Annotated in this window: 51 protein-coding genes and 1 pseudogene (1 of these 52 cut by a window edge); 33 read left to right on the top strand and 19 right to left on the bottom strand. The window is 71.6% G+C overall.

All coding sequences use genetic code 11. The features are described 5' to 3' along the window. The 6 genes from ACIRCZ_RS19285 to ACIRCZ_RS19260 form a co-directional block, all read left to right on the top strand. Nucleotides 1–801 carry the 3' portion of a phosphoadenosine phosphosulfate reductase family protein gene (locus ACIRCZ_RS19285; RefSeq protein ID WP_402856215.1) on the top strand. It extends 78 nt beyond the left edge of the window, so the window shows 801 of its 879 coding nt (coding positions 79–879); its start codon lies off the left edge, out of view; it ends in the stop codon at nt 799–801. Nucleotides 802–955: 154 nt separating this feature from the next. Further along, nucleotides 956–1,591 carry a hypothetical protein gene (locus ACIRCZ_RS19280; protein ID WP_402856213.1) on the top strand — a complete coding sequence of 212 codons (636 nt, stop codon included), beginning with the start codon at nt 956–958 and terminating at the stop codon, nt 1,589–1,591. A gap of 612 nt (nt 1,592–2,203) precedes the next feature. Beyond that, nucleotides 2,204–3,856: a DNA cytosine methyltransferase gene (locus ACIRCZ_RS19275; RefSeq protein ID WP_402856211.1), complete on the top strand. Its 1,653-nt coding sequence runs from the start codon at nt 2,204–2,206 to the stop codon at nt 3,854–3,856. A gap of 153 nt (nt 3,857–4,009) precedes the next feature. Next, nucleotides 4,010–5,236 (top strand): multiprotein-bridging factor 1 family protein, encoded by a 1,227-nt coding sequence (locus tag ACIRCZ_RS19270; protein ID WP_402856209.1) that lies wholly within the window; start codon nt 4,010–4,012, stop codon nt 5,234–5,236. Nucleotides 5,237–5,344: 108 nt separating this feature from the next. Next, nucleotides 5,345–5,791, top strand: coding sequence for an ATP-binding protein (locus tag ACIRCZ_RS19265; RefSeq protein WP_402856207.1), 447 nt, complete (start codon nt 5,345–5,347; stop codon nt 5,789–5,791). Further along, nucleotides 5,788–5,988, top strand: a complete 201-nt coding sequence (locus tag ACIRCZ_RS19260; RefSeq protein WP_402856204.1) for a hypothetical protein — start codon at nt 5,788–5,790, stop codon at nt 5,986–5,988. Before ACIRCZ_RS19265 ends, ACIRCZ_RS19260 begins: the two co-directional genes overlap by 4 nt. 441 nt (nt 5,989–6,429) lie before the next feature. Here ACIRCZ_RS19260 and ACIRCZ_RS19255 read toward each other — a convergent pair whose 3' ends face one another. After that, nucleotides 6,430–6,810, bottom strand: coding sequence for a hypothetical protein (locus ACIRCZ_RS19255; protein WP_402856201.1), 381 nt, complete (start codon nt 6,808–6,810; stop codon nt 6,430–6,432). A gap of 242 nt (nt 6,811–7,052) precedes the next feature. On the opposite strand from ACIRCZ_RS19255, the gene mobC reads away from it, so the two are divergent. After that, entirely contained in the window at nt 7,053–7,487 is a 435-nt protein-coding gene (mobC, locus tag ACIRCZ_RS19250) for a plasmid mobilization relaxosome protein MobC (RefSeq protein WP_402856198.1), read from the top strand. After that, entirely contained in the window at nt 7,484–9,253 is a 1,770-nt protein-coding gene (locus ACIRCZ_RS19245) for a relaxase/mobilization nuclease domain-containing protein (protein ID WP_402856195.1), read from the top strand. Before mobC ends, ACIRCZ_RS19245 begins: the two co-directional genes overlap by 4 nt. 1,065 nt (nt 9,254–10,318) lie before the next feature. On the opposite strand, the pseudogene ACIRCZ_RS19240 reads toward ACIRCZ_RS19245, so the two are convergent. Together ACIRCZ_RS19240 and ACIRCZ_RS19235 are read right to left on the bottom strand one after the other, a co-directional pair. Further along, a pseudogene (locus ACIRCZ_RS19240) lies at nt 10,319–10,402 on the bottom strand (hypothetical protein); the annotation flags it as partial. A 72-nt stretch (nt 10,403–10,474) separates the two neighbouring features. Next, nucleotides 10,475–11,536 carry an NlpC/P60 family protein gene (locus ACIRCZ_RS19235; protein WP_402856192.1) on the bottom strand — a complete coding sequence of 354 codons (1,062 nt, stop codon included), beginning with the start codon at nt 11,534–11,536 and terminating at the stop codon, nt 10,475–10,477. Between the two features lie 524 nt (nt 11,537–12,060). On the opposite strand from ACIRCZ_RS19235, the gene ACIRCZ_RS19230 reads away from it, so the two are divergent. The 9 genes from ACIRCZ_RS19230 (at nt 12,061) to ACIRCZ_RS19190 (ending at nt 21,038) form a co-directional block, all read left to right on the top strand. After that, nucleotides 12,061–12,525 (top strand): hypothetical protein, encoded by a 465-nt coding sequence (locus ACIRCZ_RS19230; RefSeq protein ID WP_402856189.1) that lies wholly within the window; start codon nt 12,061–12,063, stop codon nt 12,523–12,525. 2 nt (nt 12,526–12,527) lie between these two features. Further along, nucleotides 12,528–12,824 carry a hypothetical protein gene (locus ACIRCZ_RS19225; protein WP_402856186.1) on the top strand — a complete coding sequence of 99 codons (297 nt, stop codon included), beginning with the start codon at nt 12,528–12,530 and terminating at the stop codon, nt 12,822–12,824. 10 nt (nt 12,825–12,834) lie between these two features. Then, nucleotides 12,835–13,629: a hypothetical protein gene (locus ACIRCZ_RS19220; RefSeq protein WP_402856183.1), complete on the top strand. Its 795-nt coding sequence runs from the start codon at nt 12,835–12,837 to the stop codon at nt 13,627–13,629. Continuing rightward, complete coding sequence (locus ACIRCZ_RS19215; RefSeq protein WP_402856180.1) at nt 13,626–15,167, top strand: hypothetical protein; 1,542 nt, start codon at nt 13,626–13,628, stop codon at nt 15,165–15,167. The genes ACIRCZ_RS19220 and ACIRCZ_RS19215 overlap by 4 nt, the downstream gene beginning before the upstream one ends. Then, entirely contained in the window at nt 15,164–16,612 is a 1,449-nt protein-coding gene (locus ACIRCZ_RS19210) for a PrgI family protein (protein WP_402856177.1), read from the top strand. Before ACIRCZ_RS19215 ends, ACIRCZ_RS19210 begins: the two co-directional genes overlap by 4 nt. Before the next feature lie 44 nt (nt 16,613–16,656). Continuing rightward, entirely contained in the window at nt 16,657–18,228 is a 1,572-nt protein-coding gene (locus tag ACIRCZ_RS19205) for a hypothetical protein (RefSeq protein WP_402856174.1), read from the top strand. After that, complete coding sequence (locus tag ACIRCZ_RS19200; protein WP_402856171.1) at nt 18,225–19,964, top strand: type IV secretory system conjugative DNA transfer family protein; 1,740 nt, start codon at nt 18,225–18,227, stop codon at nt 19,962–19,964. The genes ACIRCZ_RS19205 and ACIRCZ_RS19200 overlap by 4 nt, the downstream gene beginning before the upstream one ends. Next, nucleotides 19,954–20,556: a DUF4913 domain-containing protein gene (locus ACIRCZ_RS19195; protein WP_402856168.1), complete on the top strand. Its 603-nt coding sequence runs from the start codon at nt 19,954–19,956 to the stop codon at nt 20,554–20,556. The genes ACIRCZ_RS19200 and ACIRCZ_RS19195 overlap by 11 nt, the downstream gene beginning before the upstream one ends. Before the next feature lie 86 nt (nt 20,557–20,642). Next, nucleotides 20,643–21,038 carry a hypothetical protein gene (locus tag ACIRCZ_RS19190; RefSeq protein WP_402856165.1) on the top strand — a complete coding sequence of 132 codons (396 nt, stop codon included), beginning with the start codon at nt 20,643–20,645 and terminating at the stop codon, nt 21,036–21,038. A 9-nt stretch (nt 21,039–21,047) separates the two neighbouring features. Here ACIRCZ_RS19190 and ACIRCZ_RS19185 read toward each other — a convergent pair whose 3' ends face one another. After that, on the bottom strand, nt 21,048–21,311 hold the full coding sequence (locus tag ACIRCZ_RS19185; protein WP_402856162.1) for a DUF6372 family protein: 264 nt from the start codon (nt 21,309–21,311) through the stop codon (nt 21,048–21,050). Between the two features lie 30 nt (nt 21,312–21,341). After that, on the bottom strand, nt 21,342–21,656 hold the full coding sequence (locus ACIRCZ_RS19180) for a hypothetical protein (protein WP_402856159.1): 315 nt from the start codon (nt 21,654–21,656) through the stop codon (nt 21,342–21,344). A gap of 148 nt (nt 21,657–21,804) precedes the next feature. Here ACIRCZ_RS19180 and ACIRCZ_RS19175 point away from each other — a divergent pair, with 148 nt between their 5' ends. Further along, nucleotides 21,805–22,638: a hypothetical protein gene (locus ACIRCZ_RS19175; protein ID WP_402856156.1), complete on the top strand. Its 834-nt coding sequence runs from the start codon at nt 21,805–21,807 to the stop codon at nt 22,636–22,638. A 113-nt stretch (nt 22,639–22,751) separates the two neighbouring features. Here the strand turns inward: ACIRCZ_RS19175 and ACIRCZ_RS19170 are convergent, their stop codons facing one another. The 6 genes from ACIRCZ_RS19170 to ACIRCZ_RS19145 form a co-directional block, all read right to left on the bottom strand. Beyond that, nucleotides 22,752–23,246, bottom strand: coding sequence for a hypothetical protein (locus tag ACIRCZ_RS19170; protein WP_402856153.1), 495 nt, complete (start codon nt 23,244–23,246; stop codon nt 22,752–22,754). A 71-nt stretch (nt 23,247–23,317) separates the two neighbouring features. Next, entirely contained in the window at nt 23,318–24,106 is a 789-nt protein-coding gene (locus ACIRCZ_RS19165) for a hypothetical protein (RefSeq protein WP_402856150.1), read from the bottom strand. Continuing rightward, a complete protein-coding gene (locus ACIRCZ_RS19160) occupies nt 24,103–24,708 on the bottom strand; it encodes a DUF4326 domain-containing protein (RefSeq protein WP_402856147.1) in 606 nt (201 codons plus the stop codon). Before ACIRCZ_RS19160 ends, ACIRCZ_RS19165 begins: the two co-directional genes overlap by 4 nt. A 23-nt stretch (nt 24,709–24,731) precedes the next feature. Then, entirely contained in the window at nt 24,732–25,688 is a 957-nt protein-coding gene (locus ACIRCZ_RS19155; RefSeq protein WP_402856144.1) for an AAA family ATPase, read from the bottom strand. Further along, nucleotides 25,685–26,131: a hypothetical protein gene (locus ACIRCZ_RS19150; RefSeq protein WP_402856142.1), complete on the bottom strand. Its 447-nt coding sequence runs from the start codon at nt 26,129–26,131 to the stop codon at nt 25,685–25,687. Before ACIRCZ_RS19150 ends, ACIRCZ_RS19155 begins: the two co-directional genes overlap by 4 nt. Before the next feature lie 210 nt (nt 26,132–26,341). Further along, nucleotides 26,342–26,950, bottom strand: a complete 609-nt coding sequence (locus ACIRCZ_RS19145; RefSeq protein ID WP_402856139.1) for a hypothetical protein — start codon at nt 26,948–26,950, stop codon at nt 26,342–26,344. Nucleotides 26,951–27,185: 235 nt separating this feature from the next. Here ACIRCZ_RS19145 and ACIRCZ_RS19140 point away from each other — a divergent pair, with 235 nt between their 5' ends. From ACIRCZ_RS19140 to ACIRCZ_RS19105, 8 genes are all read left to right on the top strand, one after another. Beyond that, nucleotides 27,186–27,641 (top strand): hypothetical protein, encoded by a 456-nt coding sequence (locus tag ACIRCZ_RS19140; protein ID WP_402856136.1) that lies wholly within the window; start codon nt 27,186–27,188, stop codon nt 27,639–27,641. Nucleotides 27,642–27,821: 180 nt separating this feature from the next. Next, nucleotides 27,822–29,048, top strand: a complete 1,227-nt coding sequence (locus ACIRCZ_RS19135) for a hypothetical protein (RefSeq protein ID WP_402856133.1) — start codon at nt 27,822–27,824, stop codon at nt 29,046–29,048. Between the two features lie 6 nt (nt 29,049–29,054). Then, the gene (locus ACIRCZ_RS19130) at nt 29,055–29,690 is read left to right on the top strand and encodes a hypothetical protein (protein ID WP_402856130.1); all 636 of its coding nucleotides are present in this window, start codon (nt 29,055–29,057) and stop codon (nt 29,688–29,690) included. Further along, the gene (locus ACIRCZ_RS19125; protein WP_402856127.1) at nt 29,687–30,274 is read left to right on the top strand and encodes a hypothetical protein; all 588 of its coding nucleotides are present in this window, start codon (nt 29,687–29,689) and stop codon (nt 30,272–30,274) included. Before ACIRCZ_RS19130 ends, ACIRCZ_RS19125 begins: the two co-directional genes overlap by 4 nt. After that, nucleotides 30,271–30,654, top strand: coding sequence for a hypothetical protein (locus ACIRCZ_RS19120; RefSeq protein ID WP_402856124.1), 384 nt, complete (start codon nt 30,271–30,273; stop codon nt 30,652–30,654). The genes ACIRCZ_RS19125 and ACIRCZ_RS19120 overlap by 4 nt, the downstream gene beginning before the upstream one ends. Further along, the gene (locus tag ACIRCZ_RS19115; RefSeq protein WP_402856121.1) at nt 30,651–31,676 is read left to right on the top strand and encodes a hypothetical protein; all 1,026 of its coding nucleotides are present in this window, start codon (nt 30,651–30,653) and stop codon (nt 31,674–31,676) included. Before ACIRCZ_RS19120 ends, ACIRCZ_RS19115 begins: the two co-directional genes overlap by 4 nt. Continuing rightward, entirely contained in the window at nt 31,673–32,806 is a 1,134-nt protein-coding gene (locus tag ACIRCZ_RS19110; RefSeq protein ID WP_402856118.1) for a hypothetical protein, read from the top strand. The genes ACIRCZ_RS19115 and ACIRCZ_RS19110 overlap by 4 nt, the downstream gene beginning before the upstream one ends. A gap of 232 nt (nt 32,807–33,038) precedes the next feature. Beyond that, the gene (locus ACIRCZ_RS19105; RefSeq protein WP_402856115.1) at nt 33,039–34,388 is read left to right on the top strand and encodes an exonuclease domain-containing protein; all 1,350 of its coding nucleotides are present in this window, start codon (nt 33,039–33,041) and stop codon (nt 34,386–34,388) included. A gap of 85 nt (nt 34,389–34,473) precedes the next feature. On the opposite strand, the gene ACIRCZ_RS19100 is transcribed toward ACIRCZ_RS19105, so the two are convergent. After that, nucleotides 34,474–34,917: a hypothetical protein gene (locus ACIRCZ_RS19100; RefSeq protein WP_402856112.1), complete on the bottom strand. Its 444-nt coding sequence runs from the start codon at nt 34,915–34,917 to the stop codon at nt 34,474–34,476. 120 nt (nt 34,918–35,037) lie between these two features. Here ACIRCZ_RS19100 and ACIRCZ_RS19095 point away from each other — a divergent pair, with 120 nt between their 5' ends. Continuing rightward, the gene (locus ACIRCZ_RS19095; RefSeq protein WP_402856109.1) at nt 35,038–35,415 is read left to right on the top strand and encodes a hypothetical protein; all 378 of its coding nucleotides are present in this window, start codon (nt 35,038–35,040) and stop codon (nt 35,413–35,415) included. A gap of 19 nt (nt 35,416–35,434) precedes the next feature. Here ACIRCZ_RS19095 and ACIRCZ_RS19090 read toward each other — a convergent pair whose 3' ends face one another. The 4 genes from ACIRCZ_RS19090 to ACIRCZ_RS19075 are packed head-to-tail and all read right to left on the bottom strand — an operon-like array spanning nt 35,435 to nt 38,507. Further along, a complete protein-coding gene (locus ACIRCZ_RS19090; protein ID WP_402856106.1) occupies nt 35,435–36,199 on the bottom strand; it encodes a hypothetical protein in 765 nt (254 codons plus the stop codon). Between the two features lie 58 nt (nt 36,200–36,257). Further along, nucleotides 36,258–37,166, bottom strand: coding sequence for an aldo/keto reductase (locus ACIRCZ_RS19085; protein ID WP_402856103.1), 909 nt, complete (start codon nt 37,164–37,166; stop codon nt 36,258–36,260). Beyond that, nucleotides 37,163–38,335: a JmjC domain-containing protein gene (locus ACIRCZ_RS19080; RefSeq protein WP_402856100.1), complete on the bottom strand. Its 1,173-nt coding sequence runs from the start codon at nt 38,333–38,335 to the stop codon at nt 37,163–37,165. The genes ACIRCZ_RS19085 and ACIRCZ_RS19080 overlap by 4 nt, the downstream gene beginning before the upstream one ends. 19 nt (nt 38,336–38,354) lie before the next feature. Next, a complete protein-coding gene (locus ACIRCZ_RS19075; RefSeq protein WP_402856097.1) occupies nt 38,355–38,507 on the bottom strand; it encodes a hypothetical protein in 153 nt (50 codons plus the stop codon). 499 nt (nt 38,508–39,006) lie between these two features. Between ACIRCZ_RS19075 and ACIRCZ_RS19070 the strand changes: the two genes are divergently transcribed. Beyond that, nucleotides 39,007–40,005, top strand: a complete 999-nt coding sequence (locus tag ACIRCZ_RS19070; RefSeq protein ID WP_402856096.1) for a hypothetical protein — start codon at nt 39,007–39,009, stop codon at nt 40,003–40,005. A gap of 230 nt (nt 40,006–40,235) precedes the next feature. Here the strand turns inward: ACIRCZ_RS19070 and ACIRCZ_RS19065 are convergent, their stop codons facing one another. After that, a complete protein-coding gene (locus tag ACIRCZ_RS19065; RefSeq protein WP_402856094.1) occupies nt 40,236–41,102 on the bottom strand; it encodes an IclR family transcriptional regulator in 867 nt (288 codons plus the stop codon). 430 nt (nt 41,103–41,532) lie between these two features. Between ACIRCZ_RS19065 and ACIRCZ_RS19060 the strand changes: the two genes are divergently transcribed. The 3 genes from ACIRCZ_RS19060 (at nt 41,533) to ACIRCZ_RS19050 (ending at nt 42,819) form a co-directional block, all read left to right on the top strand. Continuing rightward, nucleotides 41,533–41,901, top strand: coding sequence for an SH3 domain-containing protein (locus tag ACIRCZ_RS19060; RefSeq protein WP_402856092.1), 369 nt, complete (start codon nt 41,533–41,535; stop codon nt 41,899–41,901). After that, nucleotides 41,889–42,287 (top strand): hypothetical protein, encoded by a 399-nt coding sequence (locus tag ACIRCZ_RS19055; protein ID WP_402856089.1) that lies wholly within the window; start codon nt 41,889–41,891, stop codon nt 42,285–42,287. The genes ACIRCZ_RS19060 and ACIRCZ_RS19055 overlap by 13 nt, the downstream gene beginning before the upstream one ends. An 82-nt stretch (nt 42,288–42,369) precedes the next feature. Beyond that, a complete protein-coding gene (locus ACIRCZ_RS19050) occupies nt 42,370–42,819 on the top strand; it encodes a hypothetical protein (RefSeq protein ID WP_402856086.1) in 450 nt (149 codons plus the stop codon). A gap of 208 nt (nt 42,820–43,027) precedes the next feature. Here ACIRCZ_RS19050 and ACIRCZ_RS19045 read toward each other — a convergent pair whose 3' ends face one another. After that, entirely contained in the window at nt 43,028–54,859 is an 11,832-nt protein-coding gene (locus tag ACIRCZ_RS19045; RefSeq protein WP_402856083.1) for a hypothetical protein, read from the bottom strand. 77 nt (nt 54,860–54,936) lie between these two features. Next, entirely contained in the window at nt 54,937–55,356 is a 420-nt protein-coding gene (locus tag ACIRCZ_RS19040) for a DUF6292 family protein (RefSeq protein WP_402856080.1), read from the bottom strand. 211 nt (nt 55,357–55,567) lie between these two features. Here ACIRCZ_RS19040 and ACIRCZ_RS19035 point away from each other — a divergent pair, with 211 nt between their 5' ends. Together ACIRCZ_RS19035 and ACIRCZ_RS19030 are read left to right on the top strand one after the other, a co-directional pair. After that, a complete protein-coding gene (locus ACIRCZ_RS19035; RefSeq protein WP_402856077.1) occupies nt 55,568–56,275 on the top strand; it encodes a hypothetical protein in 708 nt (235 codons plus the stop codon). Between the two features lie 157 nt (nt 56,276–56,432). Continuing rightward, the gene (locus tag ACIRCZ_RS19030) at nt 56,433–57,221 is read left to right on the top strand and encodes a ParA family protein (RefSeq protein ID WP_402856074.1); all 789 of its coding nucleotides are present in this window, start codon (nt 56,433–56,435) and stop codon (nt 57,219–57,221) included. The last annotated feature ends 119 nt before the right edge of the window (nt 57,222–57,340 follow it).

Genomic DNA, 57,340 nt, shown 5'->3' with positions numbered 1-57,340 from the left:
GTCGCGCCGGCCGTGCCCGCGGCGTCCGCCGAGTTCGACTTCGACGCCCACGACGTCGTGATCGTCGGCGACAGCGGCGGCAAGGACAGCGGGGCCACGGTGCACGAGGTCTGCACCCGGGCCGACAAGGCGGGCCAGCTCCACAAGGTCCGCATCCTGCACTGCGACCTCGGGACCACCGAGCGCGGCCACCTGGTCGAGTGGCCCGGTGCGCTCGAAGTCGCCCGCGCGCACGCCGAGCAGTACGGCGTCCCCTTCGCCGTCCGCCGCAGCAAGCTGTGGGGCTCGCTGTGGCAGCGGATTCTCTCCCACGGCAACTGGCCGGGTCACTTCGCGCGCTACTGCACGAGTGACACCAAGACCGCGGTCGGCCGCGACTACGTGGACGAGGTCGGCGCCGAGCTGCGGCTCGGGCGCCCGGTCCGTGCCGGGTACGCGATGGGCATGCGCGCCGAGGAGTCCAGGGCCCGCGCCAAGAAGCCGGTCCTGGAGCGCAACCGCATGAGCGGCAAGGGCACGCTGCGCGTCGTGACGACGTGGCTTCCGATCCACCAGCTCACCACCGAGCAGGTCTGGGAGATCCACCAGGAGAACGGCATCGTGTCCCACGAGGCGTACCGCATGGGGATGCGGCGCCTGAGCTGCCGGGCCTGCCCGCTCGCGCACACTGACGACCTCGTGCGCAGCGCGCAGCTCAACCCGGAGCTGTTCGAGGAGTACGCCGAGGCCGAGGTCGACATGGGCCACCAGTTCAAGAAGTCGATCAGCCTGCGCGAGATCATCGAGCGCGCCCGGAGCTGACCGGCCCGGAGCCGGACATCGAGCGGCCCGGCGGGGCGCAAAAGCGTGGGAATCCCGCCGGGCCGTGCGGTCCGGCCACCGAGGGCCCTCAACAGGCCCAAAACCGAACCAGGCACCATCGTATCTGCGACCGACACCACCCAGGAGCACACCCGTGAAGACGATCGAGGGCCGCCAGTGGGCGAGCCGAGAGGACCTGATCGCGCACAGCGGCTACAGCCGGGACACGCTGTGGAAGCTGTGGCGCGACCGCCAGGCCAACGGCCACCCCGAGCCCCGCGACATCGACGGCGTCATGCACTGGGACGTCGAAGCGTGGGACACCTGGTTCGAGGAGCACTGCCAGCGGCCCCGCGACCTGTCCGGCGTCGACCGCAGCGGCGACCCGGACGAGCCGCTCCCGCCGGCGGGGCAGGCGCGCGTCCTCGGCGTCGACCCGGCCCGGATCACCCAGTACACCAAGAAGCCGCCGCCGGAGTGGCCGGACCCGGTCCACACCGAGCAACTGGCCACCCGCACCCGCGAGTACCGCACCCGGGCCCAGCTCTGGGCATGGGTCGACAAGCCGGTCAGCGGGTTCGGCACCAAGGGCGGGCGCCCCTCCGGCCCCGGCGCCAAGACCGGCGAGGCGAAGTCCGCCGCCCGCGTCCGGCTGGCCACCGAGGCACTTGCCGCGATGCCCGGCCGGAAGGTCGCCGACGTGGCCGCCGCCCTCGCCGAACGCCACGGCCAGTCCGTCGACACCTGGAAGCGGGTCGTCACCCAGGCCCGCAAGCAGACCCAGCAGTAGGCACCGCGCCCGGCACCGGCCCGTGCACCCCGTGACCCGCGGGGTGCGCGGGCCGTCGCCGTACCCGCCGCCGATCCGCCCGGAGCGCAATCCCACCTCTTAAGAGGTGAGTTCGTGGCGCGGCCGGTCGGCGCGCACCGGTCCAGACAGCGGGGGCTCCGCCCCCACACCCCCGGCCCTCTCTCGGAGGGGGCAGGGGGAGCGCGGTGAACTGCGGGCCCGTGGTGGGTGATCGGTGGTGGGGTCGGGTGCCTCCCTCCCCGGACGGGCCCCCGGAGGGGACCACAGTCCGCGCCGGGCCGCCAGGCCAAGCCGCCTTCGGCGGTCGCGCGAGCGCGAGCCTGGCACCCCGACACGGCCCGCGGTCGGCTGCGCCTGCCCGACCGAGGAGGGAGCCCCCCGACCGGCCCGCCGTATGGCGTCCGCCGAGGGAGGGGTGAGGGTGCCTGAAACACCCTCAAAAAAGCCTCTGACCTGCTGTTTTGTAGGGTGTCGGGGGTTGACTCACACCCCAAAACTTGAGAGTATTAGTTACGTCGGAAGGGGCGGGAATCCCGACCGGCACCGGCCTCCGGGCCACACCGAGAACCCTCAACGATCAAGGACGCGATCATGGTGAGCACCCCTGTGCGTGACGCCGCCCCCGAACCGGCGACGGACGAGGACGGCCGCCCGTACGCGAATGGCTTCCGGCCGGCGGTGCTGGAGTGGGACGGCTGGACGTGCGCCGACTGCATCGTCTGCGCTACGGGCAGAGAGTGCGCCGCCTGCCAGGCCTGCACCAGCTTCGCCTTTCCCTACCCGCCGCACTGGGCCCGTCCGTGGGCCGAAGGCGACCCGGAGCGCGGCATCGAACTGTTCGGCGGCCCGGGCGGCATGTCCGCCGGTCGGAACCTGGTCGACAACGGCGGCGACTGGGTGCTGATCGAGTGGAACCGCGACGCCGCGGCGACCGCCCGGGCCGCCGGGCACTGGGTGGTCGAGGCCGACGTTCGCACGCTCGACCCCCGCCACCCGGTCCTGCGGGGCGTGAGCCGCGTCCACGGCTCCCCGCCGTGCCAGACACTCTCCGGCGCGGGCAAGCGCGCCGGGTGGGACTCCGACGAGGTAGCCCAGCTCCAGTCCATCATGTGGCAGGCGAGCGAGGCCTTCGGATTCCTGGAGGTGGACGACCTGTGCAGCCTCTACGGCGGCCCGCACGGCTACTTCGGTGACGTCCTGGACGGCATGGAGGACCACCCTGACGCCGACGGTTGGGGCGAGCTGTGCGGCGGCGGCCACCTGCCCCCCTGCATGACCCCTGCGGACTTCCGGAAGTGGGCGGCCAGCGTCGTGACCGACGACCGTACGGCGCTCATGGCCGAGATGCTGATCTGGCCGATGTGCCTGGTCCAGATCGGCGCCCCGCTGATCTCCATCACGATGGAGCAGAGCGCGAACCTGCTCAAGCAGAGCCCGGCTCTGGCCGAGGCGATCCAGTCGGAGATCACCAGCGTCGAGGGCTTCGGGTGGGCCTGGTGCTCGTGGCAGGTCGCCGACGCCGCCGACTTCGGCGCGGCCACCCACCGCGAGCGCGCGTGGATGGTCGCCACCCGCTACGGGTGGCCGCGCTACGCGGAGCAGGAGGACGGCGACAAGGCGGCCCGCGCCATGTGGGCGCACGTCCTCAAGCGCACCGGCGCCCTGCCCGACTGGACGCCGGAACTCGACCGCCGGATCGACCCCTACCAGGGCCGCCCCGCCCTGCCGAAGGTGACCGTCGCGGCCGCGCTCAACCTCCCGGACGACTGGTGGGCCGACACCCGAGGCAAGCGCGGCATCAACCCGGAGACGGGCAAGCCCAAGGGCGGCGGATCGTTCCCGCTCAACGACGTCGGACCGTGCGTCACCGCCCCCTGGTACGCCATCAAATTCCGCCCCGCGCACGTCCCCCAGGGCGAGGGCACCCACACCATCACCGCCCCCGAACTCGGCGCCCTGGTCGGCTTCCGCCGGGACTACCCGTGGACCTACATCCCGGCCCGCAAGAACGCCCGCGGCGTACGCAACATCGCCCAGATGATCGCCGACCCGGTGAGCCCCTTCATCGGCGCCGCCGTCTCCGCCGCCGTCCAGGGCGAGGACTGGTACGAGCCGACGGTCGCCTACCAGGCTGCGCTCTACGAGCTGAACGGCCAGGCCGCCGACACCGACACCCCGGCACTGCCCGCTCCGCGCACCGAAGCCCGGGTAATCGAGCAACTGGAGCTGTTCCCCGCAGCCTGACCCACCCTCACGACGAAGCCCCGGCGGGCCGCTGGAGATCAGCGGTCCGCCGGGGCTTTCTGGTCCCCTTCGGGTACTCGACTTGGAGACCAGGGTTCCCGGATGCTCGCGCACCGGTACCGTCCTGAGTGCGACGTCAGAACGGAGTCCATCATGACGCACGACGCTGAAAATGGCCCGCCCCTCACGTTCGGTCAGCGGGTCCGACGAGAACGCGAGCGGAAAGGGCAGACGCGACCGGTACTCGCCGGTCTGGTCGGCCGCAGCACGGAATGGGTCAAGGCGATCGAGAACGACCGACTCGGCATGCCACGCCTGCCGCTACTCCTGCGCCTCGCGGAGTCTCTCGGCGTGGACGATCTCGCCACCCTCACCGGCGACGAACGACTCGCGGCCGCCACCTACACCAAGGCCGCCCACCCTTCACTGCTGCGAGTGAAGGAGTCCCTGACGACCTACGACCTACTCACCCGGGACGAGGAGCCCACGCCGGCGGCAGCGCTCGCCACCCGCGTACAGAACGCGTGGCAGGCGTGGCACGGATTCGGCGACCACCGCAGCCGCATCGCCAACGTGTTGCCCGCCCTGCTCGCCGACCTCCAGCACGCGGCCCGCACCCACGAAGGAGCCGACCGGCGACGGTCCCAGGTGCTGCTCGCGCAGGGCTACCACTTGGCTCAGCTCTACCTGAGCTTCCAGCCCGCACCCGAGCTGGTGATGCTCACCGGCGACCGGTCCATGACGATGGCTCAGGACGCCGACAGCCCGCGCGCCATGGCGGCGAGCGCGTGGTACCTCAACCACGTCTTCCGCGACGCCGGAGAGCGGCACGAGGCGCGCGTCGACCTGGCCATGAAGTCGATCCGGCTACTCGATCCGGACCGCGGGCCCGAGGACATCGCGCTCGGCGGTCTGCTGCACCTGGCCGCCGCCCTGTCGTTCGCCAAGGTCGGCCAGAAGGGCAACGCCGAACGGCACTGGGACCGTGCCGACACCGCCGCCAAGCGACTCGGCGACGCGTACGTACACCCCTGGCTGATGTTCGGCCGGGGCATGGTCGACGCGTACGCGATCACCATGAACAACGACCTGGTGCGGTCCGGCGCGGCGGTCGACGCGGCCACGCACATCGACCTCGGCTCCATGCAGAGCGCCACCCGCCGGTCCTTCCACATCATCGAGACAGCCCGCGCGTACAGCCTCGCGGGGGAGTCGGTGGCGGTCGTGCACCTGCTGAAGAAGGCGTACGAGGCGAGCCCGGAGACTGCGTGCTTCAACCTGTTCGCGCGGGGCGCGGCGGCGGAACTGGCAGAGAGCGGCAGCGCGATCATCCGTGACGACGCCCGCGGCCTCGCGCGTCAACTCGGCGTGGCCGCCTAGGGGTACAACCTGTACCCCTCCGCAAGGGGGTAGCGACTGTACCTGTCGCTACCCCCTTCGGCTTTTACGGTCGTATCTCGACCAACCCGCTACCCCCGAGGTCCGGCGATGCCCGACATGACCACCACCCCCGGCGACGACGAGGACGAGGCGGAATGCCCCGGCTACGCCGAGACGATGACTCGCACTCCCGAGACAGCGCTGAAGGCACGACGCTTAGCCCGTACGGCCATGTCTGCCTGGGACATGGACGAAGCGTGTGACAGCGCGGCTCTGCTGCTGACGGAGCTGTTTGCCAACGCGGTCCGGCACGCTCGCGGTGAGCGCGTTCGCGTCATCATCAACCGTCCCAACGAGGACCGGGTCTACGTGGCCGTGGTCGACCGCGAACCCCGGCGTCTGCCGGAGCTGCGCGAGGCCGGAGCGGAGGACATCGGCGGCCGCGGGCTCGCCCTGGTCGAGGAGATGGCGGACCGGTGGGGGTACGACTTGATGGGCAACGGACTGCGTCCGTGGGGCAAGCGTGTGTGGGCAGAGATGAAGGTGACCCGATGACCGAGACCGAGACCATGCCGTCGGTCGGCGACGAGGTGATGGAGGGCCAGAAGCGGGCCGTCGTCACCGACATCCGCGGCGGAGTCGTCTGGCTTCGAGCGCCGCGCGGTGGCGGACCGGAGTGGCCGGCGGAGGAGCCGCGCAAGCTCACCGTGCGGCGGACGCGCGCCGAGATGATCGCGGCGGGCGACCTATGAGCGCCCGCCGTACCAGCGGGCCGTAGCCCGCACTCGAACCCCGCTGCCCGCGCCACCCCCGTCGCGGGCAGCGGCGAGAAACGGTGCCCCGGATACCCACCCGTGAGGGTTCCGGGGCACCGTTGCGTGTTCCAGAATTCTGGAACGCCCCACCCTCCCGGCCGCACTCGCGAGACAGCCCCAGCCGCCCACCGAACCCCGGGGCGCCGACCCTTTTTCCTCCCTCCCCGTCAAGGCCCTTCCGCAGGCCGGGGGACGGAGTGTCAAGGTGGAGCGCCCGCACCGCAGGTGCGTCGGGAGGAACGAGCGACGCGGCGAGGAGCGGACGTACGACCTTGATGCGGAGGAGTCCGGCCGGACACTGGAAAGGCCGGGGAGGGAATGTGTGCACAACGCGAAGGGGCCCCGCACAGCGGGGCCCCTTCTCATCGTTCGTCGTGGTCAGCCGGAGACACTTCCGGCGGCCATCGTGGCGGCCTCCCCGGCGCCTTCCTGCCCGGGGATCGTGGCCGCCACAGACTGCGGTGCGGAGGCGCCCGGCGCCTCCCTCGGCGCCTCCTTCTTCGCCGCGGCCTTCTTGGGGCGCGACCGTCCCTTCGGACGCTTCACCGGTTCCTCGGCGCCGATCGCCTTCAGCTCCTCGGCTGTCCAGCCTGCCGCCTCCGCGGCGACGAACGCCTCGCCGTACGGCGCGTCCAGTTCCGCCAACTGGCGCTGGAGTTCCGCGCGCTTCCCCAGGATCTCCGCCAGCGGCTCGAAGGCCTTCTCGCGTGCCGCTTGGGCTTCCCTCATCTTCTGCATGAAGTCGTGTGAACTCGCCATGCCGTGATCGTACTGGTACGGCCCGGACGGCGGCCGCGGGGCGTGCCCATCACCGCAGGCCATAGGGGCTTTTGACAGGTCGCCACGTGCACCGTGTGCGCTTCCGGATGGCCTCAGCCACCGGAAGCGAGTTAGTGCTTACTGATATCAGTAAGCGTGATCCCCGGCTTTCGGCCCACTACTGTGGGCGGCCGGTGATCTTTGGTCCGAGCACGGACCGGGGGGTTGGAGAGGGGGCTGCCGTGGCAGAGCCGTCAGCAGCGGACGGCCGGCGCCGTGCGCCGAAGCGTCGTCGTGAGCGCGAAGCCGAAGGCCGTCGCACCAACCGCTTCCTCGTGTCGTACAACGACACCGAGCTGGCCATCGTGACCGAGGCCGCCGCCCGCGCCAATCAGGCCCTCGCCTCATGGGTCGGTGCCGCCGCCCTGGACGTAGCCAAGGAGAAGGTCGTCCCCGTCTCCACTGACTCCCGCGACGTCCTTGCCGAGCTGATCCAGGCGCGCAACCAGGCCTCGCGTATCGGCAACAACGTGAACCAGATGGCGAAGGTCCTGAACGCCGACGGCGCGGTGCCCGGTCCCCAGCTCGCTGCCATCCTGGACGCGATCCTCAAGAGCGTGCAGCGCCTGGACGAGGCAACGCTCCAGGTGATGCGCGAGCGGCGGCCGCGGCCATGATGCCGAAGAAGGCCCGGGACGGTACGGACACCAAGGGGTTGCTGGACTACCTGTACGGCCCGGGCAAGCGTGACGAGCACACCAACCCGCACATGGTCGCCTCCTGGGACGACCCGTACGTCGAGGACCCGGCGCGTTCGCCCCACATGACGATCTCCGACCTGGCGCTCATCATGGACGCCCCGGTGCACGCCTTGCTCGGCAAGCGACCGGCCAAGCACGTGTACCACGTCGCGGTGCGCAACGCCCCCGAGGACAGGCTCCTGACGGACGAGGAATGGGCGCGGGTCGCCCGCGAGATGATGCACGCATCCGGCATCGCCAAGCACGGTGATGACCAGGCCTGCCGGTGGGTCGCGATCCGGCACGCCGACGACCACATTCACATCGTCGCGACGCAGGCTCGACAGGATGGTCGACAGCCGCGGCTGCGGCAGGACATCCCGAATATGCACGCGGCCGCGAGGAAGTTCGAGGTCGAGTTCGGACTGCGTCGGCTGACGCACGGCGACAAGACCGCGCGGAAGTGGCCGAAGACGGGAGAGCAGGAGAAGGCGGTCCGGCGCGGACTGTCGGAGCCGGTTCGCGAGACGCTCCAACGGACCGTTCGCGAGGCGGCGGCCGCCGCCACGAGTGATGAGGATTTCTTCGCCCGGCTGACCGCGGCCGGGGTCCGAGTGAACAAGCGCGTCGCACCGGACGGGAACATCACCGGCTACTCCGTGGCGATGCCCGGTGACCGCGACGGCGGGCAGCGCGCGGTCTGGTTCCCCGGCACCCGGCTCGCCTCCGATCTGTCCCTGCCGCGCGTGCGGGAACGGTGGACGAAGTCGGTGTCCGTGCCGACGGTCGCGCCGGCGGAGATGTGGCAGGAGGCGGAGCGGCGCGTGCGCGCGGCCGCGGACCAGCTCGGCGCGGGAGGGCTGCACCAGGGGGCCGGGGACGTCGCCGCGCTTGGCGACCTCATCGTCATCGCCGCGGTGATCTCACCGCGCATGGTGCGCGACCGGCTGCGGGACGCTGCGTACGAGTTCGAGCGTGCGGCACGCGTCCCGGGGGACCGTGCGCTGGAGGGTCAGGCGCGCGGACTCTACCGAGAGTCGGCACAGTTGCTGTCTCAGTCGGCTGCGGCCGCCGGACGCAGCGACACGGTCGCCGCGCTCGGGTTTCTGCTCGCGTTGGTGACCGCGATCGAGGCCTCTCGCCGCTGGCACCAGGCGCAGGAGCACCGTGCCCAGGCGGAGGCATCCGGGCGGGCCGGTCGACTGCTGCGCGAGGCGGTCGAGGTGACCGCCGGCGCGAGCGCGGCACGCGAGTTCCGCCCACGCCCGAAGCGCACGGCCGCCCGACCCTCCGGAGCCCGCCGGACACCGGCGGTCTCGGGAGAGCGACCGATGGCGGGCGTGCTCCAGGAGGCGGTCCCCGGGCACGCGCGTGCGGTGCTCGCGGACCCGGCGTGGCCCGCCCTGCGCACACGACTGGCGGCAGTCGAGAAGGCGGGGGACGACCCGGTCGAGGTCCTCGCCGCGGTCGCCGCCCAACGGGAATTGGGATCAGCGGACTCGGTCGCCGAAGTGCTTACATGGCGACTGGACGGGTGGAGTCGTCAGCGCGGTGCGACGGCGACGGCCACCAGCAAGAGCCCGTCGCCGACGTCCACGGGCGGCACCGGCCGCAGCAGTGGGCCGCGCAAGACGGGGGCGCCCGGACCGACACGTCGGCCGCCGGGTGACGAGCAGCGCAAGGGCCCGCGACGGGCCCGGTAACGAGGGGAGCGAACATGTCGATGCCGACGCCGGAGGAGCGTCCCGGGGAGGCGTTCACGGAGGCCGCCGCCGAGGCGGTGCAGACCTCCGTGATGGCGGTCCGTCTGGTCCTGGCCATCGCGGACGCGGTACGCCGTCAGCAGCAGAAGAAGGCCGGGAAGGAGGATGAACTCCCGGACGCCGAGAAGTCGGCGGCGGAGGCCTCGGAGGAGGTGAAGAAGCTCCTGCCGGACGACATCGCCGCAGCGATGCTGGGGGGTGCGGACTGGCCCCAGCTCGCCCAGCAGTTGATGGCGCTCAGGCGTGCCGGGGTCGACCTGGAGACGATGCTCCCGCGCGTCGGCGAGATCGCCGTGACGGTGCGGGACCAGGTCGCGGCGAACGCCGAGAGGGTGAAGCGAGAGGGCACCGAGGAGTGGGCGAAGGCGCTGCGCGAGACGATGCCGGCGGGACCGGTGCGCGAGGCGATCCTGTCGTCCGAGACGTGGCCGGAGATGGCCGCGACGATGGCGACGCTGAACGAGCGCGGCGTCGACGTGAGGGCGATCCTCGCGTCCGCGCACGAGGAGGGTGTCGGCGTCGATGTGGCCGTCGCCAAGGTCCTCGCGGCGGCGGAGGTGCCGACCACGAGCCGGGACGCGACGCTGTCGTACGGGCCACTGACGACCGGGCTCGACATCCCCAAGGATCTCGACCTGGGGGACCGGGAGCGGGCCCTTCGGCAACTGTCCATCGCACCGTCGGAGAACCAGCGGTACGCGCGCATGGTGCGCGAGGCGATGCCCGGCGCGGAGCGGGAGGCAGACCTCTTGGTGTCGGCGCGTCAGTGGCCGCTGGTCGCCGCGCGGATGGCGGACATGGAGAGCAAGGGTCAGCCGGTCGCCGAGCACCTGGCGCGGCTGTCGAAGGACACCTCGTGGCAGGAGGGTTCGCAGTCGACGGTGGGGCGGCGCCTGGTCCAGGCCGCCAACGACGCGTTGCGCAAGCCGGTCGGTACGCCGGCGGGACCGGGACCGAAGGTGAACACCGCGGCGGCCCGGTCGACGTCGCCCAGCGTGGGCCCTACTAAGGCCGCGAAGGGCGCCGCACCGACGACACCCGGCGTGGCCGCGCACCGGGAGGCCGGACCTGCCCCGAAGAGTGGCAAGACCCGGTAGAGCACCGGCCGGACGCACGTGTGCCGCAGACCGAAGACCGGTCTGCGGCACACGTCGTTTCGGGTCAGGGGCGGGTGGCCCCGTAGTAGTCCCGCTCGGGCATCGCGGAGGTCAGGGGAGCGAGTTCCACGTCCCTTCCAGTGCGCGGCGCCTGCACCACGTTGCCGTCACCCGCGTAGATCGCGACGTGATAGATCGAGCCGCTTCCGCCGTGCGACCAGAACAGCAGATCGCCCTCCTTGAGGTCGCTGCGGGAGACGGGCCGGTCGGACGTGGCGCCGTACTGCGCGGACGCCGTGCGCGGCAGCTTCAGCTTGGGCGCGAACGCGTACTGGACGAGGCCGGAGCAGTCGAAGCCGATCGTGCTGGAGGCCACGCAGTCACCGTTGAGGTAGCCGTTCGTGCCGTCGCAGAAGCCCTTTGACGGGCCGTTGGTTCCGCCGCCGCCCCACGCGTACGGGGTGCCTATCCGGCCGACCGCCTTGCGCAGTGCGTCGGCCGCCGAGCCGGAGCCGGAGACCTGGATCAGGCTCGGGCCCTGGAAGCGCGGCATGTAGCTCAGGATGAGCTGCACGTAGTCGTAGGTCTCGCCGTTCGCGAACGACTTCGGCGGCACTCCCTTGTACTCCTGGACGCGGCCCCATCCGGCGTTGTAGCCAGCCAGCGCGAGGCCCCGGACATCGCCCGGATAGCCGGAGGACTTCGCCTGCTTCAGCAGGGAGCACATCATCCGGCCCTGCGCCATGACGGCGTCGCCTATGTCCCACAGCGAGGTCTCGCCGTTGCCGTCGTCGTCGCGGCCCCACGTGGCGAACGTCGAAGGCAGGAACTGGGCCGGGCCCTGCGCGCCGGCGTCGCTGGTGGCCTTCTCCGGCGAGGTCTCGAACTTGGACTCCTGCCAGAGCTGAGCGGCCAGCAGGGCGGGGGTCATCTCCTGTTCGGCGCAGGCGTCGTCCGCCTTGAGAATCCATGTGCGGAACTCGGTGGGCACCCCGCGTAGCCCACCGCCGCTGGTCGTTTCGGCGGCCGAGGCGTTGTCGTCGGACACCACCACTCCCACCACCGTCACGAGCGCCAGGACGACGAGTCCTATGAGCGCGGCGACGGCCCCCATGAGCACCTTCACGTGCCTGTTCCCCCCGTGCTTGTTCTCGCTTCGCCGTTACGCCAGTTGTGTGACTTTCTGCCGCACTAGATCACGAGTTGTGTGACATGCGCGCCTCCATTCGAGTGGGTCCGGTCCGTGGGCCGGATCACGGTTCACGTAGGGTCGGGATCAGGTTTCGTGTCGGGTGATTTCGCTCAGCGAAATGCGGCCCGCTTCATTGCGCAGGGCGAAATGAAGGCGTTGGCGCGGAACCATTGGCGACTCGGGGGTGTGGCTGATGGGTGGGAGTGTTGACGCTGTGACTGCGGTCGGGGTGACCAGCCGCAATCCCGTCCCCGTCCGGAAACAACCCTCGCTTTGCAGACGAATCCCTTGCTGTCGCGCGCTGTTGTAGAGCGACATCTGTGACTCGACCTCCTGCTCCCGCGAAAACGCCACCCAGGTTTGTCGGGGGTTCACGCTAACCTCAGTGATCCCAAGAACCCAATATCGTGTCTTAAACGAAGCTATTCGGGGGGAGTTGCGGCATGACCGCCCAATCGGTGACATCAACTCCGGGCACCGGGACGCCGGTTGCTCTCCGGTACGCGCTGATGCCCGTCGACAACGGGTTCGGCATTGCAGTGGCGACGGTCGCCAAGATGCTCGACAACGACGCCGGCGGCGCCCGGGCCCGGGTCCTGGGGTACGGCGAGCACATCCCGTACGGCGCCGCCCCCGTCCTCATTGCCGACACGACGCTGTACGGCGTGAACATGCTGGAGCAGACCCTGCACCGCTGGGGCTCGCTGCCCCGTCCGTGGCTGGTGTGGGTGGCCGACGCTCCCACCCGCCCCGTGCAGGATGCCCGCTTCCTGGTCCGCGCCCTGGAGGGGCGACTGGCCGGGGTGGCGAGGCTGCCGTACCTGCCCGTTCTACGGGCCGTTAAGAGTCCTGACGAGGCTCTGGAGTACAAGACCGTCCGGTCCGCAGCCGAGAAGCTGCGGCGCACGATCGAAGGGAAATGATCATGTCTATGGAGCGGGCAGCCGCTGTCGTGTATCTCGCCGATGGGCTGATCCCCGGGGCCAAACCGACGAAGATCCCGGGCATGGACGGCCCGGTCAGCGAGATCTTCGGATACGCCCTGTGGCTCCTGATCCTTGCCGGGGTCGGCGGCGTCATCTTCGGCGTCTACAAGCTCGCCGTCTCGGACAAGTCCCGCAACGGCGGCGGCAGCGAGCCCTTCAAGTGGATGGGCGGAGGGCTGGTGGCCATCATCGTCTCCAGCTCCCTGATCGCGATCCTCAACGGCATCGCAGGCTGAGGCGGGGGACATGGGACGCACCAGGGGGACGTGGAACACCAAGGGCATGTGGTTGGCGGGCGGCGTGCTCGCGGCCGTGCTCGCCCTGACCGGCTACGCCGTTCTCAGCGGCGACGACGGCGGGGACACCCCGGCGGCGGGCAAGGGCGGGGCGAGCGCGTCCGCGTCACCGGGTCCGAGTGCGACGTACGCGCCGCCGGACGACTGGACCGAGCCGAACTCGTGGGCGGCGCTTCCGCGGGGGAAGCGCACCGACGACCACGGCAGCCAGGTCGGCTTCCCGAAGACCACCGAAGGCGCCGTGGCGATGATGCTCGCGGCCAACACGACCGACATCGAGGGCACCAAGACCAACACGGACGAGCAGCTCCGCATCTACCGCTCGTACATCGGCAAGGCCGACCAGTCCTCGGAGAACGCCGAGCAGATCGAGCTGAACGGCCAGCAGAGCGACAAGGCTCTGGCCAAGCAGATGGGCGTGGCGGCCGGGCAGCCCCTGCCGTCGGGCGCGTACGTCCGCAGCACCGTGGTGGGCTACAAGATCATCAAGAAATCTGACACCGAGGTCAGCGCATGGCTGCTGTCCAGGGTGGTCCAGAAGAACGGCGAGATGGCGAAGGAGAGCGGCAGCTACACCCGCACTCTGGCCGGCGCGCAATGGGAAGGCGGCGACTGGAAGTTGACCGGTGACGCCACCGCCCGCGCACAGCAGGACGTCCAGGGCCAGGCCCAGCCGCACATCGTGGCGCCGGGCGACGCGGACTTCAACAGCAGCGGCTGGACAGCCATAAGGCAGGCGTCATGAGCCGCCAGGGAGTCGTAGGGCGCCGGATCGCTGCGATCCTGCTCGCCCTGGTCGCGGTTCTCGGCGTGTCCGTCGTCTCGGCGCCGCAGCCCGCGCGGGCCGACGGCCCCATAGGCAATGTGATCGAGGGGGCGTGCCGGATCGGCACCGGGCCGGTGCTCGGGACGATCCTGCACACGGGCGGCAAGCTGACCGGCATCGGTGGCCTGACCGGCTCGGACATGTGCGACGCGGTCGGCGACGCGGGCGAGAAGGCCATCAAGGAGGCCTGGAAGAACGTCTGGGACAGCGTCCTCGGCGACATGATCAAGTCGGCCCAGGACGTCACCAAGTGGGTCATCAAGAAGGTGTTGACCTTCGCCCTGCTCGGGCCGTCGGTGGACCTCAAGGGCACCGGCCTGTGGACCGGGAAGGCGACCTTGGCGGGCATGCTCGTCTGGCTCGGGCTGGTGATCGCCGCCTTCGGGGTGATCTGGCAGTTGGCCAAGATGGCCGTCACCGGGAAGGCACAGCACGCCGGGGTGGCGATGCGGGGGTGGGTGGAGAACCTCTTCCTGTCCGCCCTCGGAGTGAGCCTGTTCGCGTTCCTGCTGACGCTCGGGGACGCGCTGAGCGCCGGGTTGGTCAACGCCACGTTCAAGGACGACGGGCAGGCCTACGAGCGGATCATCGCGGTCCTGCTGCCCACCGCAGTCTCGAACCCGATCACCCTGCTGTGCATCGTCGGCGTCCTGCTGCTGATCGGCTTCGTGCTGATGGTGATGATCTTCCTTCGGCAGAGCGCCATCCCCATCATCTGTCTGCTGATCCCCGTGGCCGGCGGCGGCCGGACCGGCGGCGAGGCCACCCGGAAGTGGGCACCCAGCCTCATCACCTCCGGCATGGTCATCGTGGCGTACAAGCCGATGGTCGCGATCATCATCTGCACCGGGTTCGCGGAGTTCGGGCACGCGAGGACCCTCGCGGAATGGCTGCGCGGCTGCGCCACGCTCGTCCTCGCGGTCATCGCCCCCGGTCCCCTCACGAAGGTGTTCGCCCCGTTCGGGGCGGCGGTCGGCGCGGGCATGAGCGCGGGCGGCGCTGGGGGCGCCCTGACCGCGGCTGCGGGCTACTTCTCCGGGAAGGCCGGAGGCGACGGCGACGGCGGCGGCGGTGACGGCGACAGCCCGTCGAGCGCGGTCGACCACGCCCGGTACGTCGAACAGAGCATGGGCAGCCAGAACGGCGGCGGCGGTGACGGAGGCTCAGGCGAGGACGGCGGCCAGGGCGGCGACGCCCAGGCGCAGGCCGCCCGGAACGAGGCCGGTGCCCGCGTACCCGGACAAGGCGGAGCCGAAGGCGCCGCCGGGGCCGACGCGGCAGCGGCCGGTGCAGGCACCGGTGTTGGAGCGGGCACGGCGGGAGCCACCGGCACCGCGGCGGGAACAGGTGCAGCCGCCGGCGCGCTCGGTCCGGTCGGCGTCGGCATCCAGGTCCTGGACGGCGTCAACGACGCGATCCAGGGCGCGAGCGGAGCAATGGGCGGAGAGAACCAGTGACCACCCACGAAGTGCCCAAGACCTTGATGGTCGAGGGCTTCCGGGCCCGCCGCAGCTTCGGCTTCGGCGGGCTGTCGCGGAACGCGACGATCTTCGCGGCGGCCATCCTGATGGCGGACGGACTGATCGCCACCCAGGTCCCGCTGTCCCTGCTGATCACCCTGCCGGTGACCGGCGCGATCTTCGGTCTGGCCGCCGCCAAGCGGCACGGCATGTCCGCGCTGAACTACTACTGGGCCAAGATCGCCTGGAAGAGGGCGGCGAAGTTCGACGCCACGTCCTACCGGCGTCTGCTGCTGCCGCACCCGTACGCCCTGGACCTGCCCGGCGTCGGCGCCAGCTCCACCCTGATCAGGGCGCACGACCCGACCAGCGGCCGACCCGTCGGTGTGGTCCACGACCGTGCGACCGGCTACATGACCATCACCACCCTGCTCGCCCCGGGCGGCAGCCTCATGGCGCCCACCGGGGCCGTGCAGAGCAGTCTGCGCACCTGGTCGTCCGTGCTGGACGCGATGAGCACCGACGAGCAGGTCAAGGGCGCGTCCGTCACCATCCAGATCACCCCGGGAGCAGGGGAGGCGCTCGGCGACGACGTCGCGGTCCGCAAGGACCCGGGCGCCCCGCAGCTCGCCAAGAAGATCATTGACGAACTGGTCCGCACGACCCCGCACGCCACCGCGAGCGTGGCGCCGTGGATGAGCGTCACCGTCGACCCGAACGCGACCGTCAACGCGCCGGCGGACCTCGCGGAGCAGGTCGCCGAGGCGCTGCGGGTCGTCGACTCGCTCGACCTGTCCGGCACCGGCACGGACATCGAGCGGCGGGCGACCGACGTCGACCTCCGCCGGATCGTGCGCAGCGCGTACGACCCGGACGTGTTCAACGCGAGGGACAGCGAGTTCGCGGATCTCTCGTGGTCGGAGTGCGGGCCGCAGGCCGCCGACGACGGTTGGGAGGAGTACGCGCACGACGGCGGCGTGTCCGTCAGTTGGGTGCTGCGCGAGATGCCGCGCCGTCCCCTGCCGTACTCCGTGCTGCTGCCGCTGCTCGCCCCCGGCCGCTACCAGCGACGCCTGACGCTCAGCTACCGCGTCCTGGACCCGTACGAGGGCGAGGCGGTGCTGGAGCGCGAGATCAGCCACGCCCAAAACCAGGCGCAGGCGACCGCCGAGGTCAAGGGCCGCGCGAAGTACAGCCAGAGGGCCGACCTCCAGCGCGCGGAGCGGGCCGCCGCACAGGTGGCCAGCGGCTCCCAGGTGGTCGACTGGACCCTCATGGTCACCGCCACCGCCCGCCGCACCGCCGACCTGCCCGCCGCGCGCCAGGAGCTGGCCCGCGCGGTCAAGGCGACCCGAGGCATCCGGATGCGGAGTGCGTTCGGCGCCCAGGCCGCCGTGTTCGCGGCCGGACTGCCGATCGGCTACTCGCCGCTCGTGAAGTGAGAGGGGGGCTGACGACGATGGCACGCAAGCCCAAGCAGGTTCCGGTGACCACACCCAAGCGGGTGGTCCGGGTGATCGAGCAGGCCCCGACCCGCGACGAGCGGCGGGCCGAGAAGAAGCTGAAGGGCCGCTTCGCCCCGCGACTCGGGTGGGGCGGGCGGTTCGGCGGCCGCTCGCCGGTCGAGGACACCGGCACCGTCTACACCGGCCCCACCTCGCAGGCGGGCGGCATCTACCCCTTCCTTCTGGGGTCGGGCCTGCCACCGCGCGGCGTGCCGGTCGGACGGGACGTGTTGACCGGTGAGTTGGTGTGTGTGGACCCCAGCGGATGGACCGGCAAGCTCACCACCAACCCCGGCATGTGGGTGATGTCGCAGCCGGGCGCGGGCAAGAGCGCGCTGGTCAAGCGCGTGTGCCTGGTCTACTCGGCGTACGGGCACATGGTCTGCGTCCCCGGCGATGTCAAGGGCGAGTACAGCGACCTGATCCGCGAACTCGGCGGCTCCGTCGTACGGATCGGCGACGGCATCGGCCGCCTGAACCCCTTGGACTCCGGCCCGTTGAAGGGGCGCGTGCACACGCTGCCCGTCGACCGGCGCGAGTCCCTGCTGGACGTCCTCAACGGCCGGCGGCTCGAAACCCTGGTTGCTCTGCTCAGCACGAAGCACGGGTTGGGCCGGTCCCCGAACGAGATCGAGAGGTCGGCGCTCGACACCGCGGTGCAGGTCGCGTCCGCCGCGCAGGAGTCCGGCAGCGACCCCGTGGTCGCCGACGTCGTCCAGGCCCTGCGTGCGGCCCCCGAGGAGCTGCGCAACAAGCTGGCCGCTGAGGGGGATACGTACCGCGACCTGACGCGATCCGTGATCGCCGGTTTGGACAACCTGATCGGCGGCCCGTTGAAGGGATTGTTCGACGGTCCGACGACGACACCCCTGGACATCTCGGCGCCCGCCGTGTCCGTGGACATCTCCGCCCTGCGGGCCCGCGGGAATGACGTGGTCAGCGCGGGCATGATCGCGACGTGGGCGTACACCTACTCCGCGATCGACAGCGCCCGCAGCATCGGCCTGATGGACCGCTCCCTCGTGCTGCCGATGGACGAGATGTGGCGCGCGCTGAGGAGCGGGCCCGGCCTGGTGGACGCAATGGACGCCATCAGCCGCCTGAACCGCACCACGAACGACGTGACGATCTACGTCACGCACTCGTTGCTGGACGTCGAGGCGCTGCCGACAGAGCAGGACCGGGCCAAGGCACGCGGGTTGATGGACCGGTGCGACACCTGGGTGATCGGCGCGTCCTCCGAGGAGGAGCTGACCCGGGTCACCGGCAAGCGCAGCCTCACGGAGCAGGAGCGCATGATGATCGGCTCGTGGAGTTCGGCGACGTCGACCGGGCTCGACATCGACCCGACTTTCGATGACGCCGACGGCAGCAACGCGGCCCTGGAGGACGAGGGTGCGCGGCATCCGGGCCGCGGAAAGTACCTGATCAAAATTGGCACCCGGCCCGGGATCGCGGCCTCGCTGGAGCTGACGCAGACCGAGTTGCGGCTCTACCGCACGGACACCAACCGGCGCCGGACGACGACGAGCGTAGGGGGCGACGGCCGATGATGACGGAGAACGACCGGGCGTGGGCGGGCGGAGCCATCTTGTTCGGCGGCGTGGTGGCGCTGGCCGCCACGACGTGGGCCGGGGCCGCGGCCGGCGCGCTGGTGACCGGCGAGGACGCGGCACCCGCCTCCCCGGTGACCGTCTTCCGGATGGTCAGCGACTGGTCGACGGTGTGGCCGCAGTCGCAGACCGCGTCCATCGTCGGCGCCACCGTCGCCGACCTGGCGGTCACCGTGTTCCTCGTGTGGGGTCTGCGCTGGGCATTCCGATGGTTCAGGAACCCGTCCAGCTTGGCCACCCTGCACCAGGTGCGCGAGCTGACCCCGAAGCACGCGGCCCGCACCGCCACCAGGCTGCGGGCCTCCCTGAAGGGGACGAAGCCGTCGAAGCTCCCGGCCCGCGACCGCGGCGTCCTCCTCGGTGACCACATGCCATCCGGGGTCGAGCTGCGCGGCTCGGACGAGGACACCTACGTCGCCATCATGGCGCCCCGCGCGGGCAAGTCGACCAGCCTCGCCATCCCCGTGGCGGAGGAGGCGCCGGGTGCCCTGCTGATGACGTCGAACAAGGCCGACGTCTACGCCGCCACGGTGGGCTCCCGCGGGAAGGTCGGGACCACCTTCCTGTTCGACACCCAGGGCGTCGCGCAGGCCGAGCGGGACGTGTGGGTCGACCTGGTGGCGCAGGCCGAGACGCTGGAGGGGGCCGAGCGGCTCGCCAGTCACTTCGTCAACCAGATCACCAGCGAACAGGCCGACCCGTTCTGGAGCCAGGCCGCCGGAGACCTGCTCACCGGCCTCTTCCGGGCCGCGTGGTGGGAGGGCGCCACCGTCCGTGAGGTCATGAAGTGGCTGTCCGACCCGAAGGAGAAGGCGCCGCTCCGCGTGCTCTACCAGCACGAACCGGTGCTCGCCGAACAGGTCGATTCCTCCATCAATATTGCCGAAGAGACACAATCCGGGATTTACCAGAACGCACGTACGGCCATGTCCGCGCTGCGCGACGAGAAGACGCTCGCGTGGGTCACCCCGGACAAGCACCGGGCCCGCTTCGACCCCGAGGCCTTCGCCACCAGCACGGACACGCTGTACCTACTGAGCAAGAAGGGCGGCCCGTCCTCGGCACTCGTGGCCGCGGTCGCCGATGCGGTCTTCACCGCCGGCACCGAGGCGGGCGAGCGCCACGGCGGCCGCCTGCCCGAGCCGATGCGCGCCGTGCTCGATGAGGCCGCGAACATCTGCAAAATCGCCGATCTCCCCGACCTCTACAGCCACTTGGGGTCTCGCGGCATCACGCCGTTCGTGATCCTCCAGAGCTATCGCCAGGGCGTGAAAGCGTGGGGCGAGGTCGGCATGGACTCCATGTGGAGCGCGGCCACGAAAAAGGTGATCGGCGTCGGGATGGACGACGCCAAGTTCGCTCAGGACATCAGCTCCCTGACCGGCGCGCACTACGTCGAGCGCGGCTCGTACTCCAAGAGCAAGGACGGCGGTAGCCGGTCCTGGAGCGAGCAGCGCGAGCAGGTACTCGACCCCGCCGAGATCCGCGCCATGAAGAAGGGCACGGCCCTGCTGATGTCCACCGGCATGCCGGTCGCGCAGATCAGTCTGCGGCCCTGGTACGCGGAGAAGGCGATGGCGCACATCGGCCCGCAGATGCGCGACGAGGAGGCCGCCATCACCAAGCGTGCCGTGGGTGCCCACGAGCTGCGGAAGGCGACGCGCAGTGGCCGATGAACACCCCGACGACGGCCCGGAACTGGACGTGCCGATCGGCATGTTCGAGGACATCGAAGACCTCAAGGCCAAGGTCGCCAGCCTGACGGCCCTGGTCACGAAGCTGACCGGGGGAGAGGGGGAGGAGCCGGGCGAGGCCTCCGCCGACGAGGAGGAGACGGCCGGCGGGGAGGCCACCGCCGAGGAGGACGAAGGGGAAGAGGAGTGGCAGTACCCGCCCTTCATCCTCTTGTTGGACCCGCCGGAGTACGACGACGAGCTTCGCGCGCTGATCGAGTGGGTGGAGGGAGTGCTGGTGCCCGGCTACCTCGCGGAGCCGTCGGCCGACGCCCGCTGGTGTCACCTGTGGTGGGAGCACCCCGTGGCCGTCGCCCGCCTGCACGCGGTGTGGCTCGCCTGGCAGGAGCTGACGGACCCGGCATCCTGCGGGTACACGGGGCCCTCGGTCTGGCACCGCGACCACATGGACCCCGCCCTTCGGGAGCTGCGCGGGTCCACCGGCCCGTTCTCGGGCTGCACCAAGGGCGAGCACCAGATCGAGCACCGCATGCCCAGCCTGGTGCCCAGCGCCTGGACGCACGCCGAGGACTGAAGCAGGGCCGACGAACGTGAGGGGCCGCCGGGACGACCTGGCGGCCGCACCCTTGCTACCCCAAGCCACCTGGGGAGGATGGGTGCATGACCTTCCAGTGGCAGACCCCACCGTGGCAGCGCCACATCGACTGCACGTACATGGCGGTGACGCTCACGGACGCGGGCGACCAGATCAGCATGGCGGCGTCGGCCGTGCGGGGAGACACCGCCACGGAGGCCCTGGCCGACCTACTCATGGGGCCCGGCAGCGCTGCCATCGCCGCCGCGGTGCTTCAGCCCGATCTCATAGGCGTCGTGGTTCGTGACGGAGTGGATGAGCTGTGGCTGACGCAGCCCCCCATTCAAGTGGCTGCCAGAGACACGGCCGGGGTGTGGGATGTCACCGTGGACGCGCCCCCGACCGAGGTGGTGACCTGGTTCTCCGCTACCGACACACGGCGTCTGCTCGCTCAGCTCCAGGACAGGTACGGGGCCGCATAGCCGGTACCCCTACTCGCTGAGCGGTGCGAGGGCGGTGTAGCAAGGGGCGCACACCGGAAGGGCGTCGGTGATGTCCGCCGGGTGTCCCTGACCCTCCACCCCTGGCGTGACCATGCGCAGCAGACGGCCCGGCTCCGCGGCCGCCAAGCATGTGCCCTCCCCGCCGTGGTAGAAGCGGCACACGCAGCGGCAGCCGCCGGGCCGGTGCTGTTCCCAGGTGAACAGCCAGATCTTCGTCAGGTAGAGCACGGGGTGCTCCGTCTCGCCTGCCATGCCGGAACGGTAGCGGCTCGCTCCCCGGGCCTACCGGCCGCCGATCGACCGGATCACCCCGGCCGCGTCCTGCTCGCCCCGCAGGGACACGTCCGTCGCGAGGATCGCCAGTTTCCCGGCCATCCCCATCAGCATGCTCGGCAGGATGCACTCCGGGTCGGAGCCCGCCGCGGCGATCCTGCCGAAGGACCGCTCCAGCTCGCTGGAGAACTCCGCCTCCAGGTCGGCGCCCTGCTGCTCGGGGGACCGCGCTTCGGGGACGGTGAGGTGTTCCATGCTGCGGTCGGCCATGAGGCAGGCCAGACGGGTGCACTCCTCATCGAGGGCGGCCATGTCGACGTACACGCGGGACTCCTTCGCCGGTAGCTCAGGTCTCCTGCATACCGGATGGCACCGCCAGTGCGCCGCGAACGGGCCCGAGTTGGGGCAACGCGCCGCCAACTCACCCCAGAAACTCACCTCTTAAGAGGTGAGTTTCAGCTAGGATGGAGCCATGCCTACCGAAGCCGTCGCCGTCATCCCCGAGCCCGCGCCCGCCCCGTCCCTGGAGATCGTGCCCGACCCGCCCGCCGAGGTGACGGTCGCGAAGATCGCAGCCGGAGTCACCTCCGCCCTGGTGGACGCGTGGGACGCGATCCGCGCCCGCCACAAGGACGTCCCCGAGGCCGTCATCAGCATGGCCACCGGCGGCCGCGCGAGCGCGGTCGAGCTGGCCCACTTCGCGCCCCGCCGGTGGAAGCTGCGCGAGGGCGACGAGCGCCACCACGAGGTGTTCGTCACCGCCGAGTCGCTCGCCGACGGTGCCCCCAAGGTCTTCGGGTACCTCCTGCACGAGGCCACCCACGCGGCCAACGAGGCGCGCGGCGTCAACGACTGCTCCGCCAGCCAGTACCACAACAAGGAGTTCCGGAAGACGGCCGAGGCCATGGGACTCGTCCAGCGCGCCGACGTCGGCGAGAAGTGGAAGAAGAAGTACGGCTTCGCCGGTACGGAGCTGGGGGAGGAGGCGGCGAAGACCTACGCCAAGGAGATCGCCGCACTCGACAAGGCGATGCACGCCACCCGCACCCCCGACCTCTTCGCCACCCGCACCCGAGGCGGCAGCGGGAGCAAGGGCGGGACCACCGACGACACGGACACCGCAGACGCCGGCGGGGACGACGAGGCGCCGACCGGGAAGAAGGAGAAGGAGGACCGCAACTACGTCAAGGCGGTCTGCCAGTGCGAGACGCCCGCGGTCATCCGGGTCTCCCCGAAGACGCTGGAACGCCGCAACATCATGTGCGGCGACTGCAAGGAGAACTTCGCGCCGGAGGAGTCCGCCTGAGAGAGGTGGTCTATCTGGCCAGATAACCCGCGGGCCCCGGCGGTCCCCTTCAAGGGGAGCCGGGGCCCGCGTCGTTGTGCGTCCGCGCCGCCGTGGTCGACCAGGTGCAGCGCCTACGGCAGGGGGGTGTCCTCCCCGCCGGCGGGCGGCTGCGCCACCACGGTGTCGCGGCGAGCGTCCCAGCCGGTGCAGTGCGTCGTCTCCCGGCCGTCCCGCTCGTACCGGACCTTGATGTCCCACACGGGCCAGGTGCCGAGCGGGCGCGGGCCGCGCTCGATCGCGAGGACCTCGTACGCGCTCGCGGCGTCGCCGTGGTGGTACCGGCCGCCGACGACGCGGGGGCCGACCTGGGTGGCGATCCACTCCTCGTAGGTCATCTCGAACCCCTCCTCGCGGTCACCCAGCAGCTCGGCGGGCATCGTGTTGCCGCACTCGGTGCAGTCGCCGCGGCCGGAGGGGTTGACGGTGCCGCAGGTGGCGCACGACCAGGACGGACGGCCGCAGTCGTGGCAGGCGTCGTACGTCGCCGGATTGTCGGCTCCGCACGTGCAGCCCCACGCCGTGCGCGAGCGCTTCGCGGCAGCAAGGTCGGTCTCGTAGGTACCCATGGGTCTCCTTCTCGTACGGGCCGGGAAGTCCCCGGCCCTGATCGTGGTCTATCTGGCCAGATAAAACGCGCCTACACGGCCCGCAGGCGGCGCGGGGAGCGGGCCGGGGGCGGGTTGCCCGGGTCGGGCCAGTCGTCTGCCGAGAGGCCCCACGAGGGCGGCTTCCAACTCGCCGCAGCGTAGTGCCGGTAGACGTCCTCCCACGGCGCCTTGAAGTACGCGGGCAGCAGGCCGCCGCGGTTCGGGATCGGTTCGGGCGCGGCCGCGTTCTGTTCGCGGACCTGCTCGGCGACGCGCTCGGCGTGGTCGACGTGCCGCTTGCAGAACCAGTGCGGGAGCACCCAGCCGGTGCGCGGGTCCAGCTCCAGCACCTTGTGGTGGGAGTCGGCGCCACAGATCCCGTGCTTGTTGCGGTAGTCGACCGGCGGGACGTAGCCCGGGCCGACGTGCACGACCGGTTCGGGCAGCGGCCGCAGCGGCACCGCGGCCTCCTCCTCGCCGCTTGTGGCGGGTCGGCGCGGCCGGTAGACGTACGGCCGCAGGCGCGGCGCCTCGCAGCCCGGAGCCTGCCCGGGGCCCCAGTCGGCCGCCGCGCGGGGCGGCTCGTAGCGGGGCGCGTCGTCGGCGACCAGGGCATCGAACCGGGGGCGTCCCGTGGCCGGGCTCCGGCCCAGCGCCCGGGCGGCGGTGCTCAGTACCCGCCCGGGCTCGCCGGGGGCGACGAAGAGGGCGTACGCCACGGCGAGCAGCAGCTCCCGCGCCGGCGGGGCGGCCCGCCGGTCGCCGAAGATGCGGTGCACGGTCTCCGCGTGCGCCTCCGCCCGGTCCAGGCGCGGGGCGTCGGCGTCCGCCGGGCTCACGCGAAGACCTCCACCAGCCGCACCCGCACCGCGTCCTCGTGCAGCCGCTGCCCCTTCAGGTAGTGGTTCCAGGTCCGGTTGTCGCAGCGCTGCGGGATGCCGTCGCCCGGGTCGAAGTCGACCAGGCAGTCGAGGCCCACGTCCTGCGTGAGGACGGCGGCCAGTTCGTCGGCGTCGTACATCGGCTCCAGGCCCTGGAAGGCGCGCTGCCGGTCGACCCGGACGCGCGTGGCGGCGATGCGGACCTCCAGGGCGAGCGGGGAGAGCGCGGCCCACTCCAGCAGCACGTCGCCGTGGCACGGCTCGCCGGGCTCGCACGGGCACGCCAGGTCCATGCCGCGCAGCTCCGGCAGCCGGGCGAGGATCTTCTCTCGGCGCCGGTCGCTCTCGTCAGCGGTCCAGTTGGCGCGGCTCCCGCGCAGCCACGGGCGGAACTCGGCGATGACGGTCTGCCGGGCCTCCGGCTCCTTGTAGCCGATGTCCATGGCGCCCGCGATGGTGAACGGGTTGCCGAAGTCGGAGGTGCGGTCCACGATCATGCACCGCTCGGGCTTGCGCCAACCGCGGTCTCGGCGGCGCTGGATACGGGTGCAGGTACGCATGGGATGCGGTCCTTTCTCGCTGGTCAGACGGCGGTCGGCCGCGCGTGGATCGGGATGTGGATCTCCCCGCCGCCGCAGTCGAAGTCGGACCACTGGTGTTCGGGGGCGAGCGCCCATCCGTTGTCCGTCGCGGCGCGCACCGTCTCCCGGATCGCTTCGGTCCTGCTGGCGTAGTCCCCGAGCGCCACGGACGCGAGCGGCAGTTCGAAGTCGGAGGTGTAGGTGTCCACCGAGGCCAGCCACCTCCCGGCCTCCAGGATCAGGAGGTGCGTGGCCACCAGACCGGCGCGGGCGGCGTGTTCGAGGTAGCGGGCGTGATCGGTCTGCATCACCAGCCCCTCGTACTCCGGGAAGAACTCGGCGAGGTCTCGGCGCGCTCCCTCGTCGCCCTCCTGCGCCTTGCGCAGTACGGCGACGGCATCCGAGATCCGCGCGGGGGCAAGGACGTCGCTGGACACGGTGGCTCCTGTCGAGGTGGGTTCGATGTGGTGCACGGCGGTGAAGCCCTCCCGGAGCAGGGCGTCCGGGGTGGCCTCTCGCGCGAGTTGGTGCTGCCAGCGCAGCGTGTCCGGCGGCACCTGCCGGTTGGGCGGCCGCTGCGCGTTGCGGGTCAGGCAGGTGTCGAGGTCGGGCAGGAAGCGCAGGGCGACGATGGGGCGGCTGTGCCGGCGGGCCCGCTCCACGAGCTGCGCCCGCACGTGGGGCTCCACGTTCGTGCTGTCGAGGAAGACCGTCGACCCGGCGCCCAGGTGGTGCTCCAGGAGGGCGTTCTGTCGTTCCACGGCGGCCGGGGTGACCGACTGGTCGCCCTCGTCCCCGCCGATCTCGCGGCGCAGAGAATCGAGGCAGACAACCGCATCGGCCGCCACGGTGTCGGCGTACGTCGACTTGCCCGAGGCCCCGGGGCCGACCGCGACCAGCAGCGTGCCGGGGGCCAGGTCGAGGGGCGGGACAACCAGGAAGCCCGCGGTTGTCGTCATCCCTGCCCCCCGGTCAGCCGCTCCACGGCGGCGGCGAGTTCGCCGCGCTCGGCGGCCTCGTCCGCCTCGGTCAGCCGCCGCAGGGCGTCCGCGACGGTCACCTTCGGGTCGACGCGGGAGGCCTCCGTGAGCGGCTGGTTCAGCGCCTCGTAGCCGGTGGCGTAGCCCTCGTGGTAGCGGCAGAGCTGGTTCGCCACCTCGCCGCAGGCCGGGCAGTTCTCCCAGTCGGCGGCGTCGTACGGCTCGATCTCCATGGGCACGTCGGCGGTGGCGGGCAGCTCCAGCGCGGCGTGCGGCCGGGCCACGCCGAGGACGCGCAGAGACCAGTCCTCGGGCAGCGCGCGCACCTTCATCGCGAGCGCGGCGGCCACGGCGGGCTGGTCCTCGGTGAGGCGCTGCCACAGCGTGTCCGCCGTGTTCAGCGCGTCGGGCGATAACGTCATGTCCGTTCCTTTCAAGGGGAGTTGGTCAGAAGGAGCGGCGCATCCAGGCGGGGAAGCCGCTCGCGCAGAGACGACAGCGGAGCCGTCCCAGCACCAGGGCCCACCCGGCAGCGGCCGCGCAGACGAAGTTCAGGTCCGTCATCCCGCAGCCGGTGCACTCCGGCTGTGCCGGACGGCTCACCGCAGCACCCCGCGCCGTCCGAGGCACGGTCAGCTCCTCGGGGTGTGGTCGTCGTCCTGGTCGTCGTCGGCCGGGAGCGAACCGCCGTCCACGTCAACGAACTTGACGTCCGGGGAGCCCTCCAGCATCGACGGGTCGGGCGTCCAGGACGCGGACGTCTTGCCCGCGCCGCCGGGGTGCAGCCCCGCCGCCCGGGCGGCCCCCTGAGTGAACGCGAGACGGGCGAGCGCCTCGCGGAAGACGGGCACGTTCCCCGCGTCCATCCGGTACGCGATGTTCTGGTGCCAGCTCGGGTTGTCCGGGTCGGACACCGGGTTGATCGGCGCCGGGGTGCCCTCCGGCCACCAGCCCTTCTTCACCCCGCGCGGGACGGCGCGGGAGAGGGCGACCGTCGGCCCGTTCAACCGGCCGACGACGGACCGGAGTTGGTCGGCGTCGAGGTAGCCGTCGCCGTCGAGGATGACCATTTCGGCGAACCGGCGGGCGCCGGCGGGGAGGGAGCGGAGGTAGCGTTCGGCGCGGTCGACGCTCCAGCCGGTCTGTACGGTGGCGACGGTCAGCTCCGCGCCCTGCTGCGCGGCGAGCGCGAGCACCTTTTCGGCGAACTCCTCGCTCGCACCCTCAATGGTGATCTTCACTGGAACCTTCCGACGGATTCTTACCCGGTTCTCCCGGGTCTCCATCGGCAGTGTGCCCCTCCGGACCCCCCTCCGTCTAGACCGGGGAGAATCTGGCAAGAATTCTGCACTCGTTCGGGCGATCCGGTAGCCGGGCGCTCATCGGCTCGGATAATGTGCCATATCCGAGGCGATAAACCGGACATGACGACAGGTCAGCGAACCGGCCCGCCGACCCGGAAGGAATCGAACGCCTGTGTCATCGACTCCGGAACCACCGCGGCGGTACGTCGTGGACCTCACCGCCGCCGACGGTGAGGCCGTCTTCGCGTTCCTCGTGCCGCGACTGCGCGCCCAGATGGACGAGCACTACGGCACCGCGACCTACAAGATGGGCTTCGCGCTGGACGCCATCATCCGCAGTGCGGAGCACACCGTCCGCCACCAGTCCCAGACGCTGGCCGCCGACAGCTTCCACGACGGCCGCGAGCGGCTGCGCTGCCTCCACGCCCTCCAGGACGCCTGGAACACGCTGTGGCGGGCCGTCTTCCCGTGGCGGGAAGAGGAGGGCTACGACCACGCCCGGTGGGTGTACGTCGAATACCACGACGCCGAGGACGCCGCGCGCTACGACGCGATGAAGGCGGAGGTCGACGCGGAGCTGCGGGCCGAAGAGGCGGCCGCCGCACAAGCCCCGGAGACCAGCCAGTGAGCGCCCCTGCGGCGGAGGCAACTCCCTTATGCCCCGGGCAGCTTGAGCTGTTCCGGGTGTGGTCCCGCCCGAGCGTCACCATCGACTACGCCCGCCCCGATGGCGGCCCGCTTACCGACGCCGACTTCGAGCACCTCGCCCGGATCGGCCGTACGGCTACCACCCGAAAGAGTGACTGACATGCCGTTGTCCGTACCGCTCCTCCTCGTGCCGGGAGAGCCGGACCGCTCCTACACCGTCCACCTGCACCGTGTGCGCTGGAGTGTCCCCAACGTCTCCGTGCCGCTCACCGCCGACCACCTCACGGAGCTGGAGGCCAACGCCCGCAGGTGCCTGCGGATGGTCTCCGAGTGCATCGCTGCCGAGCTGACCGACGCCGACGTCGAGGTCACCGAGAACCCCGACGGCTCCGCCGAGGCCGTGGCCCGTGTCCTGTGCACCGAGGACGAATGCGCCGCCGTCGCCGAGCGGTACCGTCGCGACGCCGACGAGGACGTCGAGGCGGAGGCCGCCCGCAAGTGGGCCGCCACCAAACTCCAGCACCAGACCGTGGAACTCCTGCGCCTGCGAGCCGAGTTGGAGAAGTTCGCGCCCGGCAAGACGATCGCATCGGCCAAGGACATGCTCGCCGCTGTGCTCGCCGTCCAGCACGAGCGCACCGGCGGTTCGACGGACCGCGTCGTGCTGATGGTGGACGAGGCGGCCCACCTGTTCCGGGAGACCGGGCTGTTCAACGACCAGAGCCCGGAGGGGGTACGTGCCGAGATCGAGCGCCTGATGCGCACCGGCCGCAAGCCGTACCCGACCGAGCCCGCCGGCGAGGCCTTCGCCCCCCACCACGTCGCGGACCTGGACGGCGCCGACAACCTCACGACGTGGGTGGCCCCGGCGCGCGGCTCCGCCCCGATGTTCACGACCGACGAGGCGCTGGACTACTTGGGGCGCCAGAACGCCACCGAGCTGACCCCCGAGCACCTGGTGCGCGAGACGCTGGAGGTGGCTCGCACCGTGGCCGTCGGCGGGGCCCCGAAGGCGAGCGTGATGCGGCTCGGGGAGCTGTCTCGCGAGGTCGCACGCCGCTGCGACGCGGAGCCGAACCCGCCGTGCCCCGCCGACTGCGAGCAGGACGAGGACCCCGGGCTCGCCCTGCTGCACCGCATCGGCTATCGGCCCCGCGCCGTACGCGTCGGTGAGGTCCGCGCCGCACGGGCGGGCGCCGGACGGGACTGGTCGTGGCGCACGCTTCCCGACGTCCTGCCGGACGACGATGACGACACCGCGGTCCTGGTCTACCGCGAGCCCACCCCGGGCCTCGCGCTGCTGGAGCACATCCGCACCGGCGACGAGAAGGCCGTGCAGAGCGACATCACCCTCCTGCTGCGCTGGCTCACCGCGGACGGGAAGTGACGGCTGATGAGTAGTTCCGACGCCATCGCCGCCCACCTGGACTGGCAGCCGTTCGCCCATCGGCAGGAGTGCGCCAAGCCCGTCTGGGAGGTCGCCCAGCAGACCGAGCCCGACAAGCGGCGCCCCCGCCGGGAAGGCCCGGAGCATGGATGCCCCAACGAGGAGTGCAGCCACCGCGACCACTACGACCTGATCACCCTGCGGGTGCTGTGCCGCTCCTGCGGCATCGTGCACCTGATCGGCGGTGAGGAGTACACCACCCGGACGACCACCACGGCGAGCACCGGCTACGGACAGCCCCCCAAGAAGGTGGCCGGGCTGTGGCTCTACCCCGGTCCGCCGCTGCTCGACTGGAAGGACGCCGGGCCCGGCGCCTACCTCTGCTCCCGGGAGAAGGTCGACCGGTTGTCGGAGGACGACATCGTCGGCGCCATCACCGAGGGCCGGGGCAAGCGCGGCGCCACGGTCTGGTACGCGGCCATCGGGCCCGACTTCCGCCCTCCCGCCCGCGGGCTGTCGGGCTACACGGTCTGGGCGAAGAACAGCGGTGACAAGCCGTTCGGCACCGTCGCCGCGGCGGCGAAGTGGGTGACGGCGGAGCTGGAGACGGCCGCCACCGATAAGGAGGGATCGGCCCAGTGAGCGGCAACCATGACGCTGCCATCGACGCCGTCAAGGAACAGCTCCCGTCGGCGACGCAGGTGTTCGCCAAGTGGCCGGCGGCGGTGCCGACCGGACCGTTCGCCCTCTACGGCGACGTCGACCTGTACCAGACCGGCGGGTTCGAGGACCCGCGCCTGGTGCTCTACACCGGGGTCAGCCGCCTGCCGACGCTGACCGTGGGCTGGTGCCTGTTCGGCGCTTCCCGCAACGTCCAGCCCGGCAAGGACAAGGACACCTTGCCGAGCGGTGCCCGGGAGGCCCTGAACGACACGACCGCGGTGCGCGCCTTGCAGCTCCTCGCGGTCGACCACCCGGAGACCGATGAGGCCGCGATCGAAGCGCTCACGGTCCCCGGGGTGACCCGCTCCCTGGTCGACCTCGCGTCGGCCGTCCACCAGGACCACGAAGGCCGGGCCGTCCCGTTCGGCTGCGAGGTCGGCACCTACGTCTACGCGTCCCACCACGGGCCCGTACGCGTGGGCACCGTCACCGCCGACGTGGTGCTGATCGGCAGCCCCATCTGGATTGCCAAGACCGAGACGAAGGAGGACCAGGACCAGTGAGCGCCAGGGACCAGATCGACGGCACGGCCGTCGTCACCACGTACTTCGAGGACCGGATCGCCGCAGCGGAGAAGGAGGTCGAGGCGGCCCGGACCGCGCTCGCCGCCGCCGAGGCCAAGGTCGAGCAGCGACAGACCGAGCGGGACACGTTCGTCCGGGACGGCTCCCTGCCCCCGGCCGCGTACAACAGCGACACCGGCCAGCCGGAATGGGAACTGTGCCAGTGGGCGCAGACCCGCAGCGCCCGTATCGCCTTCAAGGACCTGACTCCCTCGGGTGACACCGCCTTCAACCGGCTGCGCGCTGAGGAGAAGGCGGCCCACTCGTGGCTGCGCGAGCACGGCTACACCGTCCCTGCACCGTTTGGAGAGAAGGCATGAGCGAGGCACACACCGACCCGGACGCGATGTTCATGGCCGCCGAGACCCACCGCCCGGACGACGTTCCGGCCGGCACGCCGCTCACCTCCCTCGCGGAGAAGCGCTCCGAGGCCGGTCTGCGACTGCTGACCAAGCGCGACCGCGACCAGGACGCCGCCGTCAGCGACGCCCTGACGCAGATCGCGTTGGGCGAGGCGATCCGCCGGACCGTCCGTGCCCAGCGCGGCAGCACGGTCGCGGAGGCGCTGCGGCTCGGGGCGACGTGGGAGCAGGTGGCGGCCGCGCTCGACACCACCGAACTCGCTGCCGCCGACGACCTGCGGGTGTGGGCCGAGGGGCAGCGCACCCTCTACCACCAGCTCCTCACGGAGAACCCGGACAACCGGATCGGGCTGAACGACGACGCGTACCACGAGGTGATGCGCCAGGTGGCGTTCGCCCTGGGGCGGGCCGCGGTCGACGCCCGCGACACCCACGCGGAGCAGGCGCCCCGGCTGCGGGCGGCGGTCGCCGCGGCGCCGATGCTCGACACCGTCGGCGAGTTGCGGACCCTGCTGGAGCAGCTCCCCGGGGAGATGCCGTTGTCCCTGGACGACCACCACCGGGCCCTGCCCGGCGAGCCGGACCAGGTGCACACCATCCACCCCCGGCTGGTGGCCGTGGTCTCCGGGCTCGCCACCGAGGCAGAGAGCAAGCAGCCCGGGCTGATGCTCACCCAGGTGTACGTGCCCTTCCCCGCGGAGGACGAGGAGCAGGCCGCCGTCGCCACCCGCGACGACCTGCCCGCGTACGGCGAACTCCCCCGCGCGGCCCACTACCTGATGCGCGGCGAGCTTCGCCCGGGCCTCACGGACGCCGCCGAGGTGCTGGACGAGGTCGCCCACCTGGTGGGCGAAGTCGCGGCGGGGTATGTCGAGACCGGTTCGGACGGGTTGGCCGCGCTGGAGGTCGAGGCGGACCGGATCACCCACTCCGCAGCACGCGTCCGCAAGCTCGCCGACGAGGTGGAGGCCGCCAAGTGACAACCGCCGAGGAGTACGGGACCGCGCTGGAGCCGGTGGAGGTGGTCGACGCCGAGCTGGTGGACGACGACACCCCCGGCGCCGGCGAGGTCGCCGTACGCGACCCGGTGGCCGCCGTCCTTGCCGCACTGGACACGGACGCCAAGGAGCACCTGAACGACATCCGGCCGAAGAAGACCAAGGACGGCTACGAGCGGGACTGGGAGATCTGGGGGGAGTTCCACGACTGGCTCGCCGAGCGGACCGGCACCCGCCTGCCGCTCGGCAAGGTCACCGTGGGCACCTTCGTGTCGTTCGTGACGTACCTGGACCAGGTGGTCGAGGCGCCGCCGAACACGATCGAGCGCCGGATCACCGGCGTCACCTCGGAGGCCCGCAGGCACGGCTACACGGTGCCCAAGGAGGCCACCGAGGCGGCCCGGCGCGCGCTGAAGCCCCTCCGGCTGGACAAGCGGCGCCAACAGCGCGGCCGCGGCAAGGCCGCCGCCATCACCCCGAACGACCTGCGGAAGATGGCCAACGCACCGCGCGAGCGCGCACCCCAGCCCGGAGCCCGGCGGCAGCACACCATCGTGGTCTCGGACCTGACCCGGCTGCGGGACAAGGCGCTCAACTCCCTGAAGTTCGCGGTCGCGGGCCGCAACGAGGAGATGTCCGAGCTGGACGACCCGGACATCGAGGCCGTGGACGAGGGCCTGATGGTGCACGTGCCCTCGGTGAAGGGCCGCCCGGAGCGGGATGCACCCGTCACCTACGGCGAGGACATCGACACCTGCCCGGTGCGCTGCTGGCGCGCGTACCAGGAGGCCAAGTTGGCGGCTGGCGCCGTCCCCGGGGGACCGGCGTTCCTGCCCGTCGACCAGTGGGGCAACCAGGGCACCGCGCGCCTGTCGCCGGACGGGGTCGGCCGCGCCCTCGCACGCTGCGCGAAGTACGCGAGCCTGACCGGGCGCCGGATCACCGGGCACTCCGCCCGGCGTGGTCTGGTCACCACCGGCCGCAAGAAGGGCAAGCGCGTCGAGAAGCTGCGCCGTCAGGGCGGGTGGTCCGCCAATTCCCCGGTGTTCTGGGAGTACGTGGACGAGGGTGAGGCGTTCGAGGACGCAGCGACCGAGGGGATCGGCCTGTGAAGTCGGCTGCATCCCGCTCTGACGCCCGATTACGCCCGCTGGACGGCACAGGCCGCGGTGCCGTCCGGCGCGTACCCAGCGCAACCCCTCTCTTCCTGCCCGCGCCGGTCGGTGCCGCGGGGAGCGGGGGTCTGGGGGCCGGCGAAGGCCCCCAGCGGCCACGCTCCCGAGCCCGCTTGTCAGTGCCGTGCGCTGTGCTGTGCCTACGACCGTCGATCGCCTGGAGGTTCTCGTGACCACGTCTGTACCTGCAAAGCCGGAGTCCCTGCCCGTGTACGAGCGCAGGGACATTCCAGCGGATCAGCAGCACCTGCGGACGACGACGGAACTCAAGAGCCAGCGGTTGAAGCCAGCCCCTGGCCAGGAACCGGTGGCGTTCGTGCGTGTGTACCGGCGTGGCCACGGGTGGGGGAACTTCCCGTTGTACGATCCGGCCGCTGCCGCGCAGATGCGGCCCCTGTCGGCGAAGCAGCAGGCTGCGAAGACCGCCCGCCGGACGTGCCCCAAGTGCGGCGAGGTGCGCAATCACGTCGTGTACGGGCAGTGCGGGCCGTGCCAGGTGCAGGAGCAGCAGGAACGACAGGCTCTGCAAGCCCGGACCTGCTGGAAATGCCACCGTGTATCGCTGGCCCCGTTCCGGAGTGGACAGAACGAGGAGCAGGACCGCTGCACGCCGTGCTGGGTGCTGTGGCGGTTGCAGAAGCAGTTCGAGGCTGAGCGGCTGGCCGTGTGGCGGCGTACCTGCCCGGGCCGGGACTGCAACGTGGTGACGGCCACCGACGAGGAGATCGCCGCCGTCCGGGCGGACTCCACGCACCGGGTGGGCTGGGTGCCCCGGTGGTGCCCGCCCTGCGCCGAGCGCGACGCGCGAGAACGCGCTGAGCGGCAACGGGCGCACGAGGAAGCCCAGCGGCAGGCAGAAGAACACCGACGCCGGCGGGTCGCCGAACTGGTCGACTGGGCACAGGCCCTGGTTGACGATCCGACAGTCGTCATCCTGGATTCGGAGACCACCGGCCTGGAGGACGACGCCAGGATCGTGGACTTGGCCGTGTACAGCATGGGCGGGGACGTCCTCCTGGACACGCTCATCGACCCGGGCGTGCCGATCCCCGCCGAGTCGACCGACATTCACGGGATCACCAACCAGATGACGATGGGCGCCCCCTCGTTCGCCGACGTCCTTCCGCGGCTGGGGGAGGTCCTGGAGGGGCGACGTTGCCTGATCTACAACAAGTCCTTCGACGTCGGCCGACTGCGGCACGAGCTGACGCTGCACTACCTCGACCAGGCGGCGCAGGACGCGGCCCGGCAGGTGGCGGCGACGGGCATCATGCCCGAGGGGCTGCGGGAGCAGGCGGTGGCGCGGGCACAGAAGCAGGCCGCGGCCTGGCTCGCCGCCGTGAAGTTCGAGGACGTGATGCTGCCGTACTCCGAGTGGTTCGGCGACTGGTCCGACTACTGGGGCAACTACGCGTGGCAGCCCCTGTACGGCGGGGATCATCGAGCACTGTCGGACTGCCGGGCCGTGGTGGATCTCCTGAAAGGCATGGCGCGGCAAGTCCACGCCGAGACTGCCTGATCCGCGTACGCGGTCAAGGGCGAGTGACACAGCGAAGGCCTCCGGGAACGTCCCGGAGGCCTTCGTCGTACGTCCGCGCACCAGCTCAGAGGACGTCGCCCGCCGTACGCAGCCGTCCGGCTTCCGCGAGGGCCTGGTGCAGCACGGCGGAGAGCGGGTCGGCTTCTTCCCCGGCGACGTCGGCCTGCTGCGCTGCGCGGCGGAGCCGGTCCTCCAGGAGTGCGCCCCGCAGCGCTGCGGAGGCACCGGCGGGCATCGTGGCGGTGAAAGCGACGACCATGCCGTAGAAGCCGTGCATCAGGTCATCCAGGCACTTCACCCCGTCCAGGTCCCCCGGGCTGCTCATGACGCTGCGGGCGAGGATTTCGGCGGCGGCGAGCAGTCGCCCGGCCGCGATGGCGGGCCGCTCGATGGCGCCGCCCCCGTCGGGGTCGATGTGAAGCGCCCGCAGCGCATCGCTGATCTTCACGACAGCGTCAGGCAGTTCGGGAGCCTCGTCGGCCCCATCGGGGTGTTTCTGGTAGGTCATGGGCGGCAGCGTAGTGGCCCCGTTCCGGCCGGCACCGACGGTCAACGGAACCCGGAGTAGGGCAGACGGCCGCTGGGAGACCCGGCAGTTGGGATGGTCGGCAGCCGATACGGTGTCGCCGTGAACCTGAACGATCCGATGCCCCGCAGCGCCTTCCTTGAGATCGACGGCGGCACGCAGGATGCCTTCCCGGCGATGTCCGCCGTCAACGCCGTCGAGACCTGCGCGGCACGCGCCCGCGAACTCGCTCAGGGAGTGAGCGGGCGTGGCGGAGCCGACTTGATCGGCGTGGCACCGGATTCGTTCCGGCTGCTGCTCGAACGAGAGCTGGTCGACCTCCACGGCGACGCCGACAGTTGGCTGAGGCTCCAGGGAATCACCGTGGTGTGGTTCGCGACCGGCTCTCGGGGTGCGGCTGTCGACGAGGCCGGGATGCGTATCGAGTCGCTGGAGCCCAGTACCGGCCTGATGCTGTGGGTGGCCGCCGACGAGCAGTAGGTCGCGTGAGCGGTCCCCGTCACGGCGATGGGCGGCGGCGCAGATCCTGCGCCCATCCGCGAAGCGGGTCGGCGAGGACGAGGTTGTCGCCGCGGCTCACGGTCTGGAGCAGCATGGCGCACACGGTCGCTTCGGCGGCGAGTGCGGCCGGGGTGCCCAGGACGGGGAAGGTCTCACGGACGCGGGCGGCGGTGCCGGGCCGAAGCAGCGAGTAGGCGTAGAGCATCGCGCAGTCGAAGCCCTCGGGGGCGGTGCCCCAGCCCTCCCAGTCGAGGACCTGCAAGGGGTTGGTGAGGTTGGCCCAGTGCAGGTCGCCGTGGGCGGTCGACCAGCGCGGCGCGTCCGGCGCGGGGATGCCCACGAACTCGGGGATGGCCCGCTCCATGTACTGCGTGCGGACGGTGACGCGGTCGGTGGCGGTCGCCGCGAGCTTGTGCAGCGTGGTCGCCAGGTCCGTCCACCAGGTATCGGGCAGGTCGAGGTCCTCGTGCAGGATCGGACTGCCGGAGAGCACCGGTTCGCCGACACGGACCGACAGTTCCGCCCGGTAGGCGGTGCCGTCCTCGGTGGCGTCGTGCAGGCCGACCAGGGCCGGGCGGCGGCCGTCGAGGTCCCCGAGAATCCGCTGCGCGTCCTCGGCGCCATCCCACAGCTTGCCGGAGGCCTTCTCCTGCGGCGCGGCCACCAGCCGCAGCCACACCGGTTGGCCGGCGGCGGTGCGGGCCGGGGCACCGAGGGTGCGCCCGGCCCATCCCCAGAACTCGCCGCCCGGTTCCACGGTCACGCTCAAGGCCTGCGCCGCGCGCCGATGGCGGTCGCGCATGCGCTGCTCGGTGGCCGGGTCAGACGGAGGCGAGTACACCAGTGATCTCCCGCAATCGGGCGATGTCCAAGGGGGGTTGGGCGACCGCGTCGGCGGCCTCCTGCCAGTGTGACGTACTGGAGGCCGCCACGAGGACCTGCGTCACCCCTGGGCATGACGCCGCCGCCAGGATGCACGCCTGTGCGGGAGTCAGGCCGGGCCGGATCAGGTCGACCAGCTCTTGGCCGACCATCGTCGGCAGCTCACCGCCGTGCAGCGGCGCGGAGGCCATCACCCGCAACCCGGCGGTCGAGGCAGCCCGGATCGGGCCGCGCCCGTCCAGGGCCTGTTCGATCGGCGACATCATCACCAGACTCACGGGCAGTTGGACCGCCGCCAGGTGGTGCTGACCGCCCGCCGCTTCGGTGGCCAGAGCCCCCAGCAGCGGCACCGAGAACGCCTCTTCTGCGAAGCCGTGCCAGGTGGCCACCCCGTAGCCGCCGACGTGCCCGGCCGTCACCTCTTCCTCCAGGACGGTGAAGGCGTCCCGGATCGCCCGGTACAGGGCCGACCGGTCCCCCGGGTGGGCCCTCTCCGGGTTGTGCAGCAGAACCACGTCCAGCCGGTCGCGCCGCAGTTCGAGGCGGTTGCGCCGGATCTGCCAGCGCACGTACTCGGGCGTGAGGCTGTGCCCGGCGGTGGCTTCTTCTGCGGTCAGGACACCGTCGTTCACCGCGGCGCCCCCGGTGGCGGCCGTGAAGTAGCCGACCTTCGTGGAGACGCGCACGGACGGGTGAGCCGCCAGGGTGGCGGCGAGCTGGCTCTGTGCCCGGCCCGTGCCGTAGTTGGGGGCGGTGTCGATCCACTCCGCGCCGGAGGCGACTGCGCGGGCAGCCGCCTCCGGAATGTCCCGGCACCGGTAGGTGCCCAGGGCGAGCTGTGCCGTCACGGCATGCTCCCCACGACCGCGGCCTGCCCGGCGACGAGTTCCTGGACGAGCCCGGCGACGGATTCCACGTCCAGGTCGGCGGCGTCCGCGAGGGTGGCCAGGGCCACCGTCTCGCCGTCGACCAGCGGGCGCAGGACCGATGCAGCGGCCGGGGCGAACTCGTACGCCTGCCCGGCGGCCGCGAGCGTCACCGCGTCGTCGGAGACCTCCAGCACGGCGCGGGCCGTGGTCAGCCGCACCCGCAGGTCGCCGTCGGCGGGAACGCCGTCGACGTACGGCAGGCTCGGCACCATCCGGCCCGGCTCCCTCCCGTCCAGTGCAGCGGTGTACCGGGCGATCAGCCGCGGGTCTTCGAGCCGTTCGACCAGCAGCTTGCGCATCCCGTGCAGGGCTTCGGCCTGTTCGGCGGGCGAGGCCAGCCGGGGCAGGTCGCGGCGCCATTCCTCGTGTCCCAGCAGTTGCTCGGCGACCCATGCCACCAGGTCGGTGGCCGTGTGGGTCTGGAGCCCGCACGTGACGTGCAGGGAGCGCGTCCCCTGGTCGGCGGCGACCGCGTGCCAGATGCCGCGCGGCACGTACAGCACGTCACCCGCGTTGAGGACCAGGTCGGCCACCGGATCGGCCGGCGGCTCGGCGGGGGTCTCGATGTCCCGGTGCATCGGGAACGGGCGGGTGGTGCCGTACAGGCGCCACCGCTTGCTGCCGTCGAGCTGGACGACGACGGTGTCGTGGTCGTCCCAGTGGACGCCGAAGCCCTCGATGCCGGTCCACGACGCGTACAGGTTGGCCTGGACGTGGGTGCGCAGGACCCGCTCGATGTCCTCGGCGAGCCGGGCGATCGGGCGGTGCATCTCGTCCACCGAGTCCAGGACGAGGGAGGCACCCTCGGCGAGGCGGGTGTGCAGCTCGTTGGGCTGGAGGCGACGCCAGACGGTGTGCCGGCGGGTGGTGACCGGCTCGGTGTAGGCGGTGACCTGAAGCGGTGCGCCGTCCCGGTGCAGCCGCATCCGGGGCGGCTCCAGCCGGTGGGTGGCCAGCAGCTTGTCGAGGTCGCCCCAGGTCATCAGCCCGGCGACGTCCACGGCGCCGGGGAAGTGGCGGAAGTCGCGGTGCAGTGCCTGGGCGAGGAACCCCTCGCCCAGGCATGCCGCGATCGACGTCGTCGTCATCGCGAGTTGACCGCCCTTGTCAGTCGTTCGAGTCCGAGACGCCGGACGAACCGCCGTCCGAGGGGGTGGCGGTACGCGACCGGGCGGCGGAGATGGCCGTCCGGGAGCGCAGCAGACCACCGCCGGACGGGGCCGGGGCCGCAGCGGACGGGGGCGGGACGGGAACCGGCATGGCAGATCCTCCTCCTTCGATGGCCGGGCCTGGACGGCTCGGCCGGGGCATTCGCCAGTCAAGCCGGGCACGCCAAGGCCGGTAAGCCCCACCACGGGGGCCCCACCGCGGGGGTATCGTCTGCGCTGACGCTCCGTCATTCTGCGAGAACCGAGGGGGACTCGTGGGCGACTTACCGCCGTCACATGCCCAAGTGCCGCCCGGTCTGTTGCATGATCCGCTGTTCGTCCGTGCCGCCCGCGAACGGGACTTCCCGGCGGTCTTCGCGATGGCCCACGAGCACGGGATCAGCTACTACCGGATCAGCGAGGCCTGCGGCATGAAGCCCGACCGGGTCTCGCAGATCGCGCGCCGCCGGTCGAGGGTGACCGCGCTTGACACAATCGAGCGTGTTGCGGACGCACTTCGGATTCCCGGTGCCCTTCTGGGCCTTGCTGCGCGACCCTGGGAGCACAGCTCCCCATTGCCCCACCCGGAGTCCGACGATGGAGACGACCCCATGAACCGCCGCCAGCTACTGCGCGGCGCCTTCGCCGCCGGTCTCACCGGACCGGCCCTCACCGCCCTGACCGACACCCGCCAGTCGCTGGATCTGGCACTCGCCGCCGACACCGCTCCGGCCGACCTGTCCGACCTGGAGGCGGCCGCCGAGGCGTACGGCTACGGCTACCACGGGCAGGCGCCGACCCGGGTCCTGGCCGACCTCGCGGGCGACTTCGCCGAACTCCGCCCCTTCCTGGACACCCCGCAACCGGTCGCCACCCGCATCCGGGTGTGCCGTACCGCCGGGCAGATGGCCGGGATGGTCGCGATCGTGCTGCACGACCTTGGCGCCCGGAAGGACGCCCGGGGCTGGTTCGCCACCGCCGCCACGGCGGCCAGGGAGTCCGGCGACGACCAGCTACTCGCGTGGGTCCTGGCCCGCGAGGCGATGGTCCCGCTGAACTACGGCGCCCCGCAGGCCGCTTCGGTTCTCGCCGAGCAGGCCCGGCGGGCAGCCGGGGACCGGCCGACCGCCGCGGCGACCCTCGCGGCCGCCGTCGCGGCGCGGGCCTACGCCCTCTCCCACCAGGTCGAGCAGGCCCGTGGGGCGCTCGCGGCCGCCGACGCGCTCATGGAACGGCTGGACGCCGGCGCGCGGGCCGACACCTGGCTCACCCACGGCGAGCAGAAGCACCACGTCCACCTCAGCCACGCGCTCACCGCGCTCGGCGACACCCGCCGGGCCCGTGAGAGCCAGGCCCGGGCGCTGGAGCTGTCCGCGCCGACCTCCACCATGACCCGCTCCCTGCTGACCATCGACGCGGCCGCGTGCGTCCACCACGACGGCGACACCGAGCAGGCGTGCCGTCGCACGGTCGCCGTGCTGGACGGGCTCCCGGACGCCTACCGCACCGGGCTCGTCCACCGCCGCGCCCTGGACCTGTACCGCTCGGTCCCCGCGCAGCACCACCGCGAGAGTGCCGTACGCGAGCTGCGGGACGTCCTCGCAGCCTGAACGCCAGGCCCCGTCTCCCCCATTGCGGAGAACTCACCCCAGAAACTCACCTCTTAAGAGGGGAGTTTCTGAATCGGAAAGCAGGCGCGCACCGCGCGGGCCGTCGCTACGCTGGTCACAGGGTGCGGCGCTCCCCCCGTGGCGCCGCACCCTGACACGACCGAGGGCCGCCCCCGGCATCCTGTTCCGGATGTCGGGGGCGGCCCTGTGTCGTGATCGGTGCCGAGGCGCTACCCGGCTACGGGGTACGCGTCGCTCTCGCCCGAGACGAGCAGGGTGAGCCGTTCGGCGGCCGCGGTGGTCGCGGCGACGGGCAGCGCCAGATCCTCGGGCATCAGCGAGGACGGCTTGAGCACGGAGACCGCACCGTAGACGGCGTCGCCCCACATCACGGGGGCGGCGACCGCGCTCCAGCCGGGTACCTCCTCGCGGGAGACGGCATGGCCCGCCTCGCGGATCTCCGCCAGGGACGCGGCGTACGCCGCGGCGTCGCGCACCGTGCCGGGCCCGGCGCCGGCGGGAACCGGCTGCTTCAGGACGGCGGAGACCAGGAACGGGGAGAGGTGGGCGGCGATCACGCGGCCCGAGGCGCCGACGCGCAGGGACTGGGCGACCTCCACCAGGTCGGCGACACCGAGCCCGAGCGACTCGAAGTCGTAGCGGCCCGTCACGCCAGCGGCGTAGGCCTTGCGCGGGCCGCCGTACGGCGAGAGCACCCACAGCAGGGCGAAACCGTCCACGGTGCGGCTCAGGCGCTCCAGCACGGGCTTGGCGGCCGCGACGTCGGGAGTGGTGGCCATGGCCTGCATGCCGATCCGGGCGGCGCCGGGCCCCAGCCGATAGCGGCCGGGTGGCACCCGCAGGAAGATTGAGGTGGCGAACCCGGATTGCAGAATCCGGTAGACGACGGCGATGTTCAGGCCCGTGGCGGCAGCGAGTTCACTGGGGCCGTGATCGGTACCCGGCAACGCGGTGAATGCCTGGACGACGAGCATGACCCGGTGCGCGTGCAGCGTTCCGCCCGTACGGGCTGCGGGTTCGTCGTCCGGCGAAGTTTGGGCAGGCTGAATTTCCTTCTGCGTGGTGCGGCTGAGCATGCTGTCCCTTGTCGCGCATGCCGCCCTTCCCCCGGCTCGCGGTGGTGGGCGGTCGTCCCCAATGGCCTTGCGTCCGCGCGGCGTTGCCGGTCGAACACGGCCCCCGACCCTCTAGACCCCCGTCACCCCCCGTTGGTCAAAAATCGAACCAGTGACCGCAACCCTACATGCGCCACGCGGAACACCCTCATAGTTTTACTTCCCCCCATATCGGGCGGGACGGCCCTTCATTGCGCGACGCGAAATGAGGTGGACTCGCCATGCGAAAAGGGCCGCCCAATCAATCCGATATCCAGGAGTATTGCGCGGTGCGAAAAGCCTAAAAGATGGCACGCATTGCGCGGTGCGAAAAGATTTGACAGGCCCGCTCCGGTGCTCCTTGAATTCATTTCGGTTTCACCAGCAAAGGCATTCGTGAGGGTGCCTCGAAATGACGGGGGAGCACATGCAGATCCGCAGAGTCGTCACCGCGCTGAGCCTGACCGCCGCCCTTGCGGGGTCCGGTCTGGCCGCCGCCGGTACGGCCGAAGCCGCCGCGAAGGGCTGTTACGTCACGGCGTCGGCGGCCAACCTCCGCTCCAAGCCGTCCACCAGCTCCACAGCGGTGGGCGTCGCGTACAAGGGCAACAAGTGCTCGGAGAAGGACTGGGACTACAAGGGCGGCTATAGCTGGACCAAGGTCAAGATGACCACCGGCAACGCCAAGGGCAAGACCGGCTGGCTCCGGGACGACCTGGTCCACACCGCCGCCGAGGACGTTCACACCTGCATCCCGGAGGACACGGCATGCCACGGCTGATCTCGCACTCGCGCGCCCGGGCCGGCGCGGTCGTAGCGGCCCTGAGCCTCGGTCTCGTGGGAGGTCTGGCCGCCACGCCCGCCTCCGCGAACAGCTCCGGCTGGTGGACCTCCCAGCACGGACGTGCCGAGGGCTTCTACAACGCGCTGACCGGCCGGGTCTACGCGAACGACATCAAGAAGGACGGGTACAGCGCGATCACCCAGGTCCGCACCGCGAGGAACGGTTACTTCGTGGTCGACGTCCGGGACAAGGTCGCCAACAACGGCGGGTCCTGGAAGACGCCGACCTTGTATGCGGGGGTCCGCTTCAAGATGCGCGTCTGCGTCTACAAGACCGGCCACAAGCCCACGCAGTGCGGGTCGTGGCACGAGTTCGACAAGTAGGAACCTCTCCCAGAACACACCGCTGCCGGGCGGGTCCGCCAAGGGCCCGCCCGGCGCCGTTCACGCACGAGGAGGAACGGACGTGTCAGCTCAACTCGCCGCGACCTGGGTCCGGATAGGCGACCAGTGGGTGCGGGCCGACCACATCGTCGGTGTCCGGCTGGAGCCGACCTCCGGGGCCGCGTTCAGCGGCCGGTGGCGGGTCAGCACCGACCACGGCCAGAGGCTCATGGTGTGCACGACGCTGCCCGCCGAGGAGGAGAGCGGCAAGGCCGTCTGGCAGGAGGCGGCCGTGTGCGCCCCCGAGCGGGGCGAAGTGGTCGCCGGGACGCTGCTGGACGCGATGAACACCACCAAGGTGCCGGGGAGTCCGCGGTACGTGTACCCGGCCCTCTCGGCAGAGGGGTCGGTCTCGCACTGGCAGGCCAGCACGACCCTGCCGCAGGGGCCCGCCCTCACCGGCGACCCCAAGACCGTGCCCGCCATCACCGGCGCACCCGTCACGCCCCCCAGGTCGCTGCGCGGCGCCTGAACAGCCCCCATGGGCCCGGGCAACAGCAGTTCCTCACGCTGCCGTTGCCCGGGCCCCACGACGTTCCGCACCATCACGACGGACCCCCGCCACCAGGTCCTGATGGGGACCGCGAAAGCCCGCGGGTTATCTGGCCAGATAGACCACGTCCCGGGGGCCCGGCCGGAGCGGGGGCGACCGGTGGACGCCCGGGCTCCGGCCGGAGCGGTCAGCGTTGGGTGGGCTTGCGCGCCTGCGGCTGCTCGGCTCCGTCGCGGCGAAGGTGTCCGGCCTGCTCGCTGCCGCCACCGGTGACGGGCTTCTTCCCTCCCCGCTTCGTGGTGGTCGACCGGCCCCGGGCGGCGGCCGTGGACACGCCGCGCTTGGCCCCGGGCATCGGCTTGGCCAGGGCCTCCCCCATCTTGCGCATCGACGGGATGTCCACCGGCTCCGCCGCGCCGTTCGCGGACGGCGGGGTACCGCCGCTCGCACGTCGCGGTCCGCGATACTCGAGGGCCGCATCTCCCAGCCGCAGCAGCGCCTCCGCGCTCGGCAGCTCCTCGCGCTTGTCCGTACCGCGTTCGTCCGGGCGGCGCAGCTTGTCCGCAGCGCCCTGCGCCCACCCGGCCACCTTCTCGCACGCGGCGATCGAGACCCGGCGTACGAAGTCGGAGACACGGCCGTCGGCCATGAGCTTGCCGAAGTGCTCGCCCGCCCGCTCCTTCATGACGTGCATCAGGTGGCCGAAGGCCCCTCGCACGCTCTGGATGCGCTGCCACTCCGGCAGGTCCTGGAGCGCGGGCGTGTGGGCGTCCGTCTCCCGCAGCGCCGCGTTGACCGCGTCCGCCGACTGCTGCGGGTCACGGTCCGGCGCCTTCTCCGGCTCGACAGGCACCGCGGCCGCCGGGGCGGCGGGCGCGGGCTGCTGCGCCTCGGCGGCCGGCGCCGGGGCGGGCGCCGTCTGGGGAGCGGTCTGCGGCTCGGCGGGCGGGTTCAGCTTGGCGACGGCTTCGGCGAACAGCGTCTCCAGCCGCTGGAGTTCGTCCTCCACCGTGGCGAACAGGTCCGCGCCCGTGCCCTTCTCGGCGGGCACGTGCTCGTCCCACACCTCCTGGACGGCCGCGAACTCGGCGACGACGTCGAGGGGGCGGTCCTCCTGCGACCCGGAGGTCTCCGCCGGGCCGGTCCACAGCGGCATGTCGCCCCATTCGGTCCACGGCGGCACGTCTTCGTTCGGCTCCGGGGAGGCGCCCGGAGCGGCTTCACCCTGTGCGGGCTGTCCGTCGCCCGGCTCGGCGGTGCCGTCCGGGCCGGGGGCCGCCGGGCTCTCGGGTGTCGCGGGGCGGGCGGGCGTGGCCATCTCGGTGTCCTCCGGGGCGTCGGGGAGCGGGGCAGGCTGGTCGGTCGCGTCGGGAACGCTCTCCGGGCCGGGGGCGTCGGCGGGCTCGGGCGGTTCCGCCGTCTCGGCGGACGCCGGGTCCGGGGCGGGCTCCGGCGTCGGGTCCGGGGCCTCCTGCTGCGCGGTGTCGTCGCGGACGGGTTCGGCCGGCGCGGCGGCTGCGGCGGCCGCGGCTTCTTGTTCCTGGGCTGCGGCGCGCTCGACCACCATCGCGTCCAGGGTGGCTTGGAGGCGTCCCTCCAGGCGTGTGGTCTCGTGCAGCAGGCTCATGAGCGGGAAGGCCAGGTGCTGGCGCTCATCGAGGGCGGGGTCCGCCGGTAGCGCGGCCGCCCAGGTGATGACCGCCTCTCGGACCGCGGTGAGGTTCGCGGCCATCTGTCGCGAGCCGTGGTCTTCCGCGTCGGCGGCACCGAGGCGCCCGAGCTGGATGCTCAGGGCCTGGAACTGGGGGTTCTGCCCGTAGTTCTCGTTCGCCCGCGCGGCCGCCAGGGTGAGGGTGCGCAGGTGCTGCTCGGCGGCGGTACGCAGTTCGACGCGCAGCACGTCCGCCCGCGACTGCACTCCCCGGACATTGACGGCGACCGGCGGGGCGCCGTACGGCTCCCCGGTCACGACGGCGAACATCACCGCGCCCTGACGTGCGGCATCCATCGGTGAGCCGTTGAGTTCCGTGACGTCGGCGGGCTGGCCGTCGACGGCCAGCCGGGCGAACCACCGTCCGGAGGCGGACAGGCGCACCGCGGCGACGGTGGCCTCGCCGTACAACAGCTCACCCTCGCGGGGGCCCTCGCCCTCCGCCGTGGTCAGCCGGAGTCGGTAGCGGGCGTCGGCGGGGAGCGGGAATGTCTCGGTGAAGTTCCGGGGCGCGGGCGGGTCTTCGACGTCCACGGCCGGCACGGCTTCCTCTGCGGGTGCCTCCGCAGGGACGTCCTCCGCGGGCGGGTCGGCGACCGGGGCGACGTCCGGCGCGACGTCCGGCGCGACGTCCGGCGCGACGACGGTGGATTCCGGCTCGCCTGCCACTGCTTCCTCCTGCTCGGGCTGGTCTGGTTCCTCGTTCGCTGCGCCCTCCGGCGCGGGAGCGTCGTCCGGCGCGGCCGTCTCGGCAACGGGCACGTCGACCGGCGCGGGAGCGTCGACCGGCGCGGGAGCGTCGACCGGCGCGGCCGTCTCGGCAACGGGCACGTCGACCGGGGCTTCCTCCGGCTCGGGGGCGGGGTCGGGCTGCGCGGGTTCCTGCTGGACCGTCGGCGGCGCCGCGGTCACTGCGGCCGCCCGCTCTGTCCCAGCCTCGCGCACCCGCTCACGGGCCCACTCCAGCACGCTCTGCCACTGTTCGTACCGCGCGCTCGTGTCCCCGGGGCCCGTCACGGCCAGGCGGTGACCGTCGTCCCCGGGGAGTCCCTGCTGGTAGACCATCTCCACCGTGAAATCGGTGTCACCGATGCGGACGTCCCAGAGCGGGCCGTGCTCCAGCGGCGCCCGGTTCCGGCGGGGCCCGGTCGAGCGGGCAGTGACGGACTCGCCCTCGGGAATGCCGAGTTCCTTCAGGTCCTGGCCGTACGAGAAGTAGACCCAGTCGTCGCTGTCGGTGGGGTGGGTCTCGGCGGTGCGGCCCAGCGCGGCCCGTTCGCTGAGTTCCCGGATGGAGCTGACGGAGACGCCGGTACCCACGGACACGCCGGACAGGTCGCGCGCCACGAAACCCCGGTATCCGCTCTCGGTCTCCTTCGCGATGCGGTAGCGCTGACCGGTGGGCCGGTGGACGCTGGTCCACTCGTTCTCAGCGGTACGCCGGTAGACGACTTCGTCGTCCTCCGGGTGGGGCCGCGGCTGGATGCGCACGCCGTCGCGCCGGGCCTCGGCGACGTCGGCGAGGCTCCGGTACTGCTGGTAGGACAGTCCCAAGGTCAGCTCAACACAGGGACCGCACTCGGCAGCCATCTCCCCGTGGTCCGGACCCATCCAGTGCAGCACCACGGTGTAGCGGTCGGTGTCGGGAGTTCCGCAGCGCTCGCACTCGCCGTGGTCGGCGTGTCCGTACACGCCGAGCCGTCCGTCCGGGGCTCCCTCGGTGCCCGGTGAGACGGCGGGTTCCGGCTCGCGCCGACCGCGCCGGCGGCCGGGGCTCTGCGCGGGTGCGGGCGCGGGGGCCGCCTCGCCGAAGAGGTCGAGCTGTCCTTCCTCCTCGTCCGCATCGTCCGCCGCCTCCGGCTCCGGCTCCGGCTCCGGGGCAGGAGCCGGTGCCGGAGCCGGATCGGGCGCCGGGGCAGAATCGGGCGCCGGGTCTTCGAGGGCGGCCTCACGCAGCCACGCTTGCGCCGCCGCCTGCTGCTCGCCGTCCGTGTCCCCGGGGTCCAGTGCTTCGGCGGCCGACCGTACGGCAGCCTCCGACTCGATCCACGCCAGGCACTCGTCACGGGTGCCGTTGAAGATGGACTCGCTGAACGAGTACGAGCGGGTCTGACGGTTGAGGTGGAACCGCATCGTCTCTGGCTCGCCGGGTCGCATGCTCCCGTGCATCCAGTACCGGATGTCCGCTGCTCCGGTCAGCTCAACTCTGGCGAGCTGGGCAAGTTCGTCAGCCGCAGGCGTCGTGTCGTCGGGCTCGGTGTCGGGCGGTGTCTCCTGCGGGGCGGGCGTGTCCTCGCCGAAGAGTCCGAGTTGCTGCTCCGGGGCGGCGGGGTCGGGTGTCGGCTCCAGGTCCGTGGCGTCGGGCTGCGGATCGGTGCCGGTGAAGAGACCGTCGACTGCTTCCTGGAACAGCTCCTCTCGGGTCTTCTCCGCGTCAGCGTCCGCCAGGCGGCGGGAGCCCTCGGGTACGGCCACGTCGGTCGGAGACTCAGCGGCAGCTTCGGACGCGGGGGCAGGGGCCGGTTCCGGCTCCGTCGCGCGAAGCTGCGCGTAGAGCGGGCCCGCCAGTTCGGCGTACAGGCCGTTGCGGTCACCGACGGCTTCGTCGCCGCCGCGGAAGTAGACGCGCACCCAGTCGGGCATGTCGCCCGGCGGGACGTCCGCCCACTCCTCGGTCACCCAGTCGTCCACCCAGTCGGTCAGCCAGGAGGTGAAGTTGTCGAGGTCGTTGGCGCGGGCAGCCTGCGCAACCCGCGGGGCGGCCAGCGCCGCGGCGGTCATGGCCTCCAGCGCGGCCCCGCGCAGGGTCGGGTCGGTCAGGGCGAGTCGGTCACTGTCGGCGTCCAGCGCAGGCGCCGCAGGCGGTTCCGGGGTGGCCAGGCCGGGTGCGGCCGGGCCCTGCTCCTCGGTGGCGGCCGCGGGGGCGGTCTCACTTGGGGCGGGCGCGGGTTCGTCCGGCTGGTCCGAGGCGCCCGACTCCGGCTGAGCGGTGGCCGGCGCCTCCTGTTCCGGCTGCTCCGGGGCGGGCGCGGGTGTCTCCTCGGCGGCCGCGGTCTGTTCTGCGGTCAGGGCGGCGATGGTGGCCTGCGAGCGGGCGGCGAGGCCGTGGGCCGCCGCGTACACGTCCTGGAGGGGGTCGAGGAGGTCATCGTCAACGACGACTTCCAGTTCCTGGCACCAGGCGGCCACGCCGTAGACCCGGCGGACGATCTCGTCCGGCCCCCCGGGAACGGGTTCGCGCAGCGCCAACCGGGCCCGGTTGTAGGCGATGTGCAGTTCGGCGATGGGGTTGTCCGGGGTGCCGAAGCCGTCGGGCCGGGCGTCGCTGTCCTGCTGGAGGTAGGCCCGAACGGTGGGGTGCTGGCCCCACCGGGCGTAGGCGGCGTCCAGCGCCTGTACGTCCGCCAGGTCGTCCTGATCGGTGAACGGGGCGGCGTTGAAGAACTGCGGCACCTCGTCCAGGTTCGGCGCCGTCACCACCAGCTCCGGCAGCCGCGCGGGCCGCTGGGGAGGCTCCTGCCGCTCCGCCCGGCTGGTGTGCACCGTGACGGTGCGCCCGGCGGCCGCGAGGACGCGCACGGCGTCGTCCACGCGCTGCCTGCGGGTCGGTTCCTTCCAGGTGCGGGGCAGGTACCAGCCGCCGACCTTGCGGGACTCCTTGAAGCCGCCGCCGGTCCACATCGCCGCCTTCGCGGTGTCGTCCTCCGGGCTCACGCCGAAGACGAGGGTGTCGGAGCCATTGTGCAAGATCCAGACCGGGTCACGGCCCTGGTCATCGAGCGTCGGACGGTGCACCTTGTCGCCGTAGACGACCGCGTGGTGGTTGGCCATGCGCTTGGCCACGGTGGCGCCGTCCTCGGTACCCCGGACGGTGTCGCCCTGGACGTCGCCCAGGTAGCGGTACTTGCTGTAGCTCCACTTCGCCGTGCCGACCTCTTCGCCCGCCTCGGTGTAGAGCCGGACGGTGCGGCCTTCCTCGGTGTAGTGGTAGCCCTCGGCACCCGGGACCGGCGAGGCGGTCTCGGGGAGTTGCTGCGTGGACTCCTCCGGCGCGCTCTCCTCGGCGGGGGCGTCCTCGGCGTCGGCCGCGGGGTCCGTGGTCGTGGCGGCCGCGGCCGCGGCCGCCGGCGGGGCGTACCGGTCGCGTGCCTCGGCGAGCTGTTCGTCGGTCGGGGGCACGGTCTCGCGCAGCGCGTCGGCCAGAGCGTCCATCGCGGTACGGATGGCCTGGTTGCGGTCGTCGCGACGGAAGTGGATCTCTGCGGACAGGTTCCCGTACCGCCACCACGGCTTGAACGGGTCGCGGTTGGCGGTGTTGTGCGCCACCGCGGCGTCGATCCATGCCGGGAGTTCCTCCCACAGGATCGTGGTGGTGACGTCGCCCTGTTCGATGGTCAGCCCGTCCGCGCGGGTCGACAGGTGGACGTCGCCGTCGCCCCGCAGGGCGGGCGGCAACTCGCTGCTGGTCGAGGCGTAGAAGGCCGTCGTCGGCGTCTGCTGCTGTTCGGCGATCCACTCCCGTACGCGGTCGGTGGGCATGACGCCGGGCTCCATGCTGACCGGCTGGCCGTCGACCGCGACGGCGCTGACCAGCCCGCGCACCTGGTCGTCGCTGAGGACCGCCATGATGGCCCACCCGGCGGACTGGTGGGTGCGGGCGGGCTGCGGGCCGCCGATGTGGCCGACCATGATGCGGCCGCCGAAGGCGTCGACCGGGTCCTGCAAGGGCGCCTGCCCGACGTCGGTCTGCGTCTGCGCCGGTGCCGGGGCGGGGGCGGGCTCCGTCGCGTCCTCGGCGGGTGCCTGCGGCGCCTCCGGTGCGGCCGGCGCGGGTTCCTGCGGCCCGGCCTGCGGGGGCGCGGGAGGCGCGGCGGATTCCGCGGGCTCCGGGACCGGCTCCGGCTCGGGGGTCGGGGCCGGGGTGTCCTGCGGGGCGGGTGGCGCCTCTTCGGGTTCGGCGGCGGCCCGGGCCTGCTGCCACGCGATCCCTGCGGCCTCGGCGAGGATGGCCCGGCGTGTGTCGGCCCCTTCGGGGTCGAGCCAGGCGCGCAGCCACGTCGGACGGTTCTCGGGAAGGTTGGCGCGCTCCAGGGCCCAATCCTGTGCCCATCCGGCGAAGCCCTCACGGAACGGCTCGCCCTCGTTGGCGTCGATCTGCGCCCATGCCTGTACGTCAGCGTCGGCGGCCGCGGCCGTGGTGAAGGCACGGACAGCTTCGTCCCACTGGCGCGGATCGGTCAGATCAGGTGTCCCCAGGTCCACGTCCGTGCGGTCGACCACGCGGGCGCCGCCGATGATCTGGCCGTCGCTGATGACGACGGCGGTGCCGCCGAGCATCCCGGCCATGGCGGTGGCGTCGTGCATCGCCATCTCCGCCTCGGTCATCTCGCGGCCGCCGTCGGCGGCGGCGCCCGGGTCGAACTGGGGGCCCGACCCGCTCTCGCGGCCGGAGGCGATGGCGGCGCCCGAGATCTGCTCCTCCAGGGCGGCCTTGCGCTCGCGGACGGCTTCCAGTTCGGCGTGCTTCTCGAAGGGACGGCCGATGTGGGAGCGGGTGTCCTCCAGCGCCGCGCGCTGCTTGGCGGTCTTCTGCTCGATCTCGGCGGGGGCGGTCACCGCTTCGTCGGCGGCCTCCTCCAATGCCTTGACGATGCGCCAGGACTGGCCCTTGCCGAACCAGCTCAAGTTCAGGCGGACGTCGACCTGGTGGCCTCCGCCGACCAGGTGCGCCCATCCCTCGTAGGCCATGCCGCCGAACTGTTGGCGCCGGTGCCAGGTGAGGCCGACGTTCAGGCCGCGCCAGAGGTAGCCCGCGTCGAGGTCGAGGGTGGGCTTGGAGCCCTGTGCGGTCTGCGCGAGGACGCCGGCGACGTCGTCGGGGTCGATGAGGCGGCCGTCGGCGGTGCGCCATGTGTCGTCGTCCCCGGCGGCGGTGATCGCGTCGGCCATGGCGCGCATGGCGGGCAGGGTGCGCTCCGCCTCGCTGATCTGGTCGGAGAGGACTTCGACCTTGCGCTTCATGCGGGACTGCGCCTGCCGGTGGCCGTCGGCATCGTTGAGGAGCATGGTCAGCTCGCCGTTGACGTCGGCCAGCTCCAGCAGCATCGGGTTGCCCGTGGCGACGGCCTTGGCCTGCCCGAAGCCCGCCCCGACGGGGTCGATCTCCTGGATGACACGGCCGACCTTGCGGCCGGACATGATCTGCACGATGGGCCGCTGCTTGCGCTCCAGTTGCTGGAACATGTAGCTGTCGAAGCTGTTCAGCGCGATGTAGCGCAGGAACTCGACTTCCATGTCGAGGTCGATGAGCAGGTTGCCCGGGCGGTCGAGTCGGCCCTCACGCTGCTCCCACTCGGCGGGCTTGTGCGGCGGGTCGACGTGGTGGAGCGCGACGCCGAGGGTCTGGACGTTGACGCCCGTCCCGCCCTTCTCCGAGGACATGAACAGGACGGACACCTTGCCCGAGCGGGCGTCGGTGAACAGTTGCTCCTTGGCGAGGTCGCTGTTGTAGTCGTGGATGAAGCGGATGCGCTCGCGCGGGATGCCCGGCAGCCCTTCCTCTGGCAGGCCGTCGATCAACCCCCGGCGGATCTTGCCGTAGACCTGACTGCCGCGTTCCTTGCTCGGGGTGCCCAGGTCGCAGAAGAGGAGCTGGAGGCCGCCGGAGACGTCGTCTGGATAGCCGGGGAACTTCAGGTTCTTGGTGCGCTCGTGGATCTCCAGGACGTTCCTGATGACGGCCCCGACCTTGCCCGGGCCGTCCGGCTCCATCCCGACCAGCTCAAGGTCCAGGGCGGCTTTGCGGCCGTCCGTGATGACGTTGAGCATGTTGTCTTCGAACGGCTTGACCTTGCCCTGCTGGATCAGGTCGATGCGGCCCGAGATGTGGCTGACGTACTGGACCAGGTTCGGGGTGGCCTCGACCTCCACGAAGCGGTCAACGCGCTTGGGCCGCTTGATCTTGAACGCTTCACGCGGCCGCAGCTCCGCGACCTCCGCGAACATGGCCAGCGCCTCGTCGGCGTTGGTGTACTCCACCGGACGCCGCTTGAGGCGGAAGGAGACGCCGTCGACCCCGACCTCCGGCCGGGACTCGAACTGGATGAAGTTCGCCGCCCACGCGTCGGGGCTGCCCACCCCCAGCTTCTCCAGCCGCTTGGGCATCGTGAAGTGCTTGAAGACGTACATCTCGCGCACCGAGTTCGAGATGAACGTGCCGCTGTAGAGGGCGGTGACGTTGTCCCGGCCGGTGCGCTCGCGGGTGACGATGAGCTTCAGGTCGAGGTCGGTGGCCCGCTTGGACGGCTTGCCCAGCGACATGCCCTCGGTCGTGGCCGGCAGGGCGAGGTTCTTGAACAGGTGCGCTTCGTCGACCTGGATGAAGTCGACACCCAGGTTCTCGTACGTGACACCGGCGTCGGTGGACTTGGATCGCAGGTCGGACGCGCGGGCGTCGAACCGGTCGACCATCTTGGCGATCTCTTTGATCCGCCGCTGGTTGGCGTCGTCGCCGTCGATCGCGCTCAGCGCGACGCGGTACTCGTTGGCCAGCTCCTCCAGGTAGGTGGCCTCGGTGACGGGGTGGACCCCGAGGCGGCCGAAGGAGTTGTGCGTCATGACGATGGCGTCCCAGTCGCCGGTGGCGCACCGGGCCGCGAACAGCATGCGCGAGCGGGCGTCGGCGAGGTCCTTCTTGCCCGCCATGAGGATCTTGGCGTTCGGGAACAGCTTCTTGCCGTCCCGGGAGATCTGCTCCAGCAGGTGGTTCGGGACGACGATCATCGGCTTGTTGACCAGGCCGAGCTGTTTGAGCTTGACCGCCGTCATGAACATCGTGGCCGTCTTGCCGGCGCCGACCGGGTAGGGGCACAGCGAGCCCTCTTCCGCGCTGAGCACGCGCTGGACGAAGTCCCACTGATGCTCGTACGGCTTGAACTCCGGGTCCATGCCGTCGACCGTCAGGTGGGAGCCGTCGTGCTTGGGCAGGACCGTGGAGTTGAAGATGCGGTTGTAGTCGGCGGCCAGGCGTTCCGCCCGGTCGGGGTCCTCCCACACCCAGCTCGCGAAGCGGCGCATCAGCGCCGTCATCTTCGACTCCGCGAGCATCGTCTCCTTGTCGTTGCGCACCCGCCGCGATCCGCCGTCGGGCGTGCGGAAGGTGTCGTAGACCTTCGGGGCCTGCCCGTTCAGCGCGAGGTCGAGCAGCTCGAAGGCGTTGACGCGGGCCGTGCCCCACTCGCTGGTCGCGGCCTCCGGGATCGTCATCGGCATGTCGACGTTCCACGTCGCCGTCTTGGCCACGTGGAGGATGTCGACCCGTACGCCCAGCATCTCCTCGGCGAACGCGGTGACGTCCTCCACCGGAATCCACGGGGCACCGAGCTTGGCCTTGATGTCCTCCGGCGCCAGCGGTTCGGGCTGCACCTCGCGCAGGGCGTCGACGTGCCGCTGGAGGTCCTCGCGGCCCTGCGACAGCAGGAACTCGGCGCGCTCCAGCTTGTCCACGACCGGCCCGGACAGGTACGCGCCGCGGGTCAGCAGCTCCCCGTTGTCCGGGTCGGGGAAGACCAGCTCCCCGAGCGCGCCGGGCACCTGCGCCTCCTCGATCCCGAGGAGCTGCGCGATGGTGGGGACGTCGATCTTGTTCTTGAAGTTGAGGCAGAGCGACAGCGCTTCTTCCGGCGTCTCCGCCGACGTGGGCCGCTCGATCCGGCGGTTGACGCGGCGCAGCAGCAGCGGGGCCTTGTCCGCCTTCTGTGTCTCGTCGTCAAAGTCCTCCAGGGCGAGGACGGAGACGACGTCCGGGTCACGGCGGAACCCGCCCAGACGCGGGTAGCGGCGGCTGACCGCCTTCTCCCCCGTCTCCTCATCGACCTGCCCCTCGGCGAGGGTGAAGCGGTTGATCGGGCCGTGCGCCCGGACGTAGGCGTCGTAGAGCCGGTTGACCTCGGCGCGCAGCGGGTCGAGCTGCGCGTCGGGGGTGTCGTGGTCGGTCTCCGCCTCGATCAGCTTGACCGTGGCGTCGCGCAGCGCGATGAGCTTGGGCAGTTCCTTGCCCGCGCGCTCGACCGCGACCAGCTCGCCGTCGACCACCTCGTGCGCCTTGCCGTCCACGAGGTGGAAGGAGCCTTCCTTGCGTCCGTCCTCGCGGACGGGGAAGGGCAGCGTGTCCTCGGTGAACGGCTGCGCGCCGACCGCGACCCGCCAGTCGCGGCCCGCGTCGCGGGCGGCCGCGGTGATGCCGTCGAAGGCGGTACCGAGCGCGGCCGCGAGGTCCTGGCCCTCGGGCGGCTTCACCGCCAGGGTGTGCCCGTACTGCGCGGCCCGCCCCTGCTCGAACTCACCGAGCACGTTCTCCGGGTGCTGGAGGAAGTAGTTGTTGGCGTACTGGCCGGAGACCGTCGGGATCTCGCTGACTTCCATCCAACTGTCGTCCAGCGGGCCGTCGGTGTCGCGCCGGCGAACGATGAGGATGTCGGCGAGGACGCCGGTGCCGCCCTCGGCGAGCGCGCCGTTGGGCAGACGCACGGCGCCCAGCAGGTCGGCGTGCTTGGCGATGGCACGACGGGCGGTGTCGTCCGCGGAGTCCATCGTGTAGCGGGAGGTCAACAGGATGGCGACGCCGCCGGGCCGCAGGGCCTGCACCGAGCGCCAGATGAAGTAGTTGTGGATCGAGTCGGTGACCGCCTTCGGCGCGGTCTTGTCGTGGACCTGGAAGTTGCCGTACGGCACGTTGCCCAGGACGGCGTCCACGCTGTTCGACTGGAGTCCGGCGTCCTGGAGCCGGGCGTTGATGATCTGCGCGTCCGGGTGCAGCAGGGCGGCGATGCCCGCGGTGGTCGGGTCGCGCTCGACACCGAACCACTCGACCGGCATCCGGTCGGGCGTGTGGTTGATGAACGTGCCCGCGCCGCAGCCGGGTTCGAGGATGCGGCCGCCGCGGAAGCCCAGATCACGCAGGGCCGTCCAGCAGGCCTCGGCGATCCGGTCGGGGGTGTAGTAGGCGGTCGGTGTGCCCTGTTCGGCCTGCCGGTACTCGCGCGGCGAGAGCAGGCGTTGCAGCTCCTCGCCGATCTCCGCCCAGGTTCCTTCGCGGTTCTCCGCCAGGGCGGGGGCGAGCGGCCCCCAGCCGGGCCAGTGCCGCAGCGCGGCGAGGTCTTCCGGGGTGGGCGCGGCCTCGTCCGTGCGCAGCCGCAGCAGGGTCTCGATCGCCGTCAGGCTCGCGCGGGCCCGCCCGATCGGCCCGAGGCGGCCGCCTGGACCGGGCTCGGGGGCAGGGGCGACCGGGGTTTCGACGGGGTTGGACATGTCGTTCTCCAAGCTGCGGGGCCCGGCGCAGCCTCAGCGCCGACGGCCCGCGGGCGGTCGGGAGGGCAGCGAGCGCGTCAGGCCGACGCGGCGAAGGCCGACAGGCGCGTCTCGAAGGCCTCGTCGTCGCTCTCGGGCAGCCGCTGCGGCCCGTCCTCCCGGCTCGGCGTCAGGCCCGGGTTCGACAGGACCATGTCGACCCAGCGGGCGACCCGCCCGGGCGCGGGCACCAGGTCCTCGCCCATGAACCAGTCGCTCGTACCGGCTTCGGCGGGCAGGTGGAGCACCCAGCCATACGCCTCGTCCCAGACCAGTTCGAGGTCATCGTCCTCGTCGGCGTACGGACCGCTGTCCGGCACCTCCAGCGTGACGACGGCCGTGCGGACCGCCGGCGGGCGGCCGGTCACGGCGTGCCCCGCGACGGTCAAGCCGATGTCTTCAATCTCGGCGACCACGGCCTGCACGTAAGGCTGGTGATCGGTGCGGCTGTTCGTCATGCGCGCTACTCCCCCGTCGCTCCAGCGGGCGGGCGCTGGCCCATCCCGCGCCGCCTGCACCGGGCACCACCCGGCCGGCGGCAGACGTACATGATCCCTACCTGACGACCATAACGACTCAGAAGCAACCGATTTAAGTTCCCGCCCCGACACAAACCTCCCGTCCCAGGGCCGCCGTTGGTCCCAGCGGTTATCTGGCTACATTTCCTCCATGGCGAAGGTGAGCATGAAGTTCCACGTGGCCGTGACCGAGGACGCGCTGAAGGCGCTCAACACGCTCCGCAAGGCCGAGCGGGACCGCGAGGAAGAGTGGATCGCCGCACGCCGGAAGGAGCTGATCCTGCCCGGCATGTCGCGGCGCGCGGCCGCCGCCGTGCGGAGCGACATCCGGGCCCGGGTCGCCCGGATGCGACGCACCGGCGAGTTCAGCGGCACCCGCGACGACATCGTGACCCGCGCCGTACGCGAGGAGCTGCGCGCCCGCGGCATGGACCGCAAGTGGCCCAAGCCCCCGGAAGGCGCGATCGAGACACCGGGCCGCCCGTGGGGCACCCCACCGAGCGCACCCATGGGCGACGGCGGCTACACCGACCGCCTGTCGGTGAACCTGCCATACAGCCTCGGCGACACCGTCCGCCGCGCCGCGTACTGGACCAGCAAGGAAGCCGTCGAAGCACTCCAGGACTGGGCCGACCGCTGGGGCGACGGGGTCGACGTGGCGCTACGGGAAGCCGAGCGCGACGGCGTCCCCGCCGAACTCGCCCTCATGTCCGCCGCCGGGCGCCCTTCCGCACCACAGTCCGCGCTGGAGATCCGCGACCGACTCCGCGCTCAGGTCATCACCACCGGAGACCTGATCCGCGCCGCAATCGACCGCGCCACCGCGGCGAGGCAACCCGAAATCCCCGACGAGGCCTGAGAGTAGAAACAACTGTTTCTAAGTCGTTCGATTTCGCTCGAACGCCCTTATTCATTCCGGCAAGGCTTGATGCACGTCGCCACCCCAAACGTCTGGCAAGCTGTGCGCGATCCGAGTAACCGCCCATCGCGCGGTGAAATCAACGGAAGGCCTCGGAATGAGTACATCCACAACCCTCTCAACGGCCATCGACACGGCCGCTCACGCAGTCGCCAGAACGGCGAAAGTGATCGTCGTCATCCAGCAGAAGGGCGGCGCGGGCAAGTCCACCATCGCCGTCAACACGGCCGCGTGCGCGGGCCGGTCGGCGGTGATGTCCAACGCGGACGAGTCCGCAGGCGCTCCCGTCGTCGCGGCCGGCATCGACGTCCAGGGCACCCTGGAGAAGTGGTGCGCGGGCGTACGAGAGGAGGCCCTCCCGTTCGACTTCGTCGTCACCAAGAGCAAGCTGGACATCCTGCCCAGCATCATCAACGATCCCGAGCGGCGTCGGATCATCGTTGACACCCCCGGCTTCCTGGACGTCGATCCTGACGCCGACTGGGGGGCCGACCCGCTCGGCGAGAGCCGGACAGCCGACGCGCTACGCGAGGTGCTGGAGGTCGCCGACCTGGCGATCGTCCCGATCACCCCGTCAAAGATCACCTGGGATGAGTGCGAGTACACGATCGAGCGCGTACTCAAGCCGCGGGGCATCCCCTTCCTGGTCGTGATCAACATGCACGACCCCGGCAAGGACAAGTTCGAGGCGCAGCTCAACAAGGTCAAGGCGTGGATTGACGAGCGGAACTACCCGCGGGTCGCAGAGCCGATCCGCCGGTACACCATCCACGAGCACGCCTACGAGAACGGCACTCTGGTCACCGAGTACAAGATGTCGGGTACGGCCCTGAAGGCGCGTGAAGACTTCATGCGCGTGGCCCTGACGATGGAGCAGATGCTCTGATGGGTAAGGCGATCAACGTAGGCGGGGCCCCGGTCGCCCCCGGGCGACCGAACAACGCGATCGAGCTGGCGCGCGTACTCGGCGACTCCGCGAGGCTCCCCACGAAGCAACTCACCGAC

Source organism: Leifsonia sp. NPDC102414 (genome assembly GCF_044765685.1).
Taxonomy (GTDB): domain Bacteria; phylum Actinomycetota; class Actinomycetes; order Actinomycetales; family Microbacteriaceae; genus Leifsonia.
Note: the sequence above shows the minus strand (reverse complement) of the source record. Positions and strands in the feature narration are given on the sequence as shown.

Coding starts and splice junctions, on each gene's coding strand:
- ACIRCZ_RS19275 (WP_402856211.1), top strand. CDS start 2,204: ATGGTGAGCACCCCTGTGCGTGACGCCGCCCCCGAACCGGCGACGGAC.
- ACIRCZ_RS19270 (WP_402856209.1), top strand. CDS start 4,010: ATGACGCACGACGCTGAAAATGGCCCGCCCCTCACGTTCGGTCAGCGG.
- ACIRCZ_RS19265 (WP_402856207.1), top strand. CDS start 5,345: ATGCCCGACATGACCACCACCCCCGGCGACGACGAGGACGAGGCGGAA.
- ACIRCZ_RS19260 (WP_402856204.1), top strand. CDS start 5,788: ATGACCGAGACCGAGACCATGCCGTCGGTCGGCGACGAGGTGATGGAG.
- ACIRCZ_RS19255 (WP_402856201.1), bottom strand. CDS start 6,810: ATGGCGAGTTCACACGACTTCATGCAGAAGATGAGGGAAGCCCAAGCG.
- ACIRCZ_RS19245 (WP_402856195.1), top strand. CDS start 7,484: ATGATGCCGAAGAAGGCCCGGGACGGTACGGACACCAAGGGGTTGCTG.
- ACIRCZ_RS19225 (WP_402856186.1), top strand. CDS start 12,528: ATGTCTATGGAGCGGGCAGCCGCTGTCGTGTATCTCGCCGATGGGCTG.
- ACIRCZ_RS19220 (WP_402856183.1), top strand. CDS start 12,835: ATGGGACGCACCAGGGGGACGTGGAACACCAAGGGCATGTGGTTGGCG.
- ACIRCZ_RS19215 (WP_402856180.1), top strand. CDS start 13,626: ATGAGCCGCCAGGGAGTCGTAGGGCGCCGGATCGCTGCGATCCTGCTC.
- ACIRCZ_RS19200 (WP_402856171.1), top strand. CDS start 18,225: ATGATGACGGAGAACGACCGGGCGTGGGCGGGCGGAGCCATCTTGTTC.
- ACIRCZ_RS19190 (WP_402856165.1), top strand. CDS start 20,643: ATGACCTTCCAGTGGCAGACCCCACCGTGGCAGCGCCACATCGACTGC.
- ACIRCZ_RS19185 (WP_402856162.1), bottom strand. CDS start 21,311: ATGGCAGGCGAGACGGAGCACCCCGTGCTCTACCTGACGAAGATCTGG.
- ACIRCZ_RS19175 (WP_402856156.1), top strand. CDS start 21,805: ATGCCTACCGAAGCCGTCGCCGTCATCCCCGAGCCCGCGCCCGCCCCG.
- ACIRCZ_RS19170 (WP_402856153.1), bottom strand. CDS start 23,246: ATGGGTACCTACGAGACCGACCTTGCTGCCGCGAAGCGCTCGCGCACG.
- ACIRCZ_RS19160 (WP_402856147.1), bottom strand. CDS start 24,708: ATGCGTACCTGCACCCGTATCCAGCGCCGCCGAGACCGCGGTTGGCGC.
- ACIRCZ_RS19155 (WP_402856144.1), bottom strand. CDS start 25,688: ATGACGACAACCGCGGGCTTCCTGGTTGTCCCGCCCCTCGACCTGGCC.
- ACIRCZ_RS19150 (WP_402856142.1), bottom strand. CDS start 26,131: ATGACGTTATCGCCCGACGCGCTGAACACGGCGGACACGCTGTGGCAG.
- ACIRCZ_RS19135 (WP_402856133.1), top strand. CDS start 27,822: ATGCCGTTGTCCGTACCGCTCCTCCTCGTGCCGGGAGAGCCGGACCGC.
- ACIRCZ_RS19130 (WP_402856130.1), top strand. CDS start 29,055: ATGAGTAGTTCCGACGCCATCGCCGCCCACCTGGACTGGCAGCCGTTC.
- ACIRCZ_RS19115 (WP_402856121.1), top strand. CDS start 30,651: ATGAGCGAGGCACACACCGACCCGGACGCGATGTTCATGGCCGCCGAG.
- ACIRCZ_RS19100 (WP_402856112.1), bottom strand. CDS start 34,917: ATGACCTACCAGAAACACCCCGATGGGGCCGACGAGGCTCCCGAACTG.
- ACIRCZ_RS19080 (WP_402856100.1), bottom strand. CDS start 38,335: ATGACGACGACGTCGATCGCGGCATGCCTGGGCGAGGGGTTCCTCGCC.
- ACIRCZ_RS19075 (WP_402856097.1), bottom strand. CDS start 38,507: ATGCCGGTTCCCGTCCCGCCCCCGTCCGCTGCGGCCCCGGCCCCGTCC.
- ACIRCZ_RS19070 (WP_402856096.1), top strand. CDS start 39,007: ATGAACCGCCGCCAGCTACTGCGCGGCGCCTTCGCCGCCGGTCTCACC.
- ACIRCZ_RS19065 (WP_402856094.1), bottom strand. CDS start 41,102: ATGCTCAGCCGCACCACGCAGAAGGAAATTCAGCCTGCCCAAACTTCG.
- ACIRCZ_RS19060 (WP_402856092.1), top strand. CDS start 41,533: ATGACGGGGGAGCACATGCAGATCCGCAGAGTCGTCACCGCGCTGAGC.
- ACIRCZ_RS19055 (WP_402856089.1), top strand. CDS start 41,889: ATGCCACGGCTGATCTCGCACTCGCGCGCCCGGGCCGGCGCGGTCGTA.
- ACIRCZ_RS19045 (WP_402856083.1), bottom strand. CDS start 54,859: ATGTCCAACCCCGTCGAAACCCCGGTCGCCCCTGCCCCCGAGCCCGGT.
- ACIRCZ_RS19040 (WP_402856080.1), bottom strand. CDS start 55,356: ATGACGAACAGCCGCACCGATCACCAGCCTTACGTGCAGGCCGTGGTC.
- ACIRCZ_RS19035 (WP_402856077.1), top strand. CDS start 55,568: ATGGCGAAGGTGAGCATGAAGTTCCACGTGGCCGTGACCGAGGACGCG.
- ACIRCZ_RS19030 (WP_402856074.1), top strand. CDS start 56,433: ATGAGTACATCCACAACCCTCTCAACGGCCATCGACACGGCCGCTCAC.